The organism is Allolucifera butyrica (assembly GCF_900476375.1).
GTDB lineage: Bacteria > Bacillota > Negativicutes > Sporomusales > UPPP01 > Lucifera > Lucifera butyrica.
In genome coordinates, this window is sequence record NZ_UPPP01000075.1 from 1 (window position 1) to 57,671 (window position 57,671).

Consider the following 57,671-nt stretch of genomic DNA (forward strand, 5'->3'; position numbering starts at 1 on the left):
AAAATACCGATTATTCTGGGTCTGATTCTTTCCGGCAGCATTATCCTGGCCAACTATGTAACCGCCATATGGATCGTGATCGCAGTTATGTCCCTGGCCTTTTTCGCCAAAGGATTTGGCGCTTTGGGCTGGGTCGTTGTTACTGATACCTCTCCTAAAGAAATGGTTGGCCTCAGTGGCGGCATTTTCAATTTTATCGGCAATATGGCCAGTATTGTAACGCCTATTGTAATTGGGTATATCCTCAATGTGACCCACTCTTTCCATGACGCTTTAATTTTTGTTGGTACTATGGGTATATTGGGGGCACTGTCTTATTTATTCATTGTCGGCGACATCCAACGGGTAGAACTGACAAGTCAGGAAACGAAACTATAAAAATTCTAAGCGAGGAGCAACACAACATGAAAATTGGATTTATCGGCTTAGGGATTATGGGCAAACCTATGAGTAAAAATCTGCTTAAATCCGGGTATGACCTGCTGGTTATGAACAAAAGTCAGCATGCCGTGGCGGAAGTAGTCGCCGCCGGCGCCAAAACAGCCGCCACTCCCAAGGAAGTGGCGGAACAGACGGATGTTATTATTACCATGCTGCCCAATTCGCCTCAGGTTAAAGAAGTAGTTCTGGGAAAAGGCGGCGTGATGGAAGGAGCTAAAAAGGGGGCCGTCGTTATCGATATGAGTTCCATTGCCCCGCTTGTTAGCCGGGAAATCTCCCGGAAGCTGGCTGAAAAAGGTATTGAAATGCTGGATGCTCCGGTCAGCGGCGGGGAACCGAAAGCCATTGACGGCACCCTTTCCGTAATGGTCGGTGGTAAAAAGGCTGTCTTTGACCAATGTTATCCCATTATGAAGGCCATGGCCGGCTCAGTGGTGCTGACCGGCGAAGTAGGCGCCGGCAATATCACCAAACTGGCCAATCAGGTCATTGTCGCCCTGAATATTGCTGCCATGTCGGAAGCGCTGGTACTGGCCAGTAAAGCCGGAGTGGAGCCGGAGCTGGTGTATCAGGCCATTCGCGGCGGCCTGGCCGGCAGCACCGTTTTGGATGCCAAAGCGCCGCTGGTAATGGACCGCAAGTTTAATCCCGGATTCCGCATTGATTTGCACATTAAGGATTTAAGCAATGCTTTGGAAACGTCCCACGAAATCGGAGTGCCGCTGCCGCTGACCGCCGCCGTCATGGAAATGATGCGGGCCCTTAAGGTAGACGGTCTGGGCGCCGCCGACCATGGAAGCTTAGTTCAATACTATGAGAAATTAGCCAAGGCAGAGGTAAAACGTTGACTGCAACGCGGTTCTTCATTTGTTAGAATATTATACATCTATAAAAATAAAGGAAACCTTTCAAAAGGTTTCCTTTATTTTTATTTAGTATTCTTTAACCAAGGGAGGTTTTATAGATGAAATATAATTGTTTTGACAATAAAATCATCCTCATACAGAATAGGATCTTTTTATGAACCGAAACGAAATTCATATTATTCCTTCCAACCGGGTCCGGCAGTTAGCAAAGAAAGCAATTGCCAAAGAGGCCTGTTCCGCCTGCTGCGTCAGCCTAATCCATGCCTTACAGCGATTGTCCGATAATGACCGTCCTATATACCTTGATAATAATCAAGGGTTCCTGCAAATCTGTTTATCACACTCCGGCTGCCTGAAATGCCTCACCGACAATTTGCTTTGCTTCTTCCTGAATCTTTTTAAGATGGTCTTTTCCCTGAAAGCTTTCCGCATAAATCTTATAGACATCTTCCGTACCGGAAGGACGGGCGGCAAACCAGCCGTTCGCCGTGCAAACTTTTAAGCCTCCGATAGCAGCCTGATTGCCGGGGGCTTTGGTAAGTTTGGTTAGTATTTTTTCCCCCGCCAGCGTACCGGCAGTAACTTTTTCCGGTGAAAGCCCGGCCAATACCGCTTTCTGCGCCGAGTTAGCGGGAGCGTCCATTCTTTCATAGACCGGTTCTCCGAATTTAGCCGTTAATTCCTGATAATGCTCCCCGGGATCCCGGCCGGTCTTTGCGATAATTTCGGCCGCCAGCAGACAAAGAATGATTCCGTCCTTATCCGTGATCCAAGCCGAACTGTCCTTTTTAAGAAACGATGCACCGGCGCTTTCTTCGCCGCCAAAGCCTAAGGAACCGTCGAGCAAACCGTCAACAAACCACTTAAACCCGACCGGAACCTCCACAAGCCGTCTTTTCAGGCTTAGGGCCACTCTGTCAATCATAGAGGAACTGACCAGTGTCTTGCCAACAGCCATATTTTGGTGCCATTCCGTACGATTTTTAAATAAATAATGGATGGCAACGGAAAGATAGTGGTTGGGATTCATTAAACCGGCACTACGGGTAACAATCCCATGACGGTCAAAATCCGGGTCATTGCCGAAAGCCAAATCATACTTCTCTTTTAGATCAATAAGGCCGACCATGGCGTAAGGAGAAGAACAATCCATGCGGATCTTTCCGTCGCTGTCTACATTCATAAAGTGAAAAGACGGGTCCGGATGTCCGTTTAAAACTTCAATTTTAAGGTTATAGGTTTCCGCAATCTGCGGCCAATAGGCAAGTCCCGCTCCGCCGAGAGCGTCGGCGCCAAGTTTAAGACCGGCGGCTTGTATCGCTTCCATATCAATTATATTTTTCAAGTCCTGAACGTATGGGGTAATAAAATCATATTGATGTACATGCTGGTCCTTTAAAGCCCGTCCATAAGGCATACGTCTCACGTTTTGATTGCCGTTTTTTAGAAAATCATTAGCCTGGCCGGCAATCCACTTAGTAATCCCCGTATCGGCCGGACCGCCGTTAGGAGGATTATACTTAATGCCGCCGTTGTCCGGCGGATTATGAGACGGCGTAATCACGATTCCGTCGGCCCATCCGGCCTTACGGCCTTTATTATACGTTAAAATGGCATGGGAAATGGATGGGGTCGGCGTATAATTCATATCCTTCGCTATATACGTTTCCACACCATTAGCCGCCAGCACTTCCAAGGCCGAAATAAACGCCGGTTCAGACAAAGCATGCGTATCAAAACCGATAAATAGAGGCCCGGTAATGCCCTGGGTTTGCCGGTAACAGCAAATAGCCTGCGTAATTGCATAAATATGGGCTTCATTAAAAGTATGTTTGAACGAACTACCCCGATGACCGGAAGTGCCAAAAGCAACTTGATGCGCCGGTTCATTACTATCCGGTTGATTAACATAATACGCGCTAATTAAACGAGGAATATTTACTAAAATAGACTGGGGTGCCTTTTTTCCTGCTAATGGATGAATTGACATTCACATTACCTCCAAACTGGTTCACTTTTTTAATTATATCCATAACTTACTAAGAACAATCTATTTCAGGAATTATTTTACATTTTAATCTATTATTATATTACACTACTCTCTTTAATTTAGAAATATAAATATTTTTTTCTTCAGAAGAAATACAATATAATTAAAATACCGCTACGGCATAATCAATGTGACCTGCTGCTTTTGGGGTAAAAAAAATCTGAGCAAGAACGCTTTTTGCGTCTCGCTCAGATTTTAGATAATTTAAAGCTTTTTAACTAAAATGGAATCTAGATATCCAGATTCCGCACTCTTTCCGAATTCTCTTCGATAAATTTGCGGCGCGGTTCCACTTTATCACCCATCAGAATGGAAAAAATTTCGTCGGCGGCAATGGCATCATCCAGCTCAACCTGCAGAATGGTCCTGTCTTCCGGATTCATTGTAGTTTCCCACAGTTGTTCCGGATTCATTTCGCCTAACCCTTTATACCGCTGTACCCCGATATTATCGCGGCCAATCCGGGTAAGCAGGTCTTCCAGTTCCTGATCACTGTAAAGATACCAGTGCTCTTTACCCTTTTTCACTAAGTAAAGCGGCGGCTGGGCAATAAACACCCGTCCCATCGTAATGAGAGGCTGCATATAACGATAAAAGAAAGTAAGAAGTAATGTCCGTATATGCGCGCCGTCCACGTCGGCATCCGTCATAATAATAATCTTGCCATAACGGCTTTTTTCCAGGTCAAATTCGTCGCCAATACCACAACCAAAGGCAGTAATCATTGACCGGATTTCTTCGTTATTTAAAATTTTGTCTATCCGGGCTTTTTCTACATTAAGAATTTTACCCCTGAGCGGCAGAATAGCCTGAAAGCGTCTGTCCCGTCCCTGCTTGGCCGAACCGCCGGCGGAGTCACCTTCTACCAGATAAATCTCCGACTGCATGGGGTCCTTGCTTGAGCAATCAGCCAATTTTCCCGGTAAAGAACTGATTTCAAGAGCATTTTTGCGCCGCGTTAATTCCCGCGCCTTTCGGGCAGCATCTCTGGCCCGCGAAGCAAGTACGGTTTTCTCAATTACTTTTTTGGTAATAGCCGGATTTTCTTCAAAAAACTCGTTAAGTCCCTCAGAAACAATCGTATCGACAATACCGCGCACTTCACTGTTTCCCAATTTAGTTTTCGTTTGTCCTTCAAACTGCGGTTCCTGTATTTTTACACTAATAACTCCCGTTAATCCTTCCCGTACATCTTCGCCGCTTAAATTTTCGTCATTTTCTTTTAAAAAGTTAAATTTACGGGCGTAATCATTGATCGAGCGGGTCAGAGCCGTTTTAAAACCACTGAGATGGGTACCGCCTTCCTGGGTATTAATGTTATTTACAAAGGAAAAAATATTCTCCACGTAGCCGTCATTATACTGCAGAGCAATCTCCACAAGTGTAGTATCCTTCGAACCGTTCAGATAAATAGGCTCCGGATGCAGCACATCCTTATTATGGTTTAGATGTTTAACAAAAGAAATCAGGCCGCCTTCATAATGGAATTCCAGGCTTTCTCCTGTCCTTTCATCAGTGAGACTAATATTGAGCCCTTTATTTAGAAAAGCCAATTCCCGCAACCGCTGCTTAAGCGTATCAAAATTAAACACCGTTTCTTCAAAAATTTCGGCATCCGGTTTAAAGGATACTTTGGTTCCGGTTTCATCCGTTGTACCTAAAATTGATAACGTCTCAGTCGTGCGTCCCCGCTCAAAACGCATCCGGTGCACTTTACCGTCCCGTTTTACTTCCACTTCCAGCCATTCACTCAGCGCATTTACAACAGACACGCCAACACCGTGGAGACCGCCGGATACTTTATATCCTTCGCCGCCAAATTTACCGCCCGCATGCAATACGGTCAAAACCACTTCCAGGGCCGGTTTTCCCGTTTCATGCATATCCACCGGTATGCCCCGGCCATTATCGACCACCGTTACCGAGTTATCTTTATGAATAATAATATTTACTTTGGTGCAATAGCCGGCCAGCGCTTCATCAATACTATTATCCACCACTTCATAAACTAAATGATGCAGCCCTCTGGCGGAAGTACTGCCAATATACATGCCCGGGCGCTTACGAACGGCTTCCAATCCTTCCAGCACTTGAATCTGTTCGGCACCATAATTACCATTTACCGTAGTTGTAGTATCATTATTATCCATAAAAACCTCCCACATTATAGCGATCAAACGGCATCCAGGCCTAGCCTAAAAAGGTGAAATCCACAGCCGTTTTTTAATAGGTCTTTCTTACTAAGGATAGTTAAGGAAACCGTGGTCCTGCCACGGTTTCTCCTATTCATCATCTTCTATTTCGTTATCAGGCAGGCTGGCCGCCCGCTTTTTTAAAGTCAACGATGAAATAGCTGACAAATAAACATTTTTATCAGTAACCACAAAACTTTTTATATTACCTTCGGAAACATCGGACACCCGGTTTTGCTTACGCATATTTTTGATAAATTCTTCATTGGTTTTCGACCTTACAGCTTTTAAATCATTAATTAATATTACATTTTTCAAGGGAATAACGGTATCAGCTCCCAGATGTAGAAACATAGTTCTTCCTCCTGTTTCCGGCTAATGTTTTGGCGATAATTTCCACCGTCAGTTCGTCCGGCTTTAAGCCGGTTACTAACATAACAAAACCGGAAGTCTGAATTGTATCCGCATGCTGCCGATAAACTTCCCGCCGGTATTTTTCAATTAGTTCATTTTTAGCTCGTCTGAATTCATCCGGTGTACAAGAGCAATAAGTATTAAACTCGGTATAATCCACCCAGGGAACATCCGCCATTAAGCGTCGAATCTCCCCAAGTCTCCGGTGCCTTTCTTCCCGGCTGCAAACCGGACAAATTCCGGCTTGAGGCGGACTCAATGCGCCGCATACCCGGCATGGAATCCAATCCTGTGATTGCCGCAATTTTCTTAACGCCATACTCCTCTTTAAAATGGGCAAGATTTTTGTGCGGACTTCCTGATCCGCAGCATGCTGCGTCACCTCGACGGCAGATGCCAATTCCTGCTGGCTTAAAGAAAATTGTCTTAATAAATAGGATAAAGGAAATTCTTCGCTTTCCGTACCTTCTACATTATTCTGGTAATCTTTCAAATATCCTGCTTGAAAACGAATATCGGCAATGAGTTTCTCACCGGCAAATGCATTAATTTTATTAACAATATCATCGCACATTGTTGATAAATGATGGCACCAAACCGAGTTACTCACTTTCACCAGTAAGGTTTCGTTTTGTACTTTTACTGCCCAGGAGTGAGATGCAATTTTTTCACCGACAATTTGCGGCCAATGATAAAGAACGGATTCGGCATTATATCTTTTTTTTATTCCCAGCCTTTTCAATGTAAGATTCATAATGTTTTTTACCTTATGCATTGTTTTTCACTCCGTTACCGTACCGTTAATTACGTGATAATATTTGCCAAACCGCCATTCGGGAAAATATTTTTCTTCTGTAGCCGTGATAAACGTTTGAATTTTGTCCCGGATAAAAAGCAATAATTGTTCTCTTCTGACGGCATCCAGTTCACTCATTACATCATCAAGCAGCAATACCGGATATTCACCCGTCTCCGATTTAATAAACTCCAATTCGGCCAGCTTTAAAGCCAGCACCCCCGTACGTTGCTGTCCCTGAGAGCCGTATGTTCTCAGATTAACCCCATTCACTGTTAATAATAAATCATCCCGGTGAGGACCTACACCGGTACTGCCGCGAAAAATATCATTGCCGCGCTGCGACACCAATTCCTGACGGTACCAGACGGCTAAATCGGTGGTTATTGGCTTTTCGCAGCCATGTTGATTGTATGCCAGCGCCAAACTTTCCCGATTGGCCGTTAATCGCCGGTGCATCAGGTTGGCCAGCATGGTCAACTTTTTAACGGCTTCCTGCCGTTTGCGCACAATAAATGCCGCTCCTTGTGACAATTGTTCATCCCATGGGTCCAGTAAATCCGCTTTTGCTTTATTTTCCCGGATTTTTTTGAGCAAATTATTCCGCTGCATAAGTATCCGGGTATAGTGAGTTAACTGCCGATAATAGGCCGGATTGGCCTGCGATATTTCGACATCAAGAAAACGCCTGCGCTCAGCAGGCATTCCCTTAATTAAAGTTAAATCTTCCGGCGAAAAAAGTACTGCATTAAAAGACCCGATAACATCCCGCAGCTTAACTTTACCTTCGTTAAGTAGTATTTCTTTATTCTGGTTATTTATGAAATGAAAAACCAGTCTATTTTCCACATTCTGCCGGGAAAATAGAATATCTACCATAGAATCCGGTTCCTGCCAGCGAATCATTTCACTATCCACGTTCGTACGGTGGGAACGGCCCATGGCTGCCAAATAAATGGCTTCCAGTATATTGGTTTTCCCCTGGGCGTTGTTACCAATAAAAATATTGATATTTTGCGTTAATTTTAATTGTAAGTGAACATAATTGCGAAAATTTCTCAGTACTAACTTTTCTACCCGCATTGATTCACCTTTATTCTGCGGTAACCTTCCAGGTACCTACTCCCCGCACGGTAATGACGTCGCCCGGCTGAACCTTTTTACGGCGTTCCGTAATTAAAGACCCATTTACCATAATCAATTTTTCGTCCAGAAATGTTTTCACCTGGCCGCCGGTTTCCACGATGCCGGCCCACTTCAACAATTGATCCAGTTGAATGGTCGCTGTATGAATCGCTATTTCCTCCATTAAAGACACGCTCCTTGGAGTAAGTTTCTTTAGTATCCTGTTAACTCTCAATTTATATCTTTAGAGTTAACAGGGTACTAGTTGGTACGAACCGGGGTAATAATATAAGTATAATTGTCATCATCCTCCGGTTTTATGCTTGCCGGACTTAATGGAGTATTTAAAGAAAATATAATTTTTTCACTGCCGACATTTTTTAGAATATCCGTAACATATTTGACATTAAAGGCAATTTCAATTTCATTGCCCTGGCAGTGTGAATCTACCGTTTCATAAGCCATGCCTACATCCGGATTATTAGAGGTGATAATAACTGTATCCGCCTTAAATTGGAATTTTACCACATTGTATTCGCCATCTTTAGCCACCAGAGAAACCCGTTCTACGGCATCTAAGAACTGGTCGGTATTGATTTGGACTGTTGTGGCAAAACTGGCCGGGATCACTCGATTGTAATCAGGGAACTGCCCCTCAATTAAGCGGGAAATTATATATATATCGTCAAAAGCGAAAGAAACCTGATTTTTTTGCCAGGATATACGTACATCCACTGGGATTTCGGATACTAAAACACGGGCTAATTCCGTTAAAATTTTAGAAGGAGTAATTATTTTTAGAGAATTATTAAGGTTTTCTAAGTTATCTCTTTTCAAAGCAAGGCGGTGTGTATTTGTAGCGATCATACGGATACCCTGCGCATCGGCTTCTAACAGCCCACCGGTAAAAATAGGCCGGGATTCGTCGGTTGCGCAGGCAAATACTGTCTTCTTAATTAAATCTTTTAAAATATTATCTTTAACTAACAAACTATTTTCGCTAACCATTTGTTTTAAAACTGGAAATTCTTCCGAAGGAAGACTAAGTAAATTAAATTGGGAGAAATTCGATGTTATTTTTATTGTCCGGTCTTCCCGGTTAGAAGAGATTTCTACTGTTTCACCAGGTAGTTTGCGTACTAATTCTTGGAAATAACGTCCCGAAACTACGACAGTGCCTGCTTCTTCGATATTGGCATCTATTTTGCAGCTAATGCCGATTTCATAATCTGTTGCTTGGAGGTCCAGTTTACCGTCGTAGGCTGATAAGTAAATACCCGTAAGGATAGGGAGTGTATTTTTGGAGGACACTGCCTTTTGAACGGTCTGGACAGCGTGGTTTAATGCCTCTTTAGTACATACTAATTTCATTATAAAGCCTCCTATTTTGTTTGGCATAATAATAATAATTGAAACATATAATAATAAAATAGCCGTATTCGTAGTAGGGCTTGTCGATATGTGTATAAGATGGGAAAGGCGGTGTCGAAAGGGAACTGTGAATGTGTATAATATGTAGATAAATAGGAGAAGGGTTATACACATATTAACAGGAAATGAATGTGAAAATATTATCCACAGATTATCTACATAGTTAATTTCGGGTTATACACAGCTTTATCCTCTTTTAGTTACTTTCAATTCGTTTAATTAGCTCTTTGAGAGTATTGCTTAATTTGGCGTCTTCATTGCGTTCCCGACTGATTTTATCGTGAGCGTGGATAACTGTTGTATGATCCCGTCCGCCAAAAACTTCGCCGATTTTCGGCAACGACGTATCGGTTAATTCGCGGCAGAGATACATGGCGATTTGCCGGGGATAAGCCACATTGCGAGTGCGTTTTTTCGCCGAAAGTTCGTCTAATTTAATTTTAAAATAAGAGGATACGGTTTCCTGAATCAGTTCCATGGTAATTTGTTTTGGACGTCCGTTGGGAAATATATCTTTTAATGCTTCGGTTGCCAAATTAATATCAATGTTCTGATGCGTTAGGGAGGCGTAGGCAATCACCCGGATTAAGGCACCTTCGAGTTCACGAATGTTATTGTCAATACGGCTGGCAATATAAACCATAACATCATTAGGGACATTTAGATTTTCCGAAAGGGCCTTTTTTCGCAAAATGGCAATGCGGGTTTCCAGGTCGGGCGGTTGAATATCGGTGATAAGGCCCCATTCAAAACGGGACCGGAGACGGTCTTCGAGGGTGGATATTTCCCGTGGCGGCCGGTCACTGGAGATAATAATCTGTTTATTGGCCTCATGCAAGGTATTAAAGGTATGGAAAAATTCTTCCTGGGTTTGTTCTTTTTTAGCCAAAAATTGAATATCGTCCACCAAGAGAACATCAATATTCCGGTATTTTTGACGAAAACTTTCCGGATTTTTGTCCATAATACTATTAATAAAATCATTGGTAAATTTTTCACTGGAAATATAGAGAATTTTCGAATTTGGATAATTTTGCCGGATCCGGTGTCCAATTGCGTGCATAAGGTGTGTTTTTCCCAACCCGACGCCACCATAAATAAAGAAAGGATTATAAACTTTAGCCGGAGCTTCTGCTACGGCTAAAGAGGCGGCATGGGCAAAGCGGTTGGAATTCCCGATAACGAAGGACTCAAATATGTATTTAGGATTTAAAGTATTAGCCGATTCATCCAGTAATATAGCCGATTTATCCGTCAATTTTGTTTCCGTTTCGACTTTGGGTGCGGTTTTGGCCACCGCCCTCTCCGCAGCTGGAGGCTGTACCTGTGGTAGTTCCACTGTTTCAGACTCTTGTTCATTTTTGTCCAAATTAATGAATTTTACTTCCAATGGTTTTTGGGTGACATATTGAACCGTGTTTTGAATCGTTTTGGTATAGCGGGTTTCCAGCCAGTCTTTAATAAATTGCTTGGGGGTGCCGATTTCAAAGGTTGTGTCCGTTAAGGAGATGGGTATGGTCGATTTGATCCAAGTTTCAAAAATGGGTTTAATTACCTCTTTTTCCATTATTTTTAATACTTGTTCCCATACTTCGGCCATATATGTTGTATTCATCCTGATATCTCCTTTTGATTTTTTGTGGACATGTGTATAAAATAATTAACAAAACATAAAATTATCCACAAAGTTATACACAGCTGTTGATAAAATATGTAGATACTGTGGTTTTAGACGAAAAAAAAATACAACCGCGGTTAAAACGATCCTCCGCAATATTGTATTTAACGCTGATAACAAAAATGGGAACAATTGTGGATAAAACTGTGTATAAGTGGAGTTTTCTGTGTATAACTTATGTTAATATCAGCTTTTTTGACATAAAAAAACAGAATTCTAGTCTCTTAATGTATTTTTATATTAACAAATCATGTCGAAGTTATCAATATTTTATTTTATTTTCTCCACTAAATCGGCTAAAATTATCCACAGGTGTTTATAAGTAAATTCCTTGACACTCATTAACAGCTAGTCTATAATTTTGAGTAGTTAAAATGCAAATTTTTAACATGGGATTTTCTGCGATTATGTAAGGAGGTGTTAATAAATGAAACGGACGTATCAGCCCAATACTTTGTGGAAAAAAAGAACGCATGGTTTCCGGGAACGTATGAAGACAAAAGGTGGCCGTCTTGTATTAAAAAGGAGACGTGCAAGAGGCAGGAAGAAATTGTCTGCATAGTAGGCCGCCCAAAGTGGCCTATTTTTGTAGAAGTAACTGGGAATAACTTTGGGTCTTTCCTGTGTAGCAGGAGTTTTATTTGTTTGTTTCTTTAAATGATTGGCAGGTTGAATGATGACAACATATCGGCTATGCAAGCAAAATTTACTGCGCAAAAATAAAAATTTTCAGAATGTGTATAAAACGGGAAAATCTTATGCGAATCGGCTGGCGGTTTTATATGTTGTTTCCAATGGTACCGAAAATCGCCGCATTGGTTTTGCTGCGGGCAAGAAGTTGGGTTCCGCAGTTATACGGAACAGGGTAAAACGTTTATTACGGGAAGCATACCGTCTGAATCAGTTTCAGGTTACTCCCGGAGTAGACATGGTATTGGTAGGTCGTCAGGTTATGGTAAAGGCCGATTACGAAGCGGTTTCCAAAGCATTTATTGATTTGTGTACCCGGGCAAAAATATGGGAGACTGATTTAAAATGAAAACTTTATTAATTGGGCTCATACTTTTTTACCGGAAATTTATTTCACCGCTTAAGCCGCCGACCTGCCGTTTTGTGCCCACTTGTTCAGAATATGCGTTACTGGCTATTGAAAAATATGGGGTATTCCGGGGACTGAAGATGGCTGTAAAGCGGATTTTACGCTGCCATCCCTTTCATCCTGGTGGTTATGACCCCGTTTGAATAAAAAAATCTACTGAATTGTTAGTGTAGGGAGTGAAATGTTTGTTTGCTTTCTTGAGTAATGCAATGCAAAGTATTTTGACGTTCTTTTATAATTTGACTGCTGCCTGGGGCTTTGCCAATTATGGGGTTGCGATTATCATTTTAACGGTTATTATAAAAATGGTATTGTACCCTTTAACTGTAAAACAAGTAAAATCAATGAAGGCAATGCAGGAGTTGCAGCCAAAAATGAGGGAGATTCAGGAGAAATATAAGGGAAATCCTGAAAAACTGCAAAAGGAGACGGCCCTATTATATAAGGATGCCGGCGTGAATCCACTGGCCGGATGTTTACCGCTTGTAATTCAGATGCCTTTTTTAATTGCTATTTTCTATGCGATTCGGGACTATCATTATGTACAGCAGCCTAGCTTTCTGTGGCTGGCTGATTTGGCAAAACCGGATCATACATATATACTTCCTGCGCTATCAGCATTGACAACTTATATCCAGCAACGACAGACTATGACCGATATGACTCAACAAAATAAAATGATGATGATTTTTATGCCGCTGTTTATCGGTTACATCAGTATTTCGTTCCCGGCGGGGCTGGTATTGTATTGGGCTGTAAGCAATATGATCCAGATTTTTCAACAATGGTGGATGTACCGTAAACCGGCTCAAATTCAAAGGGAGGCTCGCTGATATAATGACTTCTTTGGAAAAGACGGGAAAAACCATTGAAGAAGCAGTCGATGCTGCTTTAGCCGAACTCGGGGTTGCAAAAGACCGGATTGATTATGAAGTGTTGGAATTACCGACCAAAGCTTTATTTGGCTTTATTGGCGGTAAACAAGCCAGAGTTAGGGTAACGGTAAAACCGATAGATCCGATAGGGGTCGCCCAAGGATTTTTGCAGGATATTTTTGCGGCGATGGAATTGAATGTCATGGTGGAAACAATGACGCAAGAGGATTCAATTGTGTTGAATTTGCGGGGAAATGACTTAGGCGTTCTTATTGGCAAGCATGGGCAAACTTTGGATGCGTTGCAGTATTTGACGAATCTGACGGCCAACCGGGATGCGGAAGAAAGAGTACGCATTGTTTTAGATGTGGAAGATTACCGGAAACGCCGGGCAGATACTCTTTCTAATTTGGCAGTCCGTTTGGCTGATAAAGTGAAAAGGCGGGGGGAACGGGTTGTGCTGGAACCCATGAGCCCGCATGAGAGAAAAATTATTCATATGGCTTTACAGCATGACCAACGGATTGTTACTTACAGTGAAGGGGAAGATCCTTTCCGGAAAGTGGTTATTGCTTTAAAAAAATAAACGGACCTGTTGGTTATTATTCCAAAAGCAGGTTAAGAGTTTGTAAACCCAGTAATACTACTATTACTGGGTTTTGAATATATGAGAAAAAGTCGTAGGTGATAGCATGTTTCAGGAAGATACCATCGCCGCAATTGCTACAGCGGTAGGAGAAGGCGGTATCGGAATTGTACGGCTTAGCGGCTCCGGGGCGCTCGAAATTGCCGGTCGTATTTTTAAGGGGATCCACGGCAGAGAGGTTAAGGATATTACCTCTTATCAGGCGGCATATGGCCATATTATTGACCCGGATTCCCGCCGAATGGTGGATGAAGTTATATTACTGGTGATGCGGGGACCCGCTTCCTATACAAAAGAAGATGTTATAGAAATTCACTGCCATGGCGGTCCCATACCGCTGAAAAATATTTTGGCGTTAACCCTGCGTATGGGTGCCCGCCTGGCAGAACCAGGAGAATTTACCAAGCGGGCATTTTTAAACGGCCGCTTGGATTTGGCTCAGGCGGAAGCGGTAATTGACGTGATTCGGGCTAAGACCGATATTTCATTAAAAATGGCGATGAATCATTTAACGGGGAATTTATCCCGAGCAATTTGCGGTCTCCGCCATAATATCCTGGAATTGATTGCGCAGTTGGAAGCGGCAATTGATTTTCCCGAGGATGATATTGAAGAAGTGACCGCGGGACAGGTAGACGTTGCGGTGAGGCAGATTCTCGCTACTCTCGTGAAGATGATGTCTACAGCCCAAACCGGACGTATTTTGCGGGAAGGCCTGGAAACGGTGATTATCGGCAAGCCGAATGTGGGAAAGTCAAGTCTTTTGAACGCCTTATTAGGAGAAAACCGGGCTATTGTAACGGAGATTCCCGGAACAACCCGGGATAGTATTGAAGAATATATAAATATTCGCGGCATTCCTCTAAAGGTGATCGATACAGCCGGTATCAGAGATACGAATGATAAGATTGAACAAATCGGCGTGGATAAGGCGCGGGAAATAATGAACCGGGCTGGTCTAATTCTGCTTATGCTGGATGCGTCCCGCTCCCTTTCGGCAGAAGACCGGGAAGTGCTGGGCCTTATAAAAGAACAACCGACATTAGTTCTGTTAAATAAAAGTGATCTTCCGTCCCGGTTAAGTCAAATCGAACTGGCGCCTTGGGTTGAGGATAAACAAATAATAGCTATATCTGTTACGGATGGTACGGGAATCGAGGAGTTGGAACAAGCAATTGTGAATCTGGTTTACAGTGGACAAGTTTACCAGGGAGACAGTGTTTTAGTTGATAATGTGCGGCATGTTCATGCTCTTACCCAGGTTAAGATTCATTTGGAAGAAGTATTGAATACTATTGCTGCCAATATGCCGTCTGATTGCATCGTAATTGATTTAAGAGCTGCGTGGGAAAAATTAGGGGAAATTACAGGTGACACAGTAAGTGAGGATATTATTGATCAGATTTTTTCCCGGTTTTGTATTGGCAAGTAATAAGATGATACATTGAAATATAGTTGATATTGCTATAGTAGGGAGATGATGGTTTTGTTTACTGCCGGTTCCTATGATGTTATTGTTATCGGCGCCGGTCATGCCGGATGTGAAGCGGCTCTGGCCAGTGCCCGTATAGGATGTAAGACGCTAATTGCGACATTAAATATGGACAATATTGCCATGATGCCCTGTAATCCGGCAGTTGGCGGCCCGGCTAAAGGTCATTTGGTCCGGGAAATTGATGCATTGGGCGGGGAAATGGGGATTAACACGGATAAAACATGCATCCAGATGCGGATGCTGAATACGGGAAAGGGGCCTGCCGTTCATGCCCTCAGGGCGCAAGCCGATAAGAAGTGGTATCAGGCCATGATGAAAGAGACACTGGAGAATCAAACGAATTTGACGGTTAAGCAGCTATTAGTGGAAAAAGTTCTTACCGATGATGGTAAAGTGTACGGTATCGAAACGGAAACAGGAGAATTTTACGAGGCACAGTGTGTTATTCTAGCAACCGGAACGTATTTGCGGGGTAAAATCATTTTGGGGGAAGCAGCGTATGCCGGTGGTCCGAATGGACAGCGGGCGGCGGAGAAACTGACCGATTCACTGCGGGAACTGGGTATCAGCCTGATGCGGTTCAAAACAGGCACTCCGGCCCGGGTAGACCGTAAATCTCTGGATTTTTCGCAAATGTCGCTGCAACCAGGAGATGAGGAAACCCATAATTTTTCTTTTATGAGTGATGTTATTACCCGGGAACAAATTCCCTGCTGGTTAACCTATACTTGCGAGAAGACCCATGAAATTATCCGGTCTAATTTACATCGTGCGCCGTTATATATGGGAATTATTGAAGGCACGGGACCCCGGTATTGTCCTTCTATTGAAGATAAGGTCGTCCGATTTGCCGATAAGACGGCGCATCAGGTCTTTATTGAGCCGGAAGGTCTTCACACCAATGAAATGTATGTCCAGGGAATGTCCACCAGTTTGCCCGTGGATGTGCAGCAGGCTTTTTTAAGAACCATTGCCGGTATGGAAAATGTCGTGATTATGCGCCCTGGCTATGCAATTGAATATGATTGTTTAGACCCTACGGAACTAAAGCCGTCTCTGGAGTGTAAAAAAATTACCGGTTTATTTTCGGCCGGACAGTCGAATGGAACGTCCGGGTATGAGGAAGCAGCGGCCCAGGGTTTGATCGCGGGGATCAACGCGGCACTATTGGTAATGAGACGTCCGCCGTTTATTCTTTCCCGTTCCGAGGCCTATATTGGGGTGTTGATTGATGATTTGGTGACCAAGGGAACTAACGAACCTTACCGGATTATGACTTCCCGTGCGGAGTACCGCCTAATTCTGCGCCAGGATAATGCCGATTTGCGCCTCACCGGAAAGGGCAGGGAACTTGGTTTAGTCAGTGATGCGCGTTATGAGCGGTTTATCAGCAAGAAAGAAGCCATAGAGACAGTTTTACAGCAACTGTGGCAAGGAGTGATTACACCAACCGTTGAAAACCAGGAAAAAATTAAGGCCATGGGTTCGACGGAAATTCGTACCGGCACCAGTCTGTTTGATTTGTTGCGTCGTACCGAAATACGGTACGACGATCTTCGGCGCCAGTTTGTACTGCCGCCTTTATCACCAATAGTGCAAGAGCAGGTTGAAATTGCAGTAAAATATGAAGGTTATATTAAAAAACAGTTTGAGCAGGTGGAGCGTTTGGCAAAGCTGGAAGCAAAAACTTTACCAGCGCCGATTGATTATAATCTAATTAGCGGGTTATCACTGGAAGCCAGACAAAAGTTAAATAAAATTCGTCCTCTTTCGGTAGGACAGGCATCCCGCATTTCCGGTGTCTCACCGGCGGACATTTCCATTTTATTGGTCTATTTGGAGCAAAGCCGGCGAAAGGGGGCCGGGGAGTGATTTTTCAGGATTATTTGTCTGAAGCCGCTGTGCAATACGGTTTATCTCTTAGCAGTCATCAGCTGAATCAATTTACGCTTTATTACAATCTATTGGTGGAATGGAATGAAAAAGTTAATTTAACGGCGATTACGGAACCGAAAGAGGTCGCTGTCAAACACATGATTGATTCATTATCCTGCTGTGAGTCTGAGGTATTTTTACCAGCAGCAGCCGTAATTGATGTGGGAACGGGCGCCGGATTTCCCGGTTTGCCGCTGAAGATTTTCCGGCCGGACCTTAAGCTTACTCTTATGGATTCTTTACAAAAGCGCCTTACGTTTTTAGAGGCTGCCGTTCAATCTCTGGGACTTGAAGGAGTAACGATTGTGCATGCCCGGGCGGAAGAAGCGGCCCGGCAAAAAGAATACCGGGAGAAATATGATGTTGTTGTTTCCCGGGCTGTTGCCCGTCTGAATGTATTGGCGGAGTATTGTTTGCCTTTTGCTGCTTTAGGCGGATATTTCGTAGCCCTCAAAGGTGCTCAATATGAAATGGACATGAAAGAAGCGGAAAAGGCGGTTTTCCTGTTGGGTGGCGGGTCACCCCGGGTTCGGTGCCTTTATTTGCCCGGGTTGGAAGACAAGCGTGCTATAATTTACATAAAAAAAGAACATATAACGGCATCGACATATCCGCGCAAGGCCGGAACGCCGGAAAAAAAGCCCTTATAGGGAAAAGGAAAAGTTTTATTTCTGTTGAATATGTACCATGTAATCTGGTAGGGTGAGGAAGTGAACCGATGAGGAATTTGGCTAAATTGTTGGGGATTAGTAGTGGAAATCCGGAAGCGGACAAGTCTGTTCCGGTCGAGACAGTAGAAATGACTGACGAGTCAGATGCAATATATGAGGTTCAGCATATAAATCCTGAGGATATTAATCCCAATCCATTTCAGCCGCGTAAAACTTTTAATGACGAGTCATTGCAGGAACTAGCATCATCTATTCGTGAGTTTGGTATTATTCAGCCGCTTCTAGTACGCAGGACACCGCAAGGTATGGAATTGGTAGCCGGTGAACGGCGGCTGCGGGCCTCTAAGCTGGCCGGTTTACAAGAAGTACCTGTGATCGTCAAAGAAATGGATGACAAAGAAATGGCTGAATTGGCAATGATTGAAAATTTGCAGCGCGAAGACTTGCATTTCCTTGAGGAAGCCGAGGGATTTAATCAATTATTGTCTAATTTTGGTATGACCCAGGATGAATTAGCCAGAAGGGTGGGTAAGAATCAGTCGACGATTGCCAATAAACTGCGTTTGTTGAAATTACCGCCCCTTATTCGCAGAGTGCTAAAGTCGGAAAATCTTACGGAACGGCATGCCAGGGCTTTACTGAAATTGGAAGATCCCCAGTTGCAGATTCAAGCATTGGACACGATTCACCAAAAAGGATTAAATGTCAGAGAAACAGAAGGTCTTGTTGAGGATATTCTTGAGGATATTTCCCGGGAAATGTCAAAAAAGAAGGCAACGAAGCAGAATGTTGTGAAAGTGATTAAAGATGTCCGAATTTTTTTGAATACGATTAATCGAGTTGTGGCGGATATGAAGAAGGTTGGTATTCATATTAAAGTGAATCAGGAACAGGATGATGAATACATTATGCTTAACCTGAAGATTCCCAAACGCCGCTAGTCTTATTTCATTTTTTAAGGATAAGACAACGTCTTGAACGGCTAGATATATTCAATAATGACTAATTTCGTGGTATTGCAATAAATGGTATTAACTAAAGATCGAGTAGCTATAATTATCGTAAGAAAGACCAAAGGGTCTTTAAATGGAAGGAAAGTATTTTACTTTTCGGCATTCTAAGCAAAAAATGCGTTTTGGCGAGATAGCCCGAAAAGTTATACTTTCTGATCCCAAGACTGCTTAAAAAGATGTGGATACTAGGCGCGGCGAGCATTCGAACGAAGGCGTATGTTGAGTGAGAACGCGCAGCCGCAACAACGTGGACGCGTTTTTTAAGCAGGCTCGATCCCACTAAAAATAAAACCCGGCAACAGCCGGGTTTTATTTTTTAGATATATCCAATTACTATTTACTCTTATAAGTACATGGACAATACCGCAACTAAGCCGAAAAGGGTCAAGAGGGTACCTGATATTTTGTTTACCCAGCGAAGGACTTCAGTATTGCATTTCAGATTAAATAAAGAAATAACACCTGTCAACAGTAGCCACCAGGCTGATGAGCCGATAAAAACACCCATTATCATGATGATGATGGGAACATATCCTCGTTTAGCCCCAGCCATACCCATGGCGGCAAAAATACTGGCAAATGATAAAATAGTAATGGGATTGGCCAAAGTTAAAAAAAAGGTAGAAACATACATACGCAACATACTTGATTTTTTTTGTCCGGTTGCTATTCGATTTTCTTGACAACTTTTAGCCGGCGGCTGGGTGAGGAGAGTTCTTATACCAAGTAAAACAAGAAAGAGTCCGCCTGCAAGGCGCAGCCATAATTCATGACTGATTAAAAAAGCGGATACGAAGGTTAGGCCAAAGCCGGCAATGCTCCCGTAAAGCGCATCGGCCGTGGCTGCGCCAAGACCCGAAAAGAGTCCGGAATGCCTCCCTTCTGTTAAGGATCTGCGGACACAAAGAATACCGATTGGGCCAACAGGAACCGCGATTAACAAGCCCATAAGCATTCCTTTAAGTAGATAGAATATTTCCATTCTGCTTCTCCCATTGGCAATTTTGGTAAAAAGGATTATCTTACTATTTATTAAACCAGTATACCAAGTTTTCCTTCTATTTATGGGCTTTAGAGCAAAATATGTCTAGGTTTAGTGATAAAATCGGGTAAGGCTACTTCTTTGACAATTTATCCGGGGTATTATAAAGAAAAGCAACCCGTGCCGTATCCTTGGCAGGAGCTGCTTTCCAATCTTTTTCATTATTGACTATTTCCGGAGTAATTGTTTCGCAATGGTAACAGCCTCTACGCCGTTGGGAGCATAGGCATCGGCACCGGCTTGTTGGGCGTAATCAGCAGTTAATACGGCACCGCCGACGATAACCTTGGCTGTATGTCCGCTCTGTTTTAATAAGGCGATCGTATGGTCAATCTGAGGCATGGTTGTTGTCATTAGCGCACAGAGTCCGATTAAGTCTACTTTCTCAGTTAGGGCCTTGGCGACGATGGTATCGGCGGCAACATCTTTTCCCAGGTCAATAATCTCAAAACCGTTATTTTCTAAAAGGGCTGCAACTATATTTTTGCCTAGATCGTGAATATCCCCTTTTACTGTAGCCAGTAATACTTTGCCACGGCTAACAGCGGTATGGGCGGGCAGCATTTCTTTAATAGTAAGAAATGCACTGCGCATGGTTTCGGCAGATAGGAGAACTTGCGGTAAAAAGCATTTTCCCTGACCAAAAGCTTCGCCAATTTGATTCATAGCCGCCGTTAGGGCATTTTCTGTTATTGTAATAGGGTCTTCCTTCGCTTTTAGCGCTTGTATAATAAGGGTGGAAATGGCTTCTTTTTCTCCGTTAATTACCGCTTGTTTGATAGCCGCCAAAGGATCGCTGGTATTGTTTGCGGCAGAGTCGGATAACGTCATGTTTGACTTAACTATACTATAGTTCCGGCCGCTGGGATCGTTTCCGAGAATAGCCTGGGAAGCGGCAAGAATATCCTGCATTAGCGGGTCATACGGATTGAGAATGGGGGCATCCAAGCCACTTGCCAGACACATGGCGCAAAAGGTGGCATTCATAATATCACGACGCGGCAATCCATAGGATACGTTACTTAAACCCATAACAGAAGGAAATCCGAATGTTGTCCGATACAATTTGAGAGTATTTAATGTTTCCAGCGCGGCAGTAGGGTCGGCTGCCAGAGTCATGGTTAAGGCATCAAGAAGGAGGTCTTTAGGCTGTAAGCCGGCTTCATAGGCAGCGTCGACAATGGTTTGTACCGTTTCGACCCGCTCCCCGGCGGTTGTTGGTACGCCGCCGGAAGCCAGTGGTAAACAGAGAACGGCGGCGCCGTATTTTTTAGCCAATGGCAAGAAGGTTTCAATACGTTCCGGTTCGGCACTAACGGAATTAATCAGAGCCCGGCCGGGAAAGGATTTTAATCCTGCTTCCAATGCTGCCGCATCGGTTGTGTCAATTACTAACGGCACATCAACCAGCATGGATAATTCTTCAATTGCTTTCTTCATGGCCTGGGATTGATCAATACCGGGGACACCCATATTTACGTCTAGTAAATGGGCTCCGGCCTGAACCTGGGCTAAGGCTTCCTTTTTAACCATAATAAATTGTCCGTCTTGAATATCAGCCCGCAGTATTTTGCGGCCTGTCGGATTAATTCGTTCGCCAATTATTGCAGGGGCAAAATTTTTGCCTAGATAAAGGGTTTTACTACGGCTGGTTAAGGCAGTAAAGGCTGGAATGTTGCGGGCTTTGGGCAGGGAGGACAAAGGTAAAGTGTCAAGCACTTGCCGCATGGCCAGGATGTGTTGCGGAGTCGTGCCACAACACCCGCCAATATAGGCCGCTCCCGCTTCCAGCAGCCGGGGAATCCAGGAGGCCATTTCATTCGGCTCCATGGGGAAAACCGTTTTACCATTGATTAATACGGGCATACCGGCATTGGGCTGTACACTTAAGGGGAGTTTCGTGGAACGGGCCATAGTTTCTACTGTCGATAACAGCTGAGCCGGACCCAGGGAACAGTTTGCGCCAATTATGTTTGCCCCCAGCGCCTCTAAAGTAAGCACGGCTGTCTGCGGGTCGGTGCCTGTAACGGTTCGGCCGTCGGCACCAAAGGAGAGTTGGCAGATAACCGGCTTGGTTGTAGCGGCTTTAGCCGCTAGTAAGGCAGCGCGTATTTCTTGTATATCAATGATTGTTTCAATAATAATAAAATCAACTTGAGATTGATCTAACGCACAAATTTGTTCATAAAATACATCATATGCTTCATCAAAAGATAATTCCCCCAGCGGATAAATAAATTTTCCCGTTGGACCAACGGAACCGGCAATTTTAATTCCCGGTGATGCGGCTTGACGAGCGGCTTGTGCGGCGGCGATATTTATTTCCTTTACTTTGCCGGCTAGTCCATAATGGGACAATTTAATGCGGTTGGCACCAAATGTATTTGTTTCAATAATATCGGCGCCGCTTGTAATATATTGATGATGAATGTCGATAATTTTGTCAGCTTGTTCTATGTTCCATAGTTCAGGACAATCTCCCGGCTGAAGTCCGGCTTGTTGCAGCATGGTACCCATGGCACCGTCGAAAAGATAAATCATGTAGTTGTAACCCCTTCTCAATAAATTAGCCGGAATTTTTCCGGGCCATACAGGATGATTGTGTACATTCCTGGCAAGATATTACGGTACAGGGAACTTGCTGGATATTTCCCTGATAGGGGATTAGTCCGATAATTGCCGTGACAGATTTTCGCGGTTGTAGCATAGAGGTCTCCGTTACGGTAATATCAAGCTCATAACCACCCGCCAGCGTCAGAATGTCCGGCTGGACCGTAATATCCCAGTCACCATAACCGGGACTAAACCGGGACGTAGAAGTGTAACCAATGCGGGACGCATCTTGTTGAATGAGTGCCGAAATTTTATCGGCTGTTTCTTCTACTGCGGCTGTACCGGCAGCATCCATTAATAACCCCGTTGTGTAATTTCCCTGTTCAAATTGTTTAGATATTGCTTCTTCTAATTTTAAGCCGACTGTAACGGCCATAACGGCTACTTGCGATGCCTGTCTTAAATGGGTAATAATTTTTTGTCCGGACAGAACTAAAAGATTTGATGCTTCAATGATTCCCTGTTCCGGATCGTAAGGATATGTATGCCAATTGCCGCGGGGTACAATGAGTGAATGCGCCTCCAGGCATGCCTGTGCCAGCAGTGTGTGGGGGAAATTCGCTACATCTCTTAAACCGGCATAACGGCGGGTTTCAGTTTCGTTGATCCGGGTGATTGGCACATTATATACGGGCATGATATACCTCCTTTTTGGTGGGGATCAGAAATTATAACTTTTCGGTTATTTCTAAGATAACACATTCTTCTTAAGAAAGCCGAAAAGTAAAATACTTTCCTTCCACTTAAAGACCCTTTGGGTCTTTCTTGGGATAAATCTTACGGTATTTGTGTTAAATTACCATATTAAGGATGGATTGTCAAGATACTTCCCTAAGGTACAGGGATCCGCTTTTGAACGGAAAATTTTTTATCCTGAGTCTTATACTTTATGACCGGTGAAGCTATATTTCTGAGTAAAACGGGAGGGCTGAATTGGAATTACCGTAAATTTGGCAGGAAAACTTTCTTATAACGTGGAATAATAGTTGCTTATGTAGTGAAAGAATTTGAGGTGAAAATGTTGGTAAAAGTTATTGCCATCGCTAACCAGAAGGGTGGCGTGGGGAAAACAACCACGGCAGTAAATTTAAGCGCTTGTTTGGCGGAACTAGGAAAAAAGGTGCTGCTGGTGGATATTGACCCTCAGGGCAATTCAACCAGTGGACTTGGTTTTAATAAGTCTGCCATTAAGCACTGTATGTACGATGCCTTGGTTAGTGATGTGCCGGTTGAAAGCGTGATTTTATCCACCCCCATACCTAATTTAATGTTGTTACCTGCTACCATACAGTTGGCTGGTGCGGAGATTGAACTGGTTTCTACTATATCCAGAGAAACCAAACTAAAAAGGGCATTAGATAAACCTAAATACAAATATGATTTTGTCTTAATTGATTGTCCTCCTTCACTAGGTCTTTTAACAATTAATTCATTAACGGCCGCAAATTCGGTACTCGTGCCCATTCAGTGCGAATTCTATGCGTTGGAAGGGCTTTCTCAATTAATGAACACAATTTCCCTGGTGCAGAAAAATTTAAATCCCGCACTTACTCTGGAAGGAGTGGTGCTGACTATGTTTGATGCGAGAACCAATTTATCAATTCAAGTTGTGGATGAAGTTAAAAATCATTTTCGGAGTAAAGTCTATCAAACGATTATTCCCAGAAATATTCGCCTAAGTGAAGCTCCTAGTCATGGACTACCGGTGATTAAATATGATCCGAAGTCGAAGGGTACCGAAGTTTATTTTGAATTAGCCAAAGAGGTGATAGGCGATGAGTAAACGGGGTTTAGGCAGAGGGCTGGATGCTCTGATTCCAACAGCGGTTGTTCCTGAGGAAAACGAACCGGTGACTGAAATCTTAGTTGAAACGATCAGCCCTAATCAATATCAGCCGCGTCGTGTCTTTGACCCGGAAAAATTGGATGAGTTAATGAATTCAATTAGACAATATGGGGTTTTACAACCGGTTGTCGTACGTAAAACATTAGAAGGATTTGAGTTGGTAGCCGGTGAAAGACGCCTTAGAGCCTCTATTAAAGCCGGCCTCAAGAAAATTCCGGCGGTTATCCGGGAATATACCGATTCAGAAATGACAGAAATTGCCTTGATCGAGAACTTACAGCGCCAGGACTTAAATGCGATTGAAGAAGCGCAAGCTTATCGGCGTTTGATGGACGAGTTTGGACTTACCCAGGAAGAAGTGGCGCGCAAGATTGGTCGCAGCCGTTCCTTGATTGCTAATTTAGTTCGTCTTTTGAATTTACATCCGGCGGTTCAGGATTTTGTTTCACGTGGAACACTAACTATGGGCCAGGTTCGTCCGCTACTGGCTATTGAAAATTTGGAAATGCAATTAGAAGCGGCAAATATGATTATTGAAGAAGATCTCTCTGCCCGGGATGCTGAAGAATTAGTGAAAAGGATGGGAAAATCACCGCGGGTACCTAAAGAAAAAGTTAAACCCGTAAAAGAATTTTTTACAGTGGAAATTGAGGACCGGTTAAAAATGATTTTGGGAACTGCGGTAAAAATTAAACCGGGAAAAATAAAGAGTAAAATTGAAATTGAATATTATTCGGAAGAGGATTTGGAACGAATTATAGAAATTATGTCTTCCCGGCAGGCTGTAGCTGCAACCCGTACACGGGGGACGCTGATTGTTTGATTGTTTCACGTGAAACTTACTATGTTGCGGGGGAATGACAGATGCGTCGCGAAAAGGATTTGTTAGGTGAACGGAATGTTCCGGAAGACGTATATTATGGAATACATACCTTACGGGCGCAAGAAAATTTTCCTTTAACCGGAAGCCCGGTTCATCCAAAACTAATTTGGAGTATTGCGTTGATAAAAAAGGCAGCAGCAGCAGTGAATATGGAGCTGGGTGACCTGGATGAGGCAATTGGTAAAGCAATTATAGAAGCTGCTGATGAAATATTGAATGGCCAATGGCTGGAACAGTTCGTTGTGGATGCTCTGCAAGGTGGGGCGGGCACGTCAACGAATATGAATATGAATGAAGTGCTTGCAAATCGGGCCATTGAATTATTGGGCGGTAGTAAAGGCGACTATAGTTTGGTTCATCCACTGAATCACGTGAATTTACATCAATCAACGAATGATGTATATCCTACGGCGTTGCGGATTGCGGCCATTGAATTGCTGAAACCTTTAAGTGATGCCTGTGCTTTTTTGCAAACAGAATTGCAGAATAAAGAGGAACAATTTGCCGGGGTAATCAAAGTTGGCAGAACAGAAATGCAGGATGCTGTACCGATCATGCTGGGACAAGAATTTAGCGCTTATGCGCAAGCTATTGCCAGAGACCGCTGGCGGTTATATAAAGTGGAAGAACGGTTGCGGCAGGCCAACTTAGGGGGTACGGCGGTGGGGACCGGTTTAAATGCCGGAAAAAAATATATCTTTATGATAAATGAGCGGGTAAGGCAGTATACTAAAATTGGTTTGGCCAGAGCGGAAAATATGATTGACATAACCCAAAATGCAGATGTATTTGTGGAGGTATCCGGTTTATTAAAGGCATTAGCGGTAAATTTGGGGAAAATAGCCCATGATTTGCGGCTTATGTCATCAGGGCCGCGAGCCGGTCTGGGAGAAATTGCCTTGCCGGAGAGGCAGGCAGGATCTTCTATTATGCCAGGTAAGGTTAATCCAATCATTCCGGAGGCGGTTAACCAGGCAGCGTTTCAGGTAATGGCTTCCGATATGGCAATCGCTATGGCGGCTCAATCAGGACAATTGGAATTGAATGCTTTTATGCCGTTGATTGCTCACCATTTATTAGGAAGTATTGAGTTGCTAACAAACAGTGTAAACATTCTCAGTGAATTTTGTATAAAAGAGATTGCTGCCAGAGAAGACCGGTGTGCGCAATTATTGGAGAATAGTATGGCGGCCATAACGGCGTTGGTGCCGTATATTGGTTATGATAAAGCGACAGAAATTGCTAAAATAGCTGCCCAAACCGGCAAGGCGGTTCGCAAAATAGTAATGGAGACGACAACACTGACGGCAGCGGAACTGGACCGTATTTTAGATCCGTATACAATGACCAGACCCAATGCCGGCGGGAAATGATAAGGAGGTGGCGTTGTGCAAGATACACCGAAGGGATCTCGCTTACATATCGCTATTTTTGGCCGGCGTAATGCTGGAAAATCCAGTCTGATAAATGCATTGACTAACCAGGATATTGCTTTGGTCTCCAATATTCCGGGAACAACGACGGATCCGGTTTATAAGGCGATGGAAATCCTACCCGTAGGACCGGTCATGATCATTGATACGGCCGGAATTGATGATGTAGGGGAATTGGGTGCCCTGCGGGTTGAAAAAACTATGCAGGTGCTCAATAAGACCGATCTTGCAGTAGTGGTGATTGAGCCGGCCGCAGGCTTGACGGAGTATGAACAAAATATTGTGAGTGAGGTTCAAAAACGAAAAATCCCTCTGGTTGGAGTAATTAATAAAATTGACCAGTTTAATGTATCGGTTGATTTAATAAAGAAATGGAATGAGGGATTGGGTCTCAATCTATTGCCGATCAGTGCAAAGACACGTCAGGGAATTGAGGAGTTAAAGCGTCTTATTATAACTAGTGCTCCGGAAGAATGGGAAGGCACACCGATTATTGGTGACCTGATCGATCCGGGGGATACGGTGGTTTTAGTAGTACCGATTGACCTGGCGGCTCCCAAGGGGCGGCTCATTTTACCGCAGGTGCAAACAATTCGTGATATTCTTGACCATGATGCCTGCAGTGTTGTGGTAAAAGAACGGGAATTAAAAGAGGCGCTGGAGAATTTGCACCGGAAGCCGCGCTTAGTTGTGACTGATTCGCAGGAGTTTTTAAAGGTAGCGGCGGATACGCCGGATGACGTTCTTTTAACCTCATTTTCCATTCTAATGGCCCGTCACAAGGGAGATTTGGAGACCCTAACGGCTGGCGCCCGCGCTATTGATAAGCTCAAACCGCACGATAAAGTATTAATTGCGGAAGGATGTACGCACCATCGTCAAGCCGATGATATTGGCCGGGTAAAGATTCCCCGTTGGTTACGGCAAACTGTCGGTGGGGAATTGGAATTTGACTGGGTATCAGGTGGTTCCTTTCCGTCTGATTTGAGCCAATATCAGTTGATTGTTCATTGTGGAGCGTGTATGCTTAACCGGCGGGAAATGCTTTACCGTTTGTCCGTGGCCAGGGAAAAACAGGTGCCGATTGTCAATTACGGACTTTTAATTGCCCATGTACACGGTATTTTGCGGCGGGCGTTATCTCCTTTTCCGCTGGCACAAATGTTATTAGACGAATAAGACGAGATGTTGAAGCGCTTACTAGAGTTAAGCAGCCAGAAGGGAGACTGCCGGGTGATTTATTTGGATAATGCCGCGACTAGCTGGCCTAAGCCGGAAACAGTATACCAGGCTGTTGACCATTGTTTGCGATATATGGCGGCCAATCCGGGAAGAGGCAGCTATACTATGGCCAGAGAGGCCGGCAGGATTCTTTATGAAACCAGAGAAGACTTAGCTGGTTTATTTGGCGTAAAAAATGCCACGGATATTGCTTTTGCCTATAATGCCACGGATGCGTTAAATATGGCATTGCTGGGAATAATAGGTTCCGGGGATATTGTGGTGACTACGGCTATGGAACATAATGCAGTGACCCGCCCTTTACGGTACTTGGAATCACGGGGAGTAAAACTGCGAATTGTATCTTGTGACAGTCAGGGGCGGCTGATTATGGAGGAAATGAGGGATGCGGCGAAGGGGGCCAAGGCCATAGTCATGACCCACGCCTCAAATGTAAGCGGAACGATTATGCCGATTGCCGAGGTAGCGAAACTTGCTGTGCGCGAAAATTGTCTAATGATCGTGGATGCGTCACAAACGGCCGGTAGGGAAGAAATTCAAGTTGACGATATGAAGATTGATATGCTGGCCTTTAGCGGACATAAAGGGTTATTCGGTCCTCAGGGAACAGCTGCCCTTTATCTTAGAGAAGGGTTGGCGGTCAGACCGTTACGGTATGGCGGAACCGGCAGTTTATCGGAATCGGACGAACAACCGGTTTTTATGCCTGACCGGATGGAGAGCGGTACACCCAATACGCCGGGTATTGCCGGGTTAGGTGCGGGAATACGGTTCATCCGGGCTGTTGGACAAGCAAACCTTAGAAAAAAGGAACTGGCCCTGGTTAGTGCGTTGATAAAGGGTTTGCAAGAAATACCGGATATCGTTGTTTATGGGCCGCGTAAAGTGATTGACCGTACGGCTGTTGTTTCTTTTACGGTCAGAGGATTGGACAGCGGGGAGGTGGCCCACCGTCTTGACCGGGATTTCGGGATAGCCTGCCGTTCCGGGCTGCATTGTGCTCCTTGGGCGCATCGCACGCTGGGGACACTGGAAACCGGAACAATACGGTTAAGCCCGGGCTATTTCAATACTGCCGCGGAAATTACGGAAACAATTCAGGCGGTTGAGTCGATTGCCCGGAGAGGAGAAAAAATGTGATATGAAAGGAACATTGGTTAATGCGGCCACCGTACTGGTAGGATCCGGTATTGGTATGGCGCTTAAACAGGGAATCCCGCTCAAATATCAGGAAACGGTAATGCATGGATTAGCATTGTCGGTTGGATTGATTGGACTGCAAATGGCGTTAAAGACGGATAATATACTGATTGTGATTATTAGTTTGCTCGTGGGAGCATTGGTGGGAGAAACACTGGATATTGACAGCCTGCTTCTGAGATTGGGCGATTGGATTACGCAAAAGCTGGGAAAACAATATGGCAATGCCGGTGAAGGTTTTGTTACGGCCAGTTTGGTTTATTGTATCGGGGCCATGGCAGTTGTCGGGTCCATTCAGGATGGTCTCACCGGGAATGCCGATACATTGTATGCTAAATCAATGCTGGATGGAATCTCATCGGTTGTATTTGCGTCAGGTATGGGCATTGGCGTTGCTCTGTCAAGTATATCTATTTTAGTTTATCAGGGAATGATTACCTTGATGGCCGGTTTGTTCAGTGCGATCTTATCGGATACTGTGATTAGAGAAATGACGGCTGTCGGGGGAATACTAATTGTCGGTATCAGCTTGTCCATGCTGGAGATAAAGAAAATGCGGCTGGCTAATTTATTGCCGGCTATTCCGGCCGCCGCCGCGATTACCCTGATATGGCCTCATTAAGATTGATCAATTTACCCAAGGTGTATATCTGAATGGGTTAGGCGAAAAGAAAGGTGATAAAATATGGGCGCTGGAATGCAGCTTACAACCTTAATAATGAATAACTTACAATATATCTTATTAATCATGACAATCTTTATATTAATGGCATTAATTATTTTTATTAATATTAATATAAAATTGTCAAAAATGAATCGGCGCTACCAGAAAATGATGCAGGGTATGGACGGAAGCAATTTAGAAAATATCCTGGTTAAGCAGATGGAGGAGGTCCGAAAGGCAATGAATCAGGTCGAAGAACTGACCCGGGCTTTGAAACGGTTAGAGACAGTTGCCCGGCACTCGGTGCAAAAAATAGGGGTAGTTCGTTTCAATGCTTTTGAAGACACGGGCAGTGATTTGAGTTATGCCGTCGCCTTATTAGACGGGGAAAATAACGGGGTTGTTTTATCAAGTATTTTTGGTCGCAATGAATCGCGCGATTATGCCAAACCGATTGTTGGAGGATCTTCCTCTTACTTTTTAACGGAAGAGGAAAAGCGGGCACTTATGCAGGCGCAAGGAGGTATTCAGGAGCAAAAGTAATGAATAAATAGTGGTTCTTTGGGGTAAAAGAAAAATATATTTCTAGTATTGGCAGGATATTCCTTATAGTTGACGAAAATAAAGTAAATTAGTACGAAGGTAGTACGAAGGGGATAATTTTAGGTCGAGGGGATGGTGGTTGCAGAGAGTGGGGGAAATAAAGGTTAAAAAAGTAAAAAAAGAGTATACCCTCATGCTGGTGCCGCATCATGGAAAGGGAACAGTGTGGGGTATTCGTCTGCCCATGCGGCTCGTGCAATTTACTGCCGGAATCTTGGGCATAGTTGTAGTTGGAGTTGTTGTGACGATGCTTAGTTATCGTCATACAATGAATGTCGCCAGTGCCGATAAGGCAGAGTTGGAAAGATTGCGCCAAGTCAATAGTGTACAAGCCCAGCAGTTGGAAAAAATGGCCGGCTCGACAGCAAAACTGCAAGCGGATATGAATCGATTGAATCAATTGGATAGTGATTTAAGACGCTTAGTGAGCAGTGACGAATCATCCGGAACTTCCCGGTCGGGTGTTGTCCGTCCGAATATTTCATATAAGGGACAAGGTGGTCCGGCGGGGGTAAAGCCTAATATTGATCAAATTAATGAAATTATTGCGGAACTACAAAAACAGGTTCCTGTTCGGGAACAAAGTCTACTAGCTTTACGGAACGAACTAGAAGAGAAAATAGCCAGATTGGCGGCAACGCCCTCCATATGGCCGGCAAATGGCGATGTCACTTCGCGGTTTGGCTGGCGCACTTCTCCCTGGGGAGGAAATAGTGGCGATTGGCACCCTGGTATTGATATAGCCAATGATTACGGCACTCCGATTGTTGCAACTGCGAATGGAGTTGTTATATACAGTGGTTGGTATAGCGGCTATGGCAACATGGTTGAAATTGACCACGGCAACGGCATTGTAACAATTTACGGGCATAATGAAAAAATTTTGGTTCACGTGGGTCAAAAAGTGCGGAAAGGTGAAACCATTTCTTATATGGGGAGTACTGGTCTCAGCACCGGACCTCATGTACATTATGAAGTCCGTGTAAATGGCACAGCGGTAAACCCTGCCAAATTCCTCTAAAGTAGGGATGCTTTGATTCACGTGCGGATAGGAGCTCGTAATAAGGATGGGAGAGATTGCAATGTTTGGCGGTAAAAGAGATTCCGGTATTTCTGAGCAGGTAGAAACCCTGATCGGGCAAGGAACCCAATTTAAAGGTACGATAACCGTTAAAGGAGCCATCCGAATCGATGGTGGATTTGAGGGCGATTTAGTGACAGCGAGTAATGTGATTGTTGGCGAAACCAGTCAAATCAGAGCGCTGGTTAAAGCGCAAAAGGCTACGGTTGCCGGCATGGTCAATGGTAATATGGAAATAGTGGACAAGCTTGAGCTGCTTCCTACAGCCAGGGTGACCGGCGATGTAAAGGTGGGGACCTTAATTGTCGGTGAAGGGGCAATTTTTAAGGGGGCCTGTGAAATGAAACACGAAGTCGACCGCCGTGAAAAAGAGGTAAAGACTAAGGTTAACGGTTAATCATTTACAAGTATAAATATAGCGCCTCTGCAAAAAATAATTAATGCAGGAGGCGCTATTATATTTGGATAAAACCGAAGGAATGGGAGCGGATGCAATGTTTGGCGACAAAAGGGATGCGGCGGGAACTTCTGAACAGGTAGAAACCCTGATTGGGCAGGGAACGCAATTTAAAGGTACGATAACCGTCAAAGGAGCCATCCGTATCGACGGTGAATTTGAAGGCGATTTGATGATGGCCGGGAAGGTGATTATTGGAAAGAATGGAAAAGCAAGATCCGTGATTAAAGCGAAAGAGGCCACGATTGCCGGTTTGGTTAGTGGCAATGTGGAAATAGCAGAGAAACTGGAATTGCTTCCTACAGCCAGATTAACCGGTGATGTAAAGGCAGGTACCATAATTATCGGTGAAGGGGCGATTTTTAAAGGGGCTTGTGAAATGAAACACGAGAGCGGCAATCATGAAAAAGAAGCAAAGCCTAAAAGTTAACAATATATTGCTGTATAATTATAGCGCCACTGTAAACACTAATACCAAAATTACAGGAGGCGTAATTTTTATGTTGCGGTCTGTGTCGGTTGAAACCGGTCTGGATCAGATAAAAAATCATCTATATACTTGCGGCTATGATGTAGTGGATATGGGGGAATGCATACGGCCGGTAGAAGCAATTGTATATAGCGGGCCGCAGGTGCCGGCGGCTCAGGGAATGGTTAAATGGACGGCAAAAAATACGGTTATGATAAATGCCAGCGGGCTTACGCCGGAACAGGTAGTAACCCAATTAGAAGAAAAATGGAGCTGACAATAGACTTTTTCCCGGAACATGAATTGCCGTAAAAAAAATAACAGGAAGCAGGGGATAGTATGTTACAAGGTATTGTTGCAGTAGAAAAAAGTTTGTCACGCCTTTTTGATACCCTGGAAACACAGGGTTATGAAGTGATTAGCCTGGATAAGGCAAATCTGGATGATGTGGACGCCGTTGTCGTTAGTGGCAGCGATATAAATTTGATGAATATACAGGACACTTTGACCGATGTGCCCGTTATTAATGCCGCTGGAAAAAGTGCCGATGAAATACTGGATGAACTGGACCGGTTGTAAAAAAGAGAAATAATAAAGCGCAAGCTGGCACTCTGAGATGCAGGCTTGCGCTTTTTTGCAAGGCGATCCTTCTGCCTGGATGGCCGCCCAAAATAATTCCGGATGGTTTCCCCGTGCCATGACCCTGCGCCACGGACCGCAAGATCGCTCTAAGCGGTCTTGCTTATTATTTGGCAATTTTGCTTAAGGCAAAGGATAGGCTGTGAGCGATTGTTTCAGACATGCGCATGACCAGATTCAGGCGAGTGCTTTGTAATACCAAATGTTCCATAAAGCCGCTTACATTGACAATGCCTGTTATGTATACGTCTCCCACGGCAGGTAAATTCTTATTGACCGCAGCGCCTGGTTTCAATGAACCGTGACCTAAAGAAACAAAGCCCACGTTTTCCAGCTTGCCAAGACAAGCATCGACAGCAATGATAAAAGGATTGGCGAAGGAAGAATGAATAAATGTCAACATATTTGGCAAGTTGGTAGCATGAACCGGATCATCCAATGTACCGAAAATATGTGGATATAGATTAATGCTTTTTAATTTGGTACCCGTAAGGGGTCCCAAAGAGTCGCCGGTAGAACGGTCGGTGCCAATACACAGGACGATAACCTCCTGATTCAGAGCGGCGGCTTCCTGGATCATGCAGCGTATATTCATAGCCATTTCATAGGTTGTATTGGGCTGATGGATACTAAATTTTATTTCTTTAGCCGATTTGGTAAAATCGAAGAGATTAGTTAGCATAAGTGACTCCTGTTTTTATTTTTTATAACAGTATGCATCAAAACGCAGATTTTTATTCGTATCCTCTCGGCGTCTTTTTTGTATACAGAAAAACAATGCAATACATTGTTGGGCTTATACAAAAAAAGTGGCCTGTTCTTTTTGGTTGGACGCGTAATTTACAGGGTAGACTTAACACTTTTTGCAAAGTGGAAAAAATAATTAAATAATGAATAAATATGCAATATCAAGCATGGTATCTTAAAATAGAAGTGTGTAAATTCGGGACTTGTCAGAAAAAACTATATTTTAAGATGTATATTGACAGCATAACATTTCGTTTTTATAATTAGATTTAAACACATTAACTCAGTAGCTTTTACAGACTGAGTACATCTTATGCATACAATTGTTTTGGGAGAGTGCCTAGGGTTCCGCGTTTTTTACGGCTGGACCGAGCGGCACAGGTGCAGCGTTGCACTACACCGTGGGTATAAAAGACTCTGCGGAAGGTCCCGGAAGATTCCGGTATTTTCCCCAGAGTCTTATTTTTTAGATGATACAGAAAAAGAGGTGGTGTAGCTATGTGTAGAATTGGGGCAATTAAAAGCAAAAAATTTTTTCATCCTTCCACTGCCCTGAAATTGATGTTACCCCAGCAGGAGGGACATGATAATTCGGGTTTTGCTATGATTATGCAGGACTTGGGCGGAGCTTTTGCCGATTACAAGGATAAGCCGCTGCTTTCGCTGGCCTGTACGCAAAAAGGCGCCAAGATGGTGGAAGATTACATGGAAACCAATAACTTTATTCCGATTAAAGAATGGATACCGAATGTCAACAGGAAACCGGGGCTGGATATAAAAGCAATGCCGTATTATATTTTTCGTATGTATGATTACCCGGAATATTACCGTACGGCGGGGCGGGAGGCCAAAGAGGAACTGCTGCTGGATACCCGGCTGGCAATCCGCGCTTTGCTGGAAAAGGACGATAATGGGTATGTTTTTTCTTTTTGGCCTGATGTGCTGACATTAAAAGAAATTGGTGATCCAAGGGATATTGCTACTTATTTTCGCTTATGGGATGATAATGGAGAGTTAGTAGGCAGGAATGTAGTGGTTCAATGCCGCCAGAATACGAATTATGACATTGTTCGTTATGCGGCTCATCCCTTTTTTTTGCAGGGCTACACCTTATGCGCGAATGGGGAAAACACATTCTACACTAAAAATAAGGAATACCAGAAATCGCTGCATCGCGGCTATATCGGTTTTGAGTCGGATTCACAAAACTTTTTATATTCATTGCACTATGTGTTACATGAATTAAAGTGGCCGATTAAATATTATAAGCATGTTATTACGCCGCTGCCGTTTAATGAAATTGAGAAACGACCGGATAAAGAGGAACTGAAAGCCATCCGCCAGTCTCTGGGACATCTCGAAATTAACGGGCCTAATACAATTATTGCCATGCTTCCTGACGGTAGCATGATTACGTGCTGTGACTCAAAAAAATTACGCCCCGTAGTTGTGGGGGGCGATGCGGTAACAATGGCTGTATCTTCTGAAGTATGCGGTCTTAATGTGATTTTGCCGGACCGTGATAAAGAAGCGGATATATATCCTAATGAACGGGAAGTGGTGCTGATTCGGCCCGACATGGAGGTAGAGCGATGGAAACAATGAGGACACAAGATCCGACTTTTCATGATTTTCCCTGGAAGATCGCTTATAAACCGGAACGATGTACCATGTGCGGCAGTTGCGTAGCAGCTTGTACTTTCAATGCGATTGAGGCCGTCATGGAACGGCGGTCGGTCACGGTATCGACCGGATACCAGCCTGAGCCGTCTCAGCGTCATTCGGCTATGCCGGTGATTCGTCAGAAAGACAGTCTGACCAACTTATGTGTTGGTTGTGGCATGTGCGAAAAAGTTTGCCCCAACCGCGCCATCAAACCGGAGCGAAATCCTGATTCCCGTCTGGAGTTGTTGGCCCGGGCTGGAGGCTCTCCTGTAAAACGGGGGGGACGAACCAATCTGACTACAGGTCGTACACTGGATAAAGTTATTGTCGGCCGTATATCGCAAATGACCGACCCGGCACTGGATTCGGAACGGCATACTTTCGATATTCTGGCTCCTTTCGGGCGGGTATTGCTGCCGAGTGAACTCCCTTTGTCGGTTGAAAACGGCGAATTAAAACTGCAGAAAAAGACACCGCCCGTAAGCTGGATATACCCGGTCATTTTTAGCGATATGTCAATTGGCGCTCTATCTACCCGTGCCTGGGAAGCCATATTTCTGGCAACGGCGTATTTAAATGAAAAATACCATATCCCGGTCCGCATGAGTTCCGGCGAAGGCGGTATGCCGGTTAAACTGCTGGAATCGGAATATCTCAAATATTCCATCATTCAGATTGCATCAGGGCATTTTGGCTGGAACCGGATTATCAAAGCGATGCCCCGGATGAAAACCGATCCGGCAGGTATTTTAATTAAAATCGGTCAAGGAGCTAAACCGGGTGACGGCGGACTGCTGCCGGCAGCCAAAGTTGCCGAACATGTCCAGGCCATCCGGGGGGTCCCTAAGGCAGACCTTATGTCGCCGCCGAATCATCAGGGCCTGTATTCCATTGAAGAATCAGTTCAAAAAATGTTTATGTCCATGAACGCGGCGTTTAAATTCCGGGTTCCGGTCGCTATAAAGTGTGCTGCTTCAGCTACTTCCGTTTCGGTATATAACAATTTACTGCGAGATCCTTACTATATTTGCGGCGGTTTTTTCCTTGACGGAATTCAAGGTGGAACCGGTGCGGCTAACGAGGTTTCTTTGGACCACACTGGTCACCCGGTGGTATCCAAGGTGCGGGAATGTTATATGGCGGCGGTAAAACAGGGCCGTCAGGGGCAAATTCCGCTTTGGGCCGGCGGCGGTATCGGCATGACCGGCAATGCGGCCGCAGACGCGTTTAAGATGATTTGTCTGGGAGCAAACGGGGTGTTTATCGGCAAGTTGCTGATTCAGCTTTGCGGTTGCATCGGTAATGAGGAACACCGTTGTAACGCCTGCAATACCGGACATTGTCCGACCGGTATCTGCACCCAGGATCCGCGTCTGGTAAAACGGCTTGATGTGGACCGGGCGGCGCAGAATATTGTCGATTATATGCTGGCCCTGGATAATGAATTGCGGAAATTAATGGCGCCGATCGGCAACAGTTCGTTGCCGGTAGGGCGGTCCGACGCCCTGGTTACAACGGATAAAGCCATTGCGGATAAACTGGCGATCCAGTATACATGTTAGGAGGAAGCAGTATGTTAAGGATTCATACATTTGACGGACACAACCGGATGTCTACGCAGGATTTGCTGCAGGCAATTCATGATGCGATGACGGATGGGGAGACGGAATTTTATATAGAAGCTTCCGGTCAGCATGATATTGGCGGTCCTTTATGGCAGCCGGAAGGAAAACCTCTGAAATTTACCGTTAAAAATCCCGGCCAGCGTGTTGGTTCCATGTGCCTGGAAGGGACCGAAATTATTGTGGAGGGTTCGGCGCCGGCCGATGTCGGCTGGCTGAATGCCGGCGGCAAAATTGTCGTTCGTGGCGACGGTGGTGACACAACGGCGCACTGCGCGGCGTCCGGCACCATCTATATTGGTGGAAGGGCAGGCACCCGTTCCGGGTCGCTGATGAAGCATGACCCGCTTTATGAGCCGCCTGAATTTTGGGTGCTTAAGAATTGCGGCAGCTTTTCCTATGAATTTATGTCCGGCGGGATTGCTGTCGTGTGTGGTTACGACAGCGAACAATTTGATTCCGTTCTGGGTGAACGGTCCTGTGTCGGTATGGTAGGGGGAACGCTGTATTTTCGGGGGAAAGCCAGGGGAATTTCATTAAAAGACGTAAAAATAATGCCTCTGGATGAGCAGGATATCGATTATTTGAACCGGAAAATGGATGATTTCCTGGTTTCGATTGAGCGGACAGAGCTTCGCGCAACGATATCGAATTGGCGGGAATGGCAGAAGGTCGTGCCGTTAACCTATGAGGAACGTCCGAAAAAAGCAAATACCAACATTACTGCCTTTCGCTGTGAACAGTGGCCGGCAGGAGGAATTTTTGCCGATGTCTGCAATGATGACGGCAAGGTAGTAGGATTGGTAACGACGGGACTTTACCGGCAGCGGGTGCCGGTGTGGGATAATGCCCGGTATGCGGCTCCCTGTGAGTTCAATTGCACGGCCGGCATACCTTCCCAGCAACGTTTCAATTTGCTGCGAGAGGGAAAAATTGAGGAAGCCTATAAACTGGTACTGGAATATACACCCTTTTCCGGTTCGGTGTGTGGCGCCGTATGTCCCAACCTGTGCATGGATGAATGTACCCGTGGCAAAATTGACCTGTCGGTGCAGATAGGCCAGTTGGGAAATTATTCGGTGGATGCAGTTCTGGAACGTCCGGCGGTATTAACGGGAAAGACCGTGGGAGTAGTCGGTGGCGGTGCGGCCGGCTTGACGGCGGCCTGGCATCTGGCCCGTCTTGGCCATAGCGTTACTGTGTTTGAGGCTGACCAGAAAATGGGCGGAAAAATGGAGCAGGTTATTCCCCGTTCGCGGCTGCCACAGCAAACGCTGGCTAAAGAATTGAAACGAATTGAAGATATGGGTGTAACTTTCCGTTCCGGCGTGAAAGTAGACCGGGACTTGTTTGCCCAAATTCGGGACGAATATGATGCTGTGGTGATTGCCAGCGGCGCTCATACCGGCCGGGTGATTCCCTGGGCTGGTCATGAACGTTTAATTAAGGGAATTGACTTCTTAAAAGCCGTAAACCGGGGTGAAAAACCGGCGGTTGGAAAACGGGTAATTGTTATTGGCTGCGGCAACTCCGGTATGGATGTGGCGGTAGGGGCGTATCAGATGGGGGCGGAAGCGGTAACCTGCATCGATGTACAGCAACCGGCCGCTTATGCCAGGGAAATTGCCCATGTAAAAGAATTGGGGGCTACGCTCTTATGGCCCGTATTTACCAAGGAAATTACTGCTGAGGGCGTTATTACTCAAAGCGGTCAGCTGATCAAAGGCGATACCGTGATTATAACCATCGGGGAAGCGCCGGATCTTTCCTTCTTGCCGGAAGGAGTTAATCTCGAGAGAGGTTGCCTGAAACCGGATGAGCATTATCGGGTAGGGCCGGGGATTTTTACGGCAGGCGACACCATCCGGCCGGGCAGGCTGGTAGACGCTATCGGGGCGGCGCGCCGGACGGCAATGGAAGTGGATGCCTATTTAACCGGTAAAACCTATGAAAGGGAAGAAAAGGAAAAAGTTCCGGCAACCAAGTTATCCACGGCTTATTTTAAAAAGTGCCATGCCTGTGATTTGCCGGCGGCCAAAGAGGATTATCTGCGTTGTGTCAGCTGCGGTACTTGCCGGGATTGCCATATGTGCTTCAAGTCTTGCCCGGAAAACGCCATTTCCCGGGTCAGTCTGCCGGATGGCGGTTTTCAGTACGTATCCGACCCGGATAAATGCATCGGGTGTGGTATTTGCGCCGGTGTTTGCCCTTGCGGCATATGGACCATGTATTCCAATAGTGAACCGATCCTCATATATAACGTATAAACACGATCCCTTCTTGTGCAGGCGCCGGATTGCGAAAGCAATCCGGCGCCGAATTTTTTTGTATAAGGAACCGTTAACCCGTTTTTCGTACCCTTTAAAGACAAGGCAGGAGTTTCTTCTTTCCGGGAGGGACAAAGAGAAGATCGAGAAAATACTGTATATTCTACAAAGACAAATTGTAATTATGATATTGCAAAAACAGTATTGACAGGTTGATAATGTACACCTATAATTAAACCAATAAACAAAAATCCTTGAGTGGTGTACCTATGGTAGCATAAATTTGTATACAATGTAAATATTCCGGTTCGAATGCTGCAGTGCAGTAAATGGATACATAGTAATTAAAGAACCCAACAAGATACTTTGGTAATGAAGAAAAGTATTAATTTTTCAGGTTACATCTAAAAAGTAGAGCATTCTTCTTAGCTGCCTGAAAAAGTAAAATACTTTCCTTTCACTAAAGACCTAATAGGTCTTTGTTTGATTTTTGGTTTTATAGCTACATAACTGTCGATGGATTGAAGGAGATGATAGTTGACTGCAAGTGGCTTAAGGAAGGGATGAATGATTAGAAACCATGGGATTGAAGAAGAGGGGGAGAGATCGTGTCGAAAAGATGGTTAACTAGTTTGACTGTGGCTGTGGTTGCAGCCATGCTAACATTGTTTGTCGGCGGGTGCGGCGGCAGTAGTGGGGGAAGCGCCGATTCCAAAGAAATTAAAATCGGTGGCAATTTTGAAATGACAGGCGGGATCGCCAACTTTGGCAAACAAACGGTTAACGGGATTGAACTGGCATTTAAACAAGCCAATGCAGCCGGTGGCGTGCTTGGCAAACAACTAAAACTGATTGTTGCCGATAACAAATCGGAACCTTCCGAAGCGGCTAATGCTATTACCAAGTTGATAACCGAGGATAAAGTGGTAACCGTATTGGGACCGGTATCCAGTTCCAACGTATTGGCTACACTGCAGATCAGCCAGGATAATAAAATTCCCATTCTGACAGCTACAGCGACCAATCCGAAAGTGACGGTCGATAACGGCAAAGTAAGGCCTTATGCTTTTCGGGCCTGCTTCATTGACCCCTTCCAGGGAAAAGTAATGTCCGATTTTGCGACGAAATCTCTGAAGGCCAAGACGGCGGCCATTTATGTAGATAACAGTTCTGATTATTCTAAAGGGCTAGCCGACGTATTTGAGAAAAACTTTACGGCTGCAGGCGGCACAATTGTAGCCAAAGAAGCCTTTTTGCAAAAAGACCAGGATTTCAAAGCTACTTTAACCAGAATTAAAGGGGCTAACCCCGATATCATCTTTATTCCCGCCTATTATGAAGAAGTCGGTAAAATCGTAAAACAGGCGCGTGAGCTTGGCATTACTGTTCCTCTACTGGGAACCGACGGTTGGGACGATCCGAAACTGGTGGATATTGCCGGAGCGGCGGCTCTCAATGACACCTACTTCAGTAACCATTATTCTTCCCAGGATAAAGACCCCAATGTGGTTAAATTTGTCGAAGCGTATAAGAAAGAATATGGTCAGGAGCCAAGCGCTCTGGCAGCCCTGGGATATGACTCCGGCTTAATGCTGATTGATGCCATAAAACGGGCCAACAGCACGGATCCCGCTAAAATCCGGGATGCGCTGGAACAAACGAAAAATTTACAGGTCAGCACTGGCATTCTTACCCTGGATGCCAACCATGACCCGGTGAAAAGTGCCGTAGTTATTGAAATGAAAGATGGTAAACAAGTATTTAAAGAAAAAATCAATCCCTAGTTGATGTACAATGTGGTGCGGGGGATAAGGCTTCGGTCTTATCCCCTTTGTTATCAATGATGGAAGAATTGGACCGTGGTCCTATCGGGGAGGACATAAACGTTAATGTCTCTCTACTGAAGTATTGACAGGCGTGGACAACGTATCTATAATATACCGTGTATAAAATACAACCATGTGCAATGGACGTACATAGTCCACGGTATTGCAGAGGCAATCCACGCAGTTGAGTGAAAACAGGGGGAGAAAAATGAGTATTCAGGGGAAAGCAAAAAAAGCCGGTGTATTGGTGGTCAGCATAATTTTGGCCGCTTTTCTCGCGGGATGCGGGAACTCCGCTAAGGATTCCAATGTGATTAAGCTGGGTGCGGATTTGGAGATGACCGGCGGAAATGCTACGTTTGGCCAATCGGCACTGAATGGTGCGAAACTGGCTATTAAGGAAGTCAATGCCAAAGGCGGCGTCCTTGGGAAGCAATTGGAACTAATTGTGGCTGATAACAAAAGCGAAGCGGCGGAAGCAGCCAACGCTATGCAAAAACTGGTTACCCAGGACCGGGTTATTGCAGCAATCGCTCCGATCGCCTCATCCAGTGTAATTGCGGCAGCGCAGGTAAATGAAACGAATAAAGTGCTGGCCATCAGTCCGACGGCTTCCAATCCCAAAGTAACGGTAGATCCGGCTACAGGTAAAGTCAGGGATTACATATTCCGGGCAGCATTTATCGATCCATTCCAGGGGGCGGTCATGGCCAATTTCGCCCAAAAAAGCCTGAAAGCCAAGACAGCGGCGATTTATATTGATAATTCCAGTGATTATGCCAAGGGATTAGGTCAATATTTCAAAGAAACATTCGAAAAAAACGGCGGTCAGATTGTAGACCAGGAGGCTTATTTACAGAAAGATACGGACTTTAGGGCGACATTGACCAAAATAAAAGCGCAAAATCCGGATGTTATTTTTGTGCCGGGATATTACCAGGAAGTCGGCATGATTGTAAAGCAGGCCCGCGATCTGGGAATTATGGTTCCCATTCTGGGCGGAGACGGCTGGGATTCGGCTAAATTGCCGGAAATTGCCGGGGCGCAGGCTTTAAACAATACGTTTTTCAGTAATCATTACTCACCGGATGATAATAGTCCGGCTGTGAAAGCATTTGTAGCAGATTATCAGAAAGAGTATCAGCAGACGCCGGATGCATTTGCCGCCCTGTCTTATGACGCGACAATGATGGTTATTGAAGCGATCAAACGGGCGAATAGTACGGATCCTGTAAAAATTAAAGATCAACTGGCCCAAACCCGGAATTATGCTGCCGTTTCCGGTATGATTAGCCTGAATGCGACTCACGATGCGGTAAAAAGCGCGGTTATTATTGAAATGAAAGACGGGAAGCAGACTTTCCGGGAAAAAGTAAATCCGTAAGGGTCTAAATTAACCGCTGTACAAAGGATTATTTTATGGAGAGGGGGAGAAAGCTTGGACATCGGATCATTTATGCAACAACTTGGACAGCAATTGGTAAACGGAATCTCGCTGGGCAGTATTTATGCTTTGATTGCGTTAGGCTACACGATGGTATATGGTATTATCAAGCTAATTAATTTTGCCCACGGAGATATTTATATGCTGGGGGCTTACGTTGGCTTTTTTGCCACTTCGGTATTGAAACTGTCTTTTTTTCCTGCACTGATTATGGCGATTATTACAGCGGCTCTGGCAGGAGTGATTATTGAACGTCTCGCGTACCGTCCACTGCGGAATGCGCCCAAAATCGCCATATTGATTACGGCGATTGGAGTTTCCCTGTTATTAGAAAATGGCGGCATACTGCTGGTCAGTCCGCAGCCGAGGACTTTTCCCAAGGTATTTTCTTTGCCCGTATATAATATTGGCGGTATCATCATCGACGGGCAGCAAATTTTAATTATGGTAATCTCAGTAGTCCTCATGGTTTTGCTGACGTATATCGTCCACCGGACCAAGATGGGCAAAGCCATGCGCGCCGTATCATTTGATACGGATGCCGCCCGGTTAATGGGAATTGATGTGGATAAAACCATATCCTTTACTTTTGCCCTGGGTTCCGGGTTAGCCGCCGCCGCCGGGGTTTTGGTCGGAATATACTATAACTCCATTGATCCTCTCATGGGGATTATGCCGGGTTTAAAAGCCTTCGTAGCGGCCGTACTGGGCGGTATCGGCGTTATTCCCGGCGCTATGATGGGCGGCGTTATCCTTGGTGTGATTGAAGCGTTAGTAAGCGGGTTCATATCTTCTACCTTCCGGGATGCCGCTGCCTTTGCAATCCTAATCATCATTTTGCTGTTCCGGCCGTCCGGTTTGTTAGGCAAAAATGTACGTGAGAAAGTGTAGGTGGCAGAAATGAATGCATTAAGAAAAAAGGATTTGCTGTCACTGGGAGCTTGCCTGGTCCTCTATGCCATCATGCAGGGCCTGATTATGACGGATGTTATTGGACCGTTTTGGCAGTTAAATATTGTTTTGGTCGGCATTAACATCATTCTAACGGCCAGTCTGAATTTGATAAACGGTTTTACGGGCCAGTTTTCTATTGGCCACGCCGGGTTTATGGCCGTTGGAGCTTACATGAGCGCCATTATGACGGTGAAAATGCATTTACCCTTTGCTATTGCCATATTGACGGGTGCTGTCGGCGCAGGGATACTGGGATTTCTGATCGGCTTGCCAACGCTGCGCTTATCCGGCGACTATTTGGCGATTGCTACGTTGGGACTGGGAGAAATTATCCGCATTACCATTCTAAATATAGATTATGTGGGCGGAGCTTCCGGTTTCATGGGCATTCCCCGCTATACAAACTTTACCTGGATATTTTTCCTGACCATTTTCACGCTGTTTTTTATTAAAAACTTTGTCAATTCCACCCATGGGCGGGCCTGTATCTCCATACGGGAGAATGAGATTGCCGCGGAAGCCATGGGGATTGATACGACCAAATATAAAGTAATGGCGTTTGCAATCGGGGCCGCTTTTGCCGGCGTCGCCGGGGCTCTGTTTTCCCATTACTTTTATATCGCCCATCCCGCTTCCTTTACGTTTATGAAATCCTTTGATATCCTTACCATGGTGGTATTGGGCGGTCTGGGAAGCCTTACCGGCTCGATCACGTCGGCCGTGCTGCTGACTTTTATATCGGCGGAACTGGCCAGTTATCCCGAATGGCGCATGGTTATTTATTCATTATTGCTGATTATTTTAATGCTGTATAGACCGCAGGGTCTGTTTGGCAACAAAGAACTTAGTTTGAAAATGTTTGGCAAATTGATGGGGGGTGAGCGCCGTGGCACTACTCAAAGTCAATAAGCTGTCGAAAGTGTTTGGCGGGCTGCGGGCCGTATCCAACTTTAACATGGACATTGCCCCCGGAGAACTCATCGGACTTATCGGCCCGAACGGGGCGGGTAAAACCACCGTGTTTAATTTGCTGACAGGGGTATATGTGCCGACGGAAGGAAGTATAGTGTTTGATGATAAGTCGGTCGCCGGACTTAAGCCCTATCAGATTACCCAGAGAGGAATTGCGCGGACATTCCAGAATATCCGGCTGTTTTCCGATTTAACTGTCCTCGATAATGTTAAAATTGCCTATCATTTTCATGTGAAATATGGGATCTTGGAATCTGTTTTGCGGATTGGACGCTATATGGAAGGCGAAGCGGAAGTAGAACGCCGGGCCATTCGCTTTCTGGAAATTTTTAATTTGGCTGATAAGAAGGATGAAATCGCTAAAAATTTACCTTATGGGGAACAGCGGCGTCTGGAAATTGCCCGGGCGCTGGCGGCGCAGCCGAAGCTGCTGCTGCTGGATGAGCCGGCTGCCGGTATGAATCCGCAAGAAACACAGCAGCTGATGGAAATGATCCGGTGGATACGGAAAGAGTTTGATTTGACGATTCTTTTGATTGAACATGATATGAGTCTGGTTATGGGCGTGTGTGAACGGATTTATGTGCTTGATTATGGCAGCGTAATCGCTCAGGGTACGCCACTGGAGATTAAGAATAATCCGCGCGTTATCGAGGCTTACCTCGGGGAAGAGGTGGACTGATGCTAAAGGTAGATAAGATAAACGTATATTATGGTGCTATCCATGCATTAAAGGGGATTAGCCTCGAAGTCAATGAAGGAGATATTGTAACGCTGATAGGGGCTAATGGTGCCGGCAAAAGCACGACCTTGCGGACAATTTCCGGTTTGCTGCGGCCTAAAACCGGGGGAATTTCGTTTGAGGGACAACCAATCTCCAGCCTCGCCGCGCAAAAAATTGTAAAGCTGGGGATTTCCCAAGTACCGGAGGGCCGGCGTATTTTTGCCAATATGACGGTATTCGAAAATTTAGAATTGGGCGCTTATGTTCGTTCTGATAAGAAGGGAATTCAGGAAGATTTGGCGAAAGTATTTTCCAGATTTCCCCGTCTGGCCGAACGCCGCAGCCAGATTGCCGGAACTTTGTCCGGCGGGGAACAGCAGATGCTGGCCATGGGGCGCGCTCTTATGAGCCGGCCGCGGCTCCTGCTTTTGGATGAGCCGTCTATGGGGCTGGCGCCTCTGTTGGTTAAAGAGATTTTTTCCATAATTAAAGAAATCAATCAGACCGGAACGACCATTCTGTTGGTGGAACAAAATGCTCATATGGCGCTATCTATTGCGCACAAGGCCTATGTATTGGAAACAGGCCGGATCACTCTTTCCGGTCCGGCGCAGGAGCTGGCGGCCAGCGAAGATATACGCAAGGCTTATCTGGGCGGTTAATACAAAATAAGAGTGATAAAAAAGTTCTTTTTTCGTACTAATAGGGTGATTTATCACATATAAAAAGGAGAGATAGAAATGTTTGTTGATAAACGGATGACTCCCAATCCTGTCACTATCACTCCAACGACTACCGTGGCAGATGCGATGGATTTGATGCGTAACAATAAAATTCGCCGCCTGCCGGTAATTGACCACGGTAATTTGGTGGGAATTATTACAGACCGGGATTTACGGGAAGTATCGCCATCACCGGCGACCACTCTTTCGATCTTTGAACTGAATTATTTGTTGGCCAAAATGCAGATTAAAGACATTATGAAGAAGCATGTTATTACCATTACTGCGGATGCCACCATCGAGGAAGCGGCACTGTCCATGTACAATAACCGTATTGGCGGTCTGGTCGTTGTGGACGGCAATGGTAAAGTAGCGGGAGTCATTACCGAAACGGACCTTTTTAAAAGTTTTGTTGATGTCATGGGTTTACCGGAAGGAAAAACCCGGATTACCATTGATGTTTCCGATAAGATCGGCGTTATTCATGAAGTTACGGGTATTTTTAAGGATCTGGGTATTAATATCGGCAGTTTGGTAAGTTACCGTCTGCCCAATGGGACAGAAACGAAATACGAATTAGTGATCCGGGCCGACGTTAGCGATGTGGATATCTTAACCCAAAAATTGAATGCTGCCGGATATCCGGTATTACATATTGTTCAAATCGGATAAGGCAGACACTTTTTTGTTCGTTGGGAATATGTTATAATAGTTGGGAACAGGCAACCGGTGCAAGCCGGGGTAGCCGGGCGGGATGCAGCAGTAAACCTGCGGGACCTTGATGGACCGCAGGTTTATTATTTCAATTGGCAGAAAGCCTATTGCCGGAGGCCTTTGCCGTATATTCGGCACTATTTTCAGGGAGGTCGAAGTTTCTTGGAGCAGGCTAAGAATAAATTAAAACAGAGTGCCGCTCGTCTCTCGGTAGTGTCCAATATTATGTTGGTTATTGGAAAATTGGGGGTAGGTCTTTTTACCGGAGCTGTAAGCATTGTTTCAGAAGCGGCTCATTCAGGAGTAGACCTCATTGCGGCTCTTGTTGCTTTTTACGCCGTTCGCAAATCCGGTAAACCGCCGGACGAAGACCATGCTTACGGGCATGGTAAAGTGGAGAATTTGTCCGGGGCGGCGGAAGCCCTCTTGATTTTAGGGGCTGCCGTTTGGATTGTATATGAGGCGATAGGGAAGCTGGCCGCAGCCCGTCAGCCGGAGTTTATTGAATATGGTATTGCGATTATGCTGGTATCGGCCATAGTAAACTATTTTGTATCGAAGCATCTGTATAAAGTAGCCCGGCAAACGGGTTCGCATGCGCTGGAAGCCGACGCGCTGCATTTGCGGACCGACATATGGACCTCGGCCGGGGTGTTTGCCGGATTGCTGTTAATCCGGATAACCGGATTGTATTGGCTGGACCCGGCGATTGCCATTATTGTCGCCGGAGTGGTATTCAAAGCCGGCTATGAAATGACCAAAAAAAGTGTTTATGAATTGACCGATATCAGCCTGCCGGAGGAAGAAGAACAAATTATCCGGGAAATTTTAAAGAATCAGCCGGAAGTGATTACCTTTCACCAGCTGCGTACGCGCCGGTCAGGCAGCTACCGCCTCGTTGACATGCATTTAATTTTGAGTAAGCACATGCATCTCGATAAAGCCCATGACATTTGTGATAAAATTGAAGAAGCAATTAAGGCCCGTTTGGGACTTTGTGACGTAGTGATTCACCTGGAGCCGTGCGACCATCAGGAAGGCCTTGGCACGTGTCCCTTGTTACCGCCCCAGGAGAAACGGACGGATAAATGATAAATACTGAGCCCTTCCCCATGGAACGAAAGACCGCGTTAGCGGTCTTTTTTATAGCTCTTGACGGGGGTCCCGGTATGTAATTTTAATCTGTTGGCCCGTTGGGCCTGAGGGCCCCGGTTGAGCCGATTGGGGCGGAAGTTTTACAGGACGGGGCGGTGACGGCTGGGATTCCTGGGTTGTCTTCGGAGGAACCGGCGGGTCTGAATTCACTTCGGCTTCTGCCGGCGGGCCTGTAACCGGCTCCGGATCCGTCCGGGACAATTCCAATTCCGATTCGACCTCGGTTTCTCCCGGCTCCGCCGATGGCGGAGCCGGAGCTGGTGCCGGTGTGGGCGGCGGAGGAGGTGTATAGGTAAAATGATGACCTTGTTCCGGCGGGCAGTTGCCGCCTAAGGGTGAATTGAAACAGGAACAGTCAAGGCCGGAAAGGCCGAGAGCGCGACGCAGCGCTTCCAGTTCAACAATTTGTTCCGCTGTGTGATGGGGTGTGTCGAGGGCGTCGGAGCGGTTAAGCAGCAACCGGAAAAGATCGATCGGTGCACAGGAAAGACCAAGAAATTCCGTGCTATAGGTAATTTTACAACATAATAATTCCAGAAAAATATCAATCAGGGTACCGCAACGGTCGAAACGGGTAATGGACCGTTGAAAAATTTCCTCTGAAACGCCGGGAATGCGATGGATTTCTTCCGCCGCACCTACCAGCAGCCGGTACGAGGAAACGAGAGAAGAAAAATTAGGGACGACTGCGTTGATATCCGCCAATATGGTAGTAATAATTGGTTGCGGAGTAGCCATCCGATAACCACCTCATCTTTCGTCCCTGAATGCCAAGACAGTAGTACCGCCCGGCTGTGTCACCAGTATATGCGGAATAGGCTAAAAGGGTGAAAATCCGGCCAGGAAAGAGGGTTTTGATGTATTAAGTATAATAATAGAATAGACGGTGTAAAATGTGAAAAACAGGGAGAACAGGGAGGGCTTGGTACGGTAAAGTTAACCCAATATGCAAAAAGCGGCGGTTGTGCTGCCAAGATGGGGCCGGGAGCGTTGACGAAAGTGTTGCGCCAATTGCCGCAAATGAAAGATCCAAAGCTGATAGTTGGCATTGACACGTCCGATGATGCGGGCGTTTATAAATTAAATGATGAAACCGCGCTAATTCAGACGGTTGATTTTTTTCCCCCCATTGTGGATGATCCTTATCAATTCGGACAAATTGCTGCTGCCAATAGTCTGAGCGATGTATACGCCATGGGCGGCAGGCCGGTTACGGCGATGAATCTTGTGGCGTTTCCAGTCTGTCGCCTGCCCGGTGAAGTGCTATTGGAAATTTTACGGGGCGGACAGGCCAAGGTGATGGAGGCCGGGGCGGTAATTGCCGGCGGACATACCATTGAGGACAGTGAACCAAAATATGGATTGAGTGTTACAGGCCTCGTCCATCCGGACAAGGTTTGGACCAATGCCGGCGCCCGGGAGGGCGATGGCTTGATTCTTACCAAAGCAATTGGTACGGGAGTGCTGACAACTGCGGCCCGGGCGGATATGTTTGCGGAAGGAGTCACGGCAGCCGTGGAAAGCATGAAAACGTTAAACCGGAAAGCGGCCGAAATTTTACAGTCTTTTACGGTCCATGCCTGTACGGACGTAACCGGTTTTAGTTTAATGGGCCATATGCATGAAATGGCTATGGCCAGCGGTCTGGCGGCAGAGGTCGATTCCCAGGCACTGCCATTTCTGACGGAGGCAAGGGATGCGGCGTCTATGGGACTGATTCCGGCCGGAGCGTATCGTAACCGGGAACATTTTGCAATGGTCAACATCAACAGCGAAGTACCGGAGAATGTAATTGATTTATGCTTTGACCCGCAGACCTCGGGGGGACTTTTGGCAAGCTTGCCACAGCAGGAGATTGCCGCTGCCTTGGATGCACTGCAACAGGCGGGAGTCACGGCGGCTTCCTGCATAGGACGGATGAAAACTGCGGGAAGAGGTGAAATTCATGTCTATTAATGTGGACGCGAGGGGATTGGCTTGCCCCCAACCGGTCATAGCGACTAAGAAAGCGCTGGAGAACATTACCGACGGGCTGCTGGTTATCCTTGTTGATAATGCGGCTGCCAAAGAAAATGTCAGTAAATTTGCGATTGCCAATGGATGCAGCGTTGATGCGGTGGAAAAGGACGGCATTTATACCATAAAAATAATCAAAGGCAAAGGAGAAAGGATAGCTGAAGCGCCGGCACCGCAATTTTCCAAAGACAAACTGGTTTATTTTGTCGGTCATAATACCTTAGGCCATGGCAGCAGTGAATTAGGAAATGTATTAATCAAATCCTTTTTTTATACATTAACGGAAAAGGAACCACTTCCTTCCACCATAATATTTGCTAATTCCGGGGTATTTTTAACCAGCGAGGGCTCACCGGTACTGGTGCATCTAACGCAACTGGCGGAGCGCGGGGTTGAAATTCTGTCCTGTGGAACCTGTCTTGATTACTATCATCTAAAAAATCATTTGCAGGTTGGGACAGTGACGAATATGTACAACATTTTGGAGCAAATCGCTAACCCGGCGGTTAAGACGATAACATTATAATTTGGAGTACCGGCAGGTGAGGTGATTTGGTTGTATGCCGAATATAACCGTTTATTGACATTCGATTCGGTTCACCAGGCTATCAAAGCCGAGCAGTTGTTGATTCAAACCGGGTGTGATGTTATGGTTATTCCCACGCCGCGGGAAATTGATGTAAGCTGCGGTCAGTGCCTGTTGTTTTCCTCAGCCGACGAATCTCGAATCCGGAAAGCCATAGAAAAAGGACAGGTGCGCTGGTCAAAATTGTTTCGCCGGGACGGTAATAACCGGGTATATGAATTATTGGCTGACTATGAAGGATGATTTAAGGTTGACGGATAGCGATTTCGAAGGGAAGTTCCCATGGACCAATAGTAGATGAATTCTCATTATTAAGATGGGCGGGAGAAAAATGATAATCATTCCTTATCACATCGGCGATGTTGTAAAAATGAAAAAACTGCATCCTTGCGGTTCGGACCGGTGGATTATTACCCGGACGGGCATAGATTTTGGCCTCAAATGTCTGGGGTGCGGGCGGCAGGTCATGATTCCCCGCGTCAAATTTGAGAAGGCTGTCAAAGCCATTTTGGAAAAGGTGCCACAAGGGGAATAATGCCGCTGAGACCTGCGCCACGAGCCGCAAGACTGCGTTAGAGGTTTTTCTTAGCGGAACTATTGAATTTGAAAACCGGATATTCTACAATAAATAAGATTATATAATATAAGGTGGAATTCATTTATGAGCACAAGCTTGGAAGTGGGAATTGTCGGATTGCCCAATGTCGGCAAAAGTACACTGTTTAACGCAATTACCAAGGCTGGAGCCGAAGCGGCCAACTATCCTTTCTGTACAATTGAACCCAATGTCGGCGTTGTGGAAGTGCCGGATGAGCGTCTGGAAAAATTGGCGGTTATGTATAAACCCAAAAAAGTGACTCCCACTGCCATGCGGTTTGTGGATATAGCCGGCTTAGTAAAAGGAGCTTCCAAAGGAGAAGGTCTGGGCAATAAATTCTTGGCTCATATCCGTCAGGTAGATGCTGTGGCCCAAGTTGTGCGGTGTTTTGCCGACGACAATATTACCCATGTTGAAGGCGGACTGGATCCGTTGCGGGATATTGAAATTATCAACACGGAATTATGTCTGGCCGATATTGAGACCGTAGAAAAACGACTGGAACGGTTGCAGAAAATGATCAAGGGTGGTGACAAGAAAGCTCAGGTGGAGATGGACCTGCTTGTCACTGTGAAAGCGGCGCTGGAAGAAGCCGTTCCGGCCCGGCGGGTTATTGATACCGAGGAAAAAGCGGCGTTGGTGAGGGAACTTAACTTATTGACGGTAAAACCGGTCCTTTTTGTTGCGAATATCAGTGAGGCGGAAGTAGCGGATCCCTTGGACAATCCCTATGTCCAGAAGGTCTGCAGTTATGCGGCGGAAGAAAAGGCGGCCGTGATTGCGGTTTCGGCTAAACTGGAATCGGAAATCGCCGAATTGCCGTCCGAAGAAGCCAAGGAATTTTTGGCGGAAATGGGTTTGCAGGAATCCGGTTTGGATCAACTGATCAAAGCCAGCTTCAAACTACTGGGACTGATTACATTTTTAACCGCCGGTGAACCGGAAGTACGGGCCTGGACCATTAAAAAAGGCACAAAAGCCCCCCAGGCAGCGGGCAAAATTCATTCCGACATCGAACGGGGTTTTATCCGGGCGGAAATAGTATCTTTTGATGAACTGATGGCCGTAGGCAGCTATTCGCTGGCTAAAGAAAAGGGAATGGTTCGTCTGGAAGGCAAGGAGTACGTCATGGAAGACGGTGACGTGACTTATTTTCGGTTTAATGTCTAAAAATATAAAGGATAGAGTTGCACCTGCTTCATAAGTAGTGCTATAATATATTAGTTAGGACAATCTAGAGGTTTTGAATTTTTGATTCCAAACCTTCCCTGCCCCTGTTGATGGGGCCATTAGTCCAGAGGAGGAGGTGATTTCGTGAAAAAGTACGAAGTCATATTCATTGTCAAGCCGTTGGAAGAAGAGGCAACCAATGCGGTGATTGCCAAATTTGAGAATCTTATCAAATCCAATGGTGGAGACATGGAAAAGATTGATCGTTGGGGAAAACGGCGGTTAGCCTATGAAGTGAAAGACTTCATGGACGGTTATTATTGCCTGTTCTTCTTTAGCGCCGAGCCCAAAGTTGTTTTTGAGCTGGAGCGGGTATTGAAGATTACCGACGAAATCTTGAAGTACATGATTGTTAAAGAAGACGAGTAAACACGGGCGTGAACACGCACCGGCGTATTTTTTAGAATCAAAGTTTCTCAGGGGGAGTAGAACCATGAATAAGGTGATACTGGTTGGCCGGCTTGCCCGGGATCCGGAAGTTCGATATACGCAAAACGGAAAAGCGGTAGCTTCTTTTGCGGTGGCGGTAAACCGCATTGGCGGTGGCCAGACGCCGGGCCAGAGAGATGCTGATTTTATTCCGATTGTCGCATGGGAAAAACTGGCCGAGGTTTGCGGCAATAACCTTACCAAGGGACAACGGGTACTTGTAGAGGGACGGCTTCAACTCCGTTCTTATGAAACCAATGATGGGCAAAAACGTAATGTTGCGGAAGTAATAGCCCAGAATATAGAATTCCTGGAGCGAAAACCAGCCGCCGGTACGACTGGCAGTGGTTCCCATGATGCCGGTTCCTTTGGCAGTGAAGTCTTCCCTGAAGAAGAAATTCCATTTTAAAGGGAGGTTGACAGTACGGTGAAACGTGAAAAAGGCAGAAAGCCTAAGAAGAAGGTTTGCAGCTTCTGCGTTGATAAAGTAGAAGCGATCGACTATAAAGATATCCCTAAGCTCCGCCGGTATACCACCGAGCGGGGGAAAATCCTGCCGCGCCGTATTTCCGGCAATTGCGCTAAGCATCAGCGGCAATTGACAGTGGCCATTAAACGGGCCCGTAATATCGCATTACTGCCATTTACAGCAGAATAAGAAAAAAGGATTTGGCACCACGCCAAATCCTTTTTATTTTATTTTTATCCGGCAGGGTATTTAGTGTCGAATTGCGAACTTATTGTAAGAATAAAATCGGCTGCGAAGAGGATGGCGTTAGTCTATGTCAATATATTTTTCGTTACGGACTAAATTATTCCTGGCCTTCTTCAGCTTTACGATTGTCATTACAGCGGGAATTGCCTATGTTCTATATGGGCACATTAAGCAGGACCATATAAGTTTTTTGCGGAATGACCTTAAACATATGGCGGCAATTGCCGCCTTGCAAGTGAACGGTGATATGCTGGAAAGACTTGCATCGCCGGCGGAGGAAACCTCCCCTGCATATCAGGAGATAAAACGGCAACTAGCGTTAATTGCTCTGCAGAATCCCGATATTAAATATATTTATACGCTGCGAAAAACAGATGTGGCGGGGATGTATTCTTTTATTGTGGATGCTGACCCGGATCAAACCAGCGTGGCTCATTTGGGCCAAATTTATGACGGCACAGCCCTGCCGGCAATGGCGGCAGCCTTTTCGGCTCCTGCCGCCGACCCCGATTTTAGTACCGATCAATGGGGAACCACCATATCGGGGTATGCACCGGTTTATAATTCCAGAGGACAAGTAGTGGGTATTGTCGGACTGGACATAACGGCTGATACGGTACAGGCCCAATTCCATTCGTATGCACGCACACTGCTCTACGTTTTAGCGGTGGCCATATTCTTGATTCTGGCGGTCAGCATGATAATGGCCCATAATTTCAGCAACCGAATTCGGAATTTACATCAAGCCGTAGGAGACATGAATGTGGGAAATCTGAATATTTCGCTTTTAGTCGAAGGCAGTGATGAAATTGATTGTCTTGCTGCCGAGATTAATGAACTGGCCGTTACACTGCACGGGGAGCGGGAGAATATGCTGTTTTCGGTCATTGCCGCTCTGGTACGGGCACTGGAAGCCAAAGACCCATATACATTCGGACATTCATCCGAGGTGGCGGAAATTGCTGTGCAGATTGCAGAAAAGATGAATTTGACAGAGCAGGAAATTTTTAAGATTAATGTGGCCGCTATTCTACATGATATTGGAAAAATTGGTATTTCCGATGTAATTCTTCACAAAACCGGCGGGCTAAATGAGACGGAATGGGAGCAAATTAAGCGTCATCCGGCCATTGGCTCTGCCATTATCCGGGGAATTCCCGCTTTGACGGATGTGACGCAAATGGTACTTCACCATCACGCACGCTGGGATGGCAAGGGCTATCCATATTCTCTGGCCGGCGAGGATATTCCGCTGGGAGCCCGTATTATTGCTGTGGCGGATAGTTTTCAGGCCATGATATCCGACCGTCCTTACCGCAAAGGAAAATCAACAACCGAAGCACTTGACGAGATTCAGCGCTGCAGTGGCACTCAATTTGACCCGCGGGTTGCAGAATCGTTTCTGCGCCGGTCTGCTAATAAATAAACCCATTCGTGATGTATAGGGAGGAAACCACCTTTACCTGTTAGAATAATATAAAGATATACCCTGCAAAGCATCGTAGGTTCAAAGGAGGGTTGGTTTTGTTCTCCCATGAAGCGGAAATATTGCGCAAACTGCGTTTGATCGAACATCTTAAAGCGGACCTGGTAAGCAATGTCGGTGAATTGCTGCGGGCTGTGGCCGAAAATGCCGAGTCAGCAATTGCCGAATCCTTGGCGAGTGTTGTGATCTGTTGCTATGTGCTGGGACGGCGGCTGGGAGTTGATTTCAAAGCTTTGGACGATGCTGTTTTAGCGCGGGTGGCTCTTAATATAAAGAAAGATCATGAAGTGGAGAAATGGTTTGGTGATTTAAGCGAATATCAACATTATCTCCGGCAAAAGAGGTGAATGCATGCACCAAACGAAAACTGTTTCCATGACCGAAGGGGGCGTACTGGCGGCAATTGCTGTGGTTTTTGCCATGATCAGCGCCTATATCCCTGTTTTAGGATCCTTTGTAAATTTAATTTGGCCGGTTCCTATTATTCTCCTCGGGGTTCGTCATGGGTATCGGTGGAGTATTATGGCTACCGTCGTATCCGGGGTGATTATTGCCATTACGATGCATCCTTTGCATGCCGTTACCGTCGTTGTCGGTTTCGGCCTGATCGGGATTGCCCTGGGACACGCTTTCCGGATGGATGCCGGTCCGTTTAAATCGATGCTATGGGGCTCCATAGCATCGTTGATTTCTAAAATTGCCGTCTTCTATATCGCCTTTTTGGTTATGGGTGTGAATCCTTTAACTACGCAGGTTAGTGCTATGAGTGAGGCAGTTAACCAGGCAGTAGCCATATACCGTAACTTCGGTATGAAAGAAGCAGAACTGACTAAATTAGCAGATACAATGAATGCATTAGTTGGTTATATGAAAATTATTTTTCCCGCCGGTTTGATTTTAGCTTCTGTGGTGGATACGTATTTGAACTTTGTCATAGCTAGAAAGGTTTTGAAAAAACTGGGACACCACGTGAAATCTTTTCCACCATTTAAATTATGGTCGATACCGGCCTATGTCGCTTATGCCTTCTTTTTGTCGGTCGTGCTGACTTTTTGGGGAAATGCTCAACAGCTTACTATGGTGTACCGGGTCGGTTTAAATTTACAGGTTATACTAAGCATTTTCCTGTTGATTCAAGGTTTGGCGTTATTTTACTTCCTTGCCGATAAATACAATTTGTCAAGGATTACGCGGAGTATTATACTGGTTTTGGTGTTTACCAACGGTTTATTTCTGCAGATTTTAGTTTTAAGCGGGGCCTTTGACATAGCGTTTGATTATCGTCGGCTCCGATATCCTCGTTCTTGAGGGGGGGTTGGATATGGGACAGGGTCCATCCTTTTGGTTTGATACCCGTATTTATTTGGCGGTATCCGCCGCTTTGGTATTAGTGATTGTTTATTATAATCATTTTATTGCAGTGGTCGGGGCTATTCTGCTGTATGTTTTATATCTTTATGGACGGGAACGTCATGCTATCCGCCAGCGGGAAATAACCGCCTATTTGGAATCAATGAGTTCTCATGTGGATCAGGCGTCTTTTTTTGCTTTGCAACATCTGCCGTTGGCTATTGCCATTTTGGACCAGGCCGGTGTTGTACATTGGAAGAACGGCGTGTTGACCCAATGGACGCAGGGACAGTTGGAAATTGGTGAGCCACTTAGCAAAGTTTGGCCTGAATTTGGTTTTGACGCAGCCGGAAAAAAGGTGGAAACGGAAGTTTTTCATACCGGCGATAAGCACTACCGGGTTATGTATGTACCTCTTAACGAGGGGGCAAGCCCGATGTTTATTTTATATATTATGGACATAACGGCCATCGAAGCCATGCGGACAAAATGCCATCAGGCAATGCCGGTATTTGCTTATATTCAGATTGATAACTACGATGATGTTCTCAAAGGCTTAAATGAAAGTCAGCGTACCACCATTTTGGCCGAAGTAAATCAACTGCTTGTGGAATGGGCTACCGGACTGGACGGATTTTTGAAAAAATATACGGAAGATATGTATATTGCCGTTTTTAACCGCCAGGCATTAGACCGATTAATGAATGATAAATTTGAAATTTTGGACCGTATCCGGACTATTCAGGCGGGAAACAAGATTCCGGTTACTTTAAGCATGGGACTGGCCACAGAGGATAGTCCGCTTGCCGCGTTGGCGCAGAAAGCTCAGGCCGGGCTTGATCTGGCGCTAGGGCGGGGTGGCGACCAGGTATCGGTATATTTGGATTCACGGGTACAGTTCTTTGGCGGAAAAGCCAAAGCCATAGAAAAGAATACACGGGTAAAAGCGCGGATTGTGGCGCAGGCGATCCGGGAGATGCTGGAAGACTGTGATTTGGCGTTGGTGATGGGCCATGTAGGAGAAGATTTCGACAGCCTGGGAGCGGCTCTTGGTGTGGCCAAAATGGCCCGGGCGCTGGGTAAGCCGGTTCATGTCGTCGTAAGTCATCCTGGATTGGCTGTCGATAAGTTGGCGGAAATTTTGCCGGAAGGCGCCGAGTATCAAGAGGTCTTTATTAATGGCACCCAGGCATTATCGCGGGTGACATCCCGGACGCTGCTGTTTGTAGTGGATACGCACCGGCCGGAACTGGTTGCCGCCTCAGAATTATTATCTGAGGTTGACAAGGTGATTGTCATTGACCACCACCGCCGGGCCGAGGTATTCATAGCTAATCCGTTGTTGATCTATTTGGAGCCGTCCGCTTCTTCCACCAGTGAATTGGTGACGGAATTGCTGCTGTATTTTGATGAACGGCTGGACTTGACCCGGTTCGAAGCGACAGCCCTGTATGCAGGGATTATTGTGGATACGAAGCATTTTGCCGTGCAGACGGGGGTGCGTACCTTTGATGCGGCGTCGTATTTGCGGCGGGCCGGTGCGGATCCAT

The 57,671-nt window shown here is 45.5% G+C and carries 58 protein-coding genes and 1 pseudogene (1 of these 59 running past the window's edge); 46 read left to right on the forward strand and 13 right to left on the reverse strand.

Annotated features, from left to right (window positions below; genetic code table 11):
* Both LUCIF_RS13395 and garR read left to right on the forward strand, forming a co-directional pair.
* Positions 1-378 (forward strand): annotated as a pseudogene (locus LUCIF_RS13395) (MFS transporter); the annotation flags it as partial.
* 2 nt (positions 379-380) lie between these two features.
* Complete coding sequence (gene garR, locus LUCIF_RS13400; RefSeq protein ID WP_370745423.1) at positions 381-1,289, forward strand: 2-hydroxy-3-oxopropionate reductase; 909 nt, start codon at positions 381-383, stop codon at positions 1,287-1,289.
* A gap of 355 nt (positions 1,290-1,644) precedes the next feature.
* Here garR and pgm read toward each other — a convergent pair whose 3' ends face one another.
* From pgm to dnaA, 8 genes are all read right to left on the reverse strand, one after another.
* Positions 1,645-3,297, reverse strand: a complete 1,653-nt coding sequence (pgm, locus tag LUCIF_RS13405) for a phosphoglucomutase (alpha-D-glucose-1,6-bisphosphate-dependent) (RefSeq protein ID WP_122628407.1) — start codon at positions 3,295-3,297, stop codon at positions 1,645-1,647.
* 290 nt (positions 3,298-3,587) lie between these two features.
* The gene (gene gyrB / locus LUCIF_RS13410) at positions 3,588-5,507 is read right to left on the reverse strand and encodes a DNA topoisomerase (ATP-hydrolyzing) subunit B (protein WP_207857638.1); all 1,920 of its coding nucleotides are present in this window, start codon (positions 5,505-5,507) and stop codon (positions 3,588-3,590) included.
* Positions 5,508-5,639: 132 nt separating this feature from the next.
* The gene (remB, locus tag LUCIF_RS13415) at positions 5,640-5,903 is read right to left on the reverse strand and encodes an extracellular matrix regulator RemB (protein WP_122628409.1); all 264 of its coding nucleotides are present in this window, start codon (positions 5,901-5,903) and stop codon (positions 5,640-5,642) included.
* Entirely contained in the window at positions 5,881-6,738 is an 858-nt protein-coding gene (locus tag LUCIF_RS13420; protein ID WP_122628410.1) for a DciA family protein, read from the reverse strand. Before LUCIF_RS13420 ends, remB begins: the two co-directional genes overlap by 23 nt.
* Before the next feature lie 6 nt (positions 6,739-6,744).
* The gene (recF, locus tag LUCIF_RS13425) at positions 6,745-7,842 is read right to left on the reverse strand and encodes a DNA replication/repair protein RecF (protein WP_122628411.1); all 1,098 of its coding nucleotides are present in this window, start codon (positions 7,840-7,842) and stop codon (positions 6,745-6,747) included.
* A 10-nt stretch (positions 7,843-7,852) separates the two neighbouring features.
* Positions 7,853-8,068, reverse strand: a complete 216-nt coding sequence (locus LUCIF_RS13430) for an RNA-binding S4 domain-containing protein (protein WP_122628412.1) — start codon at positions 8,066-8,068, stop codon at positions 7,853-7,855.
* Between the two features lie 77 nt (positions 8,069-8,145).
* The gene (gene dnaN / locus LUCIF_RS13435; RefSeq protein ID WP_122628413.1) at positions 8,146-9,255 is read right to left on the reverse strand and encodes a DNA polymerase III subunit beta; all 1,110 of its coding nucleotides are present in this window, start codon (positions 9,253-9,255) and stop codon (positions 8,146-8,148) included.
* Between the two features lie 256 nt (positions 9,256-9,511).
* Positions 9,512-10,930: a chromosomal replication initiator protein DnaA gene (dnaA, locus tag LUCIF_RS13440; protein WP_122628414.1), complete on the reverse strand. Its 1,419-nt coding sequence runs from the start codon at positions 10,928-10,930 to the stop codon at positions 9,512-9,514.
* A 490-nt stretch (positions 10,931-11,420) separates the two neighbouring features.
* On the opposite strand from dnaA, the gene rpmH reads away from it, so the two are divergent.
* The 9 genes from rpmH to noc all read left to right on the forward strand — a co-directional run bounded on the left by rpmH (position 11,421) and on the right by noc (position 18,655).
* A complete protein-coding gene (gene rpmH / locus LUCIF_RS13445; RefSeq protein WP_092074531.1) occupies positions 11,421-11,555 on the forward strand; it encodes a 50S ribosomal protein L34 in 135 nt (44 codons plus the stop codon).
* A 114-nt stretch (positions 11,556-11,669) separates the two neighbouring features.
* The gene (rnpA, locus tag LUCIF_RS13450; protein ID WP_122628415.1) at positions 11,670-12,032 is read left to right on the forward strand and encodes a ribonuclease P protein component; all 363 of its coding nucleotides are present in this window, start codon (positions 11,670-11,672) and stop codon (positions 12,030-12,032) included.
* Positions 12,029-12,235, forward strand: a complete 207-nt coding sequence (gene yidD, locus LUCIF_RS13455; RefSeq protein ID WP_122628416.1) for a membrane protein insertion efficiency factor YidD — start codon at positions 12,029-12,031, stop codon at positions 12,233-12,235. Before rnpA ends, yidD begins: the two co-directional genes overlap by 4 nt.
* A 66-nt stretch (positions 12,236-12,301) precedes the next feature.
* The gene (locus LUCIF_RS13460) at positions 12,302-12,925 is read left to right on the forward strand and encodes a YidC/Oxa1 family membrane protein insertase (protein WP_122628459.1); all 624 of its coding nucleotides are present in this window, start codon (positions 12,302-12,304) and stop codon (positions 12,923-12,925) included.
* 4 nt (positions 12,926-12,929) lie between these two features.
* Positions 12,930-13,553: an RNA-binding cell elongation regulator Jag/EloR gene (gene jag / locus LUCIF_RS13465; RefSeq protein WP_122628417.1), complete on the forward strand. Its 624-nt coding sequence runs from the start codon at positions 12,930-12,932 to the stop codon at positions 13,551-13,553.
* Between the two features lie 106 nt (positions 13,554-13,659).
* Entirely contained in the window at positions 13,660-15,045 is a 1,386-nt protein-coding gene (gene mnmE, locus LUCIF_RS13470; protein WP_122628418.1) for a tRNA uridine-5-carboxymethylaminomethyl(34) synthesis GTPase MnmE, read from the forward strand.
* A 54-nt stretch (positions 15,046-15,099) separates the two neighbouring features.
* Positions 15,100-16,980, forward strand: a complete 1,881-nt coding sequence (gene mnmG, locus LUCIF_RS13475) for a tRNA uridine-5-carboxymethylaminomethyl(34) synthesis enzyme MnmG (RefSeq protein WP_122628419.1) — start codon at positions 15,100-15,102, stop codon at positions 16,978-16,980.
* Positions 16,977-17,693, forward strand: a complete 717-nt coding sequence (rsmG, locus tag LUCIF_RS13480) for a 16S rRNA (guanine(527)-N(7))-methyltransferase RsmG (RefSeq protein ID WP_243638727.1) — start codon at positions 16,977-16,979, stop codon at positions 17,691-17,693. The genes mnmG and rsmG overlap by 4 nt, the downstream gene beginning before the upstream one ends.
* Positions 17,694-17,761: 68 nt before the next feature.
* On the forward strand, positions 17,762-18,655 hold the full coding sequence (gene noc, locus LUCIF_RS13485; RefSeq protein ID WP_122628420.1) for a nucleoid occlusion protein: 894 nt from the start codon (positions 17,762-17,764) through the stop codon (positions 18,653-18,655).
* 415 nt (positions 18,656-19,070) lie between these two features.
* Here the strand turns inward: noc and LUCIF_RS13490 are convergent, their stop codons facing one another.
* The 3 genes from LUCIF_RS13490 to LUCIF_RS13500 all read right to left on the reverse strand — a co-directional run bounded on the left by LUCIF_RS13490 (position 19,071) and on the right by LUCIF_RS13500 (position 23,019).
* A complete protein-coding gene (locus LUCIF_RS13490; RefSeq protein WP_122628421.1) occupies positions 19,071-19,709 on the reverse strand; it encodes a LysE family translocator in 639 nt (212 codons plus the stop codon).
* Between the two features lie 228 nt (positions 19,710-19,937).
* Positions 19,938-22,307, reverse strand: a complete 2,370-nt coding sequence (locus LUCIF_RS13495; RefSeq protein ID WP_207857670.1) for a homocysteine S-methyltransferase family protein — start codon at positions 22,305-22,307, stop codon at positions 19,938-19,940.
* Positions 22,308-22,335: 28 nt separating this feature from the next.
* A complete protein-coding gene (locus tag LUCIF_RS13500) occupies positions 22,336-23,019 on the reverse strand; it encodes a methionine synthase (RefSeq protein ID WP_122628423.1) in 684 nt (227 codons plus the stop codon).
* A 384-nt stretch (positions 23,020-23,403) separates the two neighbouring features.
* Between LUCIF_RS13500 and LUCIF_RS13505 the strand changes: the two genes are divergently transcribed.
* The 12 genes from LUCIF_RS13505 (at position 23,404) to LUCIF_RS13560 (ending at position 32,839) form a co-directional block, all read left to right on the forward strand.
* A complete protein-coding gene (locus tag LUCIF_RS13505; protein WP_207857672.1) occupies positions 23,404-24,165 on the forward strand; it encodes a ParA family protein in 762 nt (253 codons plus the stop codon).
* The gene (locus LUCIF_RS13510) at positions 24,158-25,051 is read left to right on the forward strand and encodes a ParB/RepB/Spo0J family partition protein (RefSeq protein ID WP_122628424.1); all 894 of its coding nucleotides are present in this window, start codon (positions 24,158-24,160) and stop codon (positions 25,049-25,051) included. The genes LUCIF_RS13505 and LUCIF_RS13510 overlap by 8 nt, the downstream gene beginning before the upstream one ends.
* A 41-nt stretch (positions 25,052-25,092) precedes the next feature.
* Positions 25,093-26,484, forward strand: a complete 1,392-nt coding sequence (locus LUCIF_RS13515; protein ID WP_122628425.1) for an aspartate ammonia-lyase — start codon at positions 25,093-25,095, stop codon at positions 26,482-26,484.
* Between the two features lie 15 nt (positions 26,485-26,499).
* Positions 26,500-27,723 (forward strand): [FeFe] hydrogenase H-cluster maturation GTPase HydF, encoded by a 1,224-nt coding sequence (gene hydF, locus LUCIF_RS13520; RefSeq protein WP_122628426.1) that lies wholly within the window; start codon positions 26,500-26,502, stop codon positions 27,721-27,723.
* A gap of 54 nt (positions 27,724-27,777) precedes the next feature.
* Positions 27,778-28,926 carry an aminotransferase class V-fold PLP-dependent enzyme gene (locus LUCIF_RS13525; RefSeq protein WP_122628427.1) on the forward strand — a complete coding sequence of 383 codons (1,149 nt, stop codon included), beginning with the start codon at positions 27,778-27,780 and terminating at the stop codon, positions 28,924-28,926.
* A 1-nt stretch (position 28,927) separates the two neighbouring features.
* Positions 28,928-29,608: a DUF554 domain-containing protein gene (locus LUCIF_RS13530; RefSeq protein WP_122628428.1), complete on the forward strand. Its 681-nt coding sequence runs from the start codon at positions 28,928-28,930 to the stop codon at positions 29,606-29,608.
* Between the two features lie 96 nt (positions 29,609-29,704).
* Positions 29,705-30,193 (forward strand): DUF4446 family protein, encoded by a 489-nt coding sequence (locus LUCIF_RS13535; RefSeq protein WP_207857643.1) that lies wholly within the window; start codon positions 29,705-29,707, stop codon positions 30,191-30,193.
* A 148-nt stretch (positions 30,194-30,341) separates the two neighbouring features.
* The gene (locus LUCIF_RS13540; protein ID WP_243638728.1) at positions 30,342-31,274 is read left to right on the forward strand and encodes a M23 family metallopeptidase; all 933 of its coding nucleotides are present in this window, start codon (positions 30,342-30,344) and stop codon (positions 31,272-31,274) included.
* Between the two features lie 46 nt (positions 31,275-31,320).
* The gene (locus LUCIF_RS13545; RefSeq protein WP_207857645.1) at positions 31,321-31,731 is read left to right on the forward strand and encodes a bactofilin family protein; all 411 of its coding nucleotides are present in this window, start codon (positions 31,321-31,323) and stop codon (positions 31,729-31,731) included.
* 64 nt (positions 31,732-31,795) lie between these two features.
* Positions 31,796-32,221, forward strand: a complete 426-nt coding sequence (locus tag LUCIF_RS13550) for a bactofilin family protein (protein ID WP_207857647.1) — start codon at positions 31,796-31,798, stop codon at positions 32,219-32,221.
* A 70-nt stretch (positions 32,222-32,291) separates the two neighbouring features.
* Complete coding sequence (locus LUCIF_RS13555) at positions 32,292-32,537, forward strand: YkuS family protein (protein WP_122628431.1); 246 nt, start codon at positions 32,292-32,294, stop codon at positions 32,535-32,537.
* Positions 32,538-32,599: 62 nt separating this feature from the next.
* The gene (locus LUCIF_RS13560) at positions 32,600-32,839 is read left to right on the forward strand and encodes a YkuS family protein (RefSeq protein WP_122628432.1); all 240 of its coding nucleotides are present in this window, start codon (positions 32,600-32,602) and stop codon (positions 32,837-32,839) included.
* Positions 32,840-33,005: 166 nt separating this feature from the next.
* Here the strand turns inward: LUCIF_RS13560 and yyaC are convergent, their stop codons facing one another.
* Entirely contained in the window at positions 33,006-33,581 is a 576-nt protein-coding gene (gene yyaC / locus LUCIF_RS13565) for a spore protease YyaC (RefSeq protein WP_122628433.1), read from the reverse strand.
* Positions 33,582-34,144: 563 nt separating this feature from the next.
* Between yyaC and LUCIF_RS13570 the strand changes: the two genes are divergently transcribed.
* From LUCIF_RS13570 to LUCIF_RS13620, 11 genes are all read left to right on the forward strand, one after another.
* On the forward strand, positions 34,145-35,251 hold the full coding sequence (locus tag LUCIF_RS13570) for a class II glutamine amidotransferase domain-containing protein (RefSeq protein ID WP_122628434.1): 1,107 nt from the start codon (positions 34,145-34,147) through the stop codon (positions 35,249-35,251).
* Positions 35,239-36,873, forward strand: coding sequence for a glutamate synthase-related protein (locus tag LUCIF_RS13575; RefSeq protein ID WP_122628435.1), 1,635 nt, complete (start codon positions 35,239-35,241; stop codon positions 36,871-36,873). Before LUCIF_RS13570 ends, LUCIF_RS13575 begins: the two co-directional genes overlap by 13 nt.
* Before the next feature lie 11 nt (positions 36,874-36,884).
* Positions 36,885-39,200: an FAD-dependent oxidoreductase gene (locus LUCIF_RS13580; RefSeq protein WP_122628436.1), complete on the forward strand. Its 2,316-nt coding sequence runs from the start codon at positions 36,885-36,887 to the stop codon at positions 39,198-39,200.
* A gap of 608 nt (positions 39,201-39,808) precedes the next feature.
* Entirely contained in the window at positions 39,809-40,984 is a 1,176-nt protein-coding gene (locus tag LUCIF_RS13585) for an ABC transporter substrate-binding protein (protein ID WP_243638729.1), read from the forward strand.
* A 250-nt stretch (positions 40,985-41,234) separates the two neighbouring features.
* Complete coding sequence (locus LUCIF_RS13590; RefSeq protein ID WP_122628437.1) at positions 41,235-42,410, forward strand: ABC transporter substrate-binding protein; 1,176 nt, start codon at positions 41,235-41,237, stop codon at positions 42,408-42,410.
* A 72-nt stretch (positions 42,411-42,482) separates the two neighbouring features.
* Positions 42,483-43,361: a branched-chain amino acid ABC transporter permease gene (locus LUCIF_RS13595; protein WP_122628465.1), complete on the forward strand. Its 879-nt coding sequence runs from the start codon at positions 42,483-42,485 to the stop codon at positions 43,359-43,361.
* Positions 43,362-43,370: 9 nt separating this feature from the next.
* Entirely contained in the window at positions 43,371-44,333 is a 963-nt protein-coding gene (locus tag LUCIF_RS13600) for a branched-chain amino acid ABC transporter permease (RefSeq protein ID WP_122628438.1), read from the forward strand.
* Entirely contained in the window at positions 44,311-45,078 is a 768-nt protein-coding gene (locus LUCIF_RS13605; RefSeq protein ID WP_122628439.1) for an ABC transporter ATP-binding protein, read from the forward strand. The genes LUCIF_RS13600 and LUCIF_RS13605 overlap by 23 nt, the downstream gene beginning before the upstream one ends.
* Positions 45,078-45,782: an ABC transporter ATP-binding protein gene (locus tag LUCIF_RS13610; protein ID WP_122628440.1), complete on the forward strand. Its 705-nt coding sequence runs from the start codon at positions 45,078-45,080 to the stop codon at positions 45,780-45,782. The genes LUCIF_RS13605 and LUCIF_RS13610 overlap by 1 nt, the downstream gene beginning before the upstream one ends.
* A gap of 78 nt (positions 45,783-45,860) precedes the next feature.
* Complete coding sequence (locus tag LUCIF_RS13615) at positions 45,861-46,514, forward strand: CBS and ACT domain-containing protein (protein WP_122628441.1); 654 nt, start codon at positions 45,861-45,863, stop codon at positions 46,512-46,514.
* A 204-nt stretch (positions 46,515-46,718) separates the two neighbouring features.
* Entirely contained in the window at positions 46,719-47,648 is a 930-nt protein-coding gene (locus tag LUCIF_RS13620; RefSeq protein ID WP_207857649.1) for a cation diffusion facilitator family transporter, read from the forward strand.
* Between the two features lie 51 nt (positions 47,649-47,699).
* Here LUCIF_RS13620 and LUCIF_RS13625 read toward each other — a convergent pair whose 3' ends face one another.
* Positions 47,700-48,449 carry a hypothetical protein gene (locus LUCIF_RS13625; RefSeq protein ID WP_122628442.1) on the reverse strand — a complete coding sequence of 250 codons (750 nt, stop codon included), beginning with the start codon at positions 48,447-48,449 and terminating at the stop codon, positions 47,700-47,702.
* Between the two features lie 141 nt (positions 48,450-48,590).
* Here LUCIF_RS13625 and selD point away from each other — a divergent pair, with 141 nt between their 5' ends.
* The 12 genes from selD to LUCIF_RS13685 form a co-directional block, all read left to right on the forward strand.
* On the forward strand, positions 48,591-49,667 hold the full coding sequence (gene selD / locus LUCIF_RS13630; RefSeq protein WP_122628443.1) for a selenide, water dikinase SelD: 1,077 nt from the start codon (positions 48,591-48,593) through the stop codon (positions 49,665-49,667).
* Positions 49,657-50,253 (forward strand): sulfurtransferase-like selenium metabolism protein YedF, encoded by a 597-nt coding sequence (yedF, locus tag LUCIF_RS13635; protein ID WP_122628444.1) that lies wholly within the window; start codon positions 49,657-49,659, stop codon positions 50,251-50,253. The genes selD and yedF overlap by 11 nt, the downstream gene beginning before the upstream one ends.
* 21 nt (positions 50,254-50,274) lie before the next feature.
* Entirely contained in the window at positions 50,275-50,556 is a 282-nt protein-coding gene (locus LUCIF_RS13640) for a putative Se/S carrier protein (RefSeq protein WP_122628445.1), read from the forward strand.
* A gap of 88 nt (positions 50,557-50,644) precedes the next feature.
* The gene (locus LUCIF_RS13645) at positions 50,645-50,848 is read left to right on the forward strand and encodes a DUF951 domain-containing protein (protein WP_207857651.1); all 204 of its coding nucleotides are present in this window, start codon (positions 50,645-50,647) and stop codon (positions 50,846-50,848) included.
* Between the two features lie 126 nt (positions 50,849-50,974).
* Positions 50,975-52,081, forward strand: a complete 1,107-nt coding sequence (gene ychF, locus LUCIF_RS13650) for a redox-regulated ATPase YchF (RefSeq protein WP_122628446.1) — start codon at positions 50,975-50,977, stop codon at positions 52,079-52,081.
* A 144-nt stretch (positions 52,082-52,225) separates the two neighbouring features.
* A complete protein-coding gene (rpsF, locus tag LUCIF_RS13655) occupies positions 52,226-52,510 on the forward strand; it encodes a 30S ribosomal protein S6 (RefSeq protein WP_122628447.1) in 285 nt (94 codons plus the stop codon).
* 64 nt (positions 52,511-52,574) lie between these two features.
* Positions 52,575-52,979: a single-stranded DNA-binding protein gene (locus LUCIF_RS13660; protein ID WP_122628448.1), complete on the forward strand. Its 405-nt coding sequence runs from the start codon at positions 52,575-52,577 to the stop codon at positions 52,977-52,979.
* 18 nt (positions 52,980-52,997) lie between these two features.
* Positions 52,998-53,228: a 30S ribosomal protein S18 gene (gene rpsR / locus LUCIF_RS13665; protein ID WP_122628449.1), complete on the forward strand. Its 231-nt coding sequence runs from the start codon at positions 52,998-53,000 to the stop codon at positions 53,226-53,228.
* 124 nt (positions 53,229-53,352) lie between these two features.
* The gene (locus LUCIF_RS13670) at positions 53,353-54,711 is read left to right on the forward strand and encodes an HD domain-containing phosphohydrolase (RefSeq protein ID WP_122628450.1); all 1,359 of its coding nucleotides are present in this window, start codon (positions 53,353-53,355) and stop codon (positions 54,709-54,711) included.
* A 98-nt stretch (positions 54,712-54,809) separates the two neighbouring features.
* Positions 54,810-55,118, forward strand: a complete 309-nt coding sequence (locus LUCIF_RS13675) for a MazG-like family protein (protein WP_122628451.1) — start codon at positions 54,810-54,812, stop codon at positions 55,116-55,118.
* Between the two features lie 4 nt (positions 55,119-55,122).
* Complete coding sequence (locus tag LUCIF_RS13680; RefSeq protein WP_122628452.1) at positions 55,123-56,079, forward strand: YybS family protein; 957 nt, start codon at positions 55,123-55,125, stop codon at positions 56,077-56,079.
* 13 nt (positions 56,080-56,092) lie between these two features.
* Positions 56,093-57,671: the 5' portion of a DHH family phosphoesterase gene (locus tag LUCIF_RS13685; protein ID WP_122628453.1), read on the forward strand. Its footprint extends 392 nt past the window's final position; only the first 1,579 of its 1,971 coding nucleotides appear in the window; the start codon lies at positions 56,093-56,095; its stop codon lies beyond the right edge, outside the window.

Excerpts from the sequence above, each read along its gene's own strand:
- pgm (WP_122628407.1), bottom strand. The coding sequence starts at position 3,297 with ATGTCAATTCATCCATTAGCAGGAAAAAAGGCACCCCAGTCTATTTTA.
- gyrB (WP_207857638.1), bottom strand. The coding sequence starts at position 5,507 with ATGGATAATAATGATACTACAACTACGGTAAATGGTAATTATGGTGCC.
- remB (WP_122628409.1), bottom strand. The coding sequence starts at position 5,903 with ATGTTTCTACATCTGGGAGCTGATACCGTTATTCCCTTGAAAAATGTA.
- LUCIF_RS13420 (WP_122628410.1), bottom strand. The coding sequence starts at position 6,738 with ATGCATAAGGTAAAAAACATTATGAATCTTACATTGAAAAGGCTGGGA.
- recF (WP_122628411.1), bottom strand. The coding sequence starts at position 7,842 with ATGCGGGTAGAAAAGTTAGTACTGAGAAATTTTCGCAATTATGTTCAC.
- LUCIF_RS13430 (WP_122628412.1), bottom strand. The coding sequence starts at position 8,068 with ATGGAGGAAATAGCGATTCATACAGCGACCATTCAACTGGATCAATTG.
- dnaN (WP_122628413.1), bottom strand. The coding sequence starts at position 9,255 with ATGAAATTAGTATGTACTAAAGAGGCATTAAACCACGCTGTCCAGACC.
- dnaA (WP_122628414.1), bottom strand. The coding sequence starts at position 10,930 with ATGAATACAACATATATGGCCGAAGTATGGGAACAAGTATTAAAAATA.
- rpmH (WP_092074531.1), top strand. The coding sequence starts at position 11,421 with ATGAAACGGACGTATCAGCCCAATACTTTGTGGAAAAAAAGAACGCAT.
- rnpA (WP_122628415.1), top strand. The coding sequence starts at position 11,670 with ATGACAACATATCGGCTATGCAAGCAAAATTTACTGCGCAAAAATAAA.
- yidD (WP_122628416.1), top strand. The coding sequence starts at position 12,029 with ATGAAAACTTTATTAATTGGGCTCATACTTTTTTACCGGAAATTTATT.
- LUCIF_RS13460 (WP_122628459.1), top strand. The coding sequence starts at position 12,302 with ATGCAAAGTATTTTGACGTTCTTTTATAATTTGACTGCTGCCTGGGGC.
- jag (WP_122628417.1), top strand. The coding sequence starts at position 12,930 with ATGACTTCTTTGGAAAAGACGGGAAAAACCATTGAAGAAGCAGTCGAT.
- mnmE (WP_122628418.1), top strand. The coding sequence starts at position 13,660 with ATGTTTCAGGAAGATACCATCGCCGCAATTGCTACAGCGGTAGGAGAA.
- noc (WP_122628420.1), top strand. The coding sequence starts at position 17,762 with ATGAGGAATTTGGCTAAATTGTTGGGGATTAGTAGTGGAAATCCGGAA.
- LUCIF_RS13490 (WP_122628421.1), bottom strand. The coding sequence starts at position 19,709 with ATGGAAATATTCTATCTACTTAAAGGAATGCTTATGGGCTTGTTAATC.
- LUCIF_RS13500 (WP_122628423.1), bottom strand. The coding sequence starts at position 23,019 with ATGCCCGTATATAATGTGCCAATCACCCGGATCAACGAAACTGAAACC.
- LUCIF_RS13510 (WP_122628424.1), top strand. The coding sequence starts at position 24,158 with ATGAGTAAACGGGGTTTAGGCAGAGGGCTGGATGCTCTGATTCCAACA.
- LUCIF_RS13515 (WP_122628425.1), top strand. The coding sequence starts at position 25,093 with ATGCGTCGCGAAAAGGATTTGTTAGGTGAACGGAATGTTCCGGAAGAC.
- LUCIF_RS13530 (WP_122628428.1), top strand. The coding sequence starts at position 28,928 with ATGAAAGGAACATTGGTTAATGCGGCCACCGTACTGGTAGGATCCGGT.
- LUCIF_RS13535 (WP_207857643.1), top strand. The coding sequence starts at position 29,705 with ATGAATAACTTACAATATATCTTATTAATCATGACAATCTTTATATTA.
- LUCIF_RS13545 (WP_207857645.1), top strand. The coding sequence starts at position 31,321 with ATGGGAGAGATTGCAATGTTTGGCGGTAAAAGAGATTCCGGTATTTCT.
- LUCIF_RS13555 (WP_122628431.1), top strand. The coding sequence starts at position 32,292 with ATGTTGCGGTCTGTGTCGGTTGAAACCGGTCTGGATCAGATAAAAAAT.
- LUCIF_RS13560 (WP_122628432.1), top strand. The coding sequence starts at position 32,600 with ATGTTACAAGGTATTGTTGCAGTAGAAAAAAGTTTGTCACGCCTTTTT.
- yyaC (WP_122628433.1), bottom strand. The coding sequence starts at position 33,581 with ATGCTAACTAATCTCTTCGATTTTACCAAATCGGCTAAAGAAATAAAA.
- LUCIF_RS13570 (WP_122628434.1), top strand. The coding sequence starts at position 34,145 with ATGTGTAGAATTGGGGCAATTAAAAGCAAAAAATTTTTTCATCCTTCC.
- LUCIF_RS13575 (WP_122628435.1), top strand. The coding sequence starts at position 35,239 with ATGGAAACAATGAGGACACAAGATCCGACTTTTCATGATTTTCCCTGG.
- LUCIF_RS13580 (WP_122628436.1), top strand. The coding sequence starts at position 36,885 with ATGTTAAGGATTCATACATTTGACGGACACAACCGGATGTCTACGCAG.
- LUCIF_RS13590 (WP_122628437.1), top strand. The coding sequence starts at position 41,235 with ATGAGTATTCAGGGGAAAGCAAAAAAAGCCGGTGTATTGGTGGTCAGC.
- LUCIF_RS13595 (WP_122628465.1), top strand. The coding sequence starts at position 42,483 with ATGCAACAACTTGGACAGCAATTGGTAAACGGAATCTCGCTGGGCAGT.
- LUCIF_RS13600 (WP_122628438.1), top strand. The coding sequence starts at position 43,371 with ATGAATGCATTAAGAAAAAAGGATTTGCTGTCACTGGGAGCTTGCCTG.
- LUCIF_RS13610 (WP_122628440.1), top strand. The coding sequence starts at position 45,078 with ATGCTAAAGGTAGATAAGATAAACGTATATTATGGTGCTATCCATGCA.
- LUCIF_RS13615 (WP_122628441.1), top strand. The coding sequence starts at position 45,861 with ATGTTTGTTGATAAACGGATGACTCCCAATCCTGTCACTATCACTCCA.
- LUCIF_RS13625 (WP_122628442.1), bottom strand. The coding sequence starts at position 48,449 with ATGGCTACTCCGCAACCAATTATTACTACCATATTGGCGGATATCAAC.
- yedF (WP_122628444.1), top strand. The coding sequence starts at position 49,657 with ATGTCTATTAATGTGGACGCGAGGGGATTGGCTTGCCCCCAACCGGTC.
- LUCIF_RS13645 (WP_207857651.1), top strand. The coding sequence starts at position 50,645 with ATGATAATCATTCCTTATCACATCGGCGATGTTGTAAAAATGAAAAAA.
- ychF (WP_122628446.1), top strand. The coding sequence starts at position 50,975 with ATGAGCACAAGCTTGGAAGTGGGAATTGTCGGATTGCCCAATGTCGGC.
- LUCIF_RS13660 (WP_122628448.1), top strand. The coding sequence starts at position 52,575 with ATGAATAAGGTGATACTGGTTGGCCGGCTTGCCCGGGATCCGGAAGTT.
- LUCIF_RS13670 (WP_122628450.1), top strand. The coding sequence starts at position 53,353 with ATGTCAATATATTTTTCGTTACGGACTAAATTATTCCTGGCCTTCTTC.
- LUCIF_RS13680 (WP_122628452.1), top strand. The coding sequence starts at position 55,123 with ATGCACCAAACGAAAACTGTTTCCATGACCGAAGGGGGCGTACTGGCG.